The 51326-nt window shown below is 71.9% G+C and carries 49 protein-coding genes, 1 tRNA gene, 2 pseudogenes and 1 riboswitch; of the genes and pseudogenes, 34 read left to right on the forward strand and 18 right to left on the reverse strand.

The features are described 5' to 3' along the window. The 4 genes from ACFYST_RS24120 to ACFYST_RS24135 all read left to right on the forward strand — a co-directional run. Nucleotides 1–185: hypothetical protein (locus ACFYST_RS24120; protein WP_387865356.1), on the forward strand; the 185-nt coding region annotated here is incomplete at its 5' end. Nucleotides 186–301: 116 nt separating this feature from the next. Then, nucleotides 302–1171, forward strand: coding sequence for a JmjC domain-containing protein (locus ACFYST_RS24125; protein ID WP_387638002.1), 870 nt, complete (start codon nucleotides 302–304; stop codon nucleotides 1169–1171). Between the two features lie 75 nt (nucleotides 1172–1246). Beyond that, nucleotides 1247–2122 carry a JmjC domain-containing protein gene (locus ACFYST_RS24130; RefSeq protein ID WP_387865359.1) on the forward strand — a complete coding sequence of 292 codons (876 nt, stop codon included), beginning with the start codon at nucleotides 1247–1249 and terminating at the stop codon, nucleotides 2120–2122. Nucleotides 2123–2181: 59 nt separating this feature from the next. Further along, nucleotides 2182–3180 (forward strand): MazG family protein, encoded by a 999-nt coding sequence (locus ACFYST_RS24135; protein ID WP_387865361.1) that lies wholly within the window; start codon nucleotides 2182–2184, stop codon nucleotides 3178–3180. Between the two features lie 4 nt (nucleotides 3181–3184). Here ACFYST_RS24135 and ACFYST_RS24140 read toward each other — a convergent pair whose 3' ends face one another. Further along, a complete protein-coding gene (locus ACFYST_RS24140; RefSeq protein ID WP_387637995.1) occupies nucleotides 3185–3607 on the reverse strand; it encodes an SDR family NAD(P)-dependent oxidoreductase in 423 nt (140 codons plus the stop codon). 155 nt (nucleotides 3608–3762) lie between these two features. Here ACFYST_RS24140 and ACFYST_RS24145 point away from each other — a divergent pair, with 155 nt between their 5' ends. From ACFYST_RS24145 to ACFYST_RS24175, 7 genes and pseudogenes are all read left to right on the forward strand, one after another. Continuing rightward, entirely contained in the window at nucleotides 3763–5007 is a 1245-nt protein-coding gene (locus ACFYST_RS24145) for a cytochrome P450 (RefSeq protein ID WP_387865364.1), read from the forward strand. Nucleotides 5008–5268: 261 nt separating this feature from the next. Beyond that, a riboswitch (cyclic di-AMP (ydaO/yuaA leader) is annotated at nucleotides 5269–5449 on the forward strand. 3 nt (nucleotides 5450–5452) lie between these two features. Then, nucleotides 5453–6121, forward strand: coding sequence for a transglycosylase family protein (locus ACFYST_RS24150; protein WP_387637991.1), 669 nt, complete (start codon nucleotides 5453–5455; stop codon nucleotides 6119–6121). 252 nt (nucleotides 6122–6373) lie between these two features. Further along, nucleotides 6374–7663 (forward strand): phosphopyruvate hydratase, encoded by a 1290-nt coding sequence (eno, locus tag ACFYST_RS24155; protein WP_387637989.1) that lies wholly within the window; start codon nucleotides 6374–6376, stop codon nucleotides 7661–7663. A 176-nt stretch (nucleotides 7664–7839) separates the two neighbouring features. Next, nucleotides 7840–8277, forward strand: coding sequence for a septum formation initiator family protein (locus tag ACFYST_RS24160; RefSeq protein ID WP_387865365.1), 438 nt, complete (start codon nucleotides 7840–7842; stop codon nucleotides 8275–8277). Next, nucleotides 8274–8823: pseudogene (locus ACFYST_RS24165) on the forward strand (DUF501 domain-containing protein); the annotation flags it as partial. The gene ACFYST_RS24160 and the pseudogene ACFYST_RS24165, both read left to right, overlap by 4 nt. Nucleotides 8824–8954: 131 nt before the next feature. Further along, the gene (locus tag ACFYST_RS24170) at nucleotides 8955–9890 is read left to right on the forward strand and encodes an exopolyphosphatase (RefSeq protein WP_387865368.1); all 936 of its coding nucleotides are present in this window, start codon (nucleotides 8955–8957) and stop codon (nucleotides 9888–9890) included. A 433-nt stretch (nucleotides 9891–10323) separates the two neighbouring features. Continuing rightward, a complete protein-coding gene (locus tag ACFYST_RS24175) occupies nucleotides 10324–11688 on the forward strand; it encodes an NAD(P)/FAD-dependent oxidoreductase (protein WP_387637983.1) in 1365 nt (454 codons plus the stop codon). 175 nt (nucleotides 11689–11863) lie between these two features. Here ACFYST_RS24175 and ACFYST_RS24180 read toward each other — a convergent pair whose 3' ends face one another. After that, nucleotides 11864–12307, reverse strand: a complete 444-nt coding sequence (locus tag ACFYST_RS24180; RefSeq protein WP_387865371.1) for a DNA-binding protein — start codon at nucleotides 12305–12307, stop codon at nucleotides 11864–11866. A 148-nt stretch (nucleotides 12308–12455) separates the two neighbouring features. Here ACFYST_RS24180 and ACFYST_RS24185 point away from each other — a divergent pair, with 148 nt between their 5' ends. Continuing rightward, on the forward strand, nucleotides 12456–12710 hold the full coding sequence (locus ACFYST_RS24185; RefSeq protein WP_387865374.1) for a hypothetical protein: 255 nt from the start codon (nucleotides 12456–12458) through the stop codon (nucleotides 12708–12710). An 859-nt stretch (nucleotides 12711–13569) separates the two neighbouring features. Here ACFYST_RS24185 and ACFYST_RS24190 read toward each other — a convergent pair. Beyond that, nucleotides 13570–13651, reverse strand: a tRNA-Leu gene (locus tag ACFYST_RS24190). Nucleotides 13652–13988: 337 nt separating this feature from the next. On the opposite strand from ACFYST_RS24190, the gene ACFYST_RS24195 reads away from it, so the two are divergent. Beyond that, nucleotides 13989–14762 carry an ABC transporter ATP-binding protein gene (locus ACFYST_RS24195; protein WP_043915787.1) on the forward strand — a complete coding sequence of 258 codons (774 nt, stop codon included), beginning with the start codon at nucleotides 13989–13991 and terminating at the stop codon, nucleotides 14760–14762. A gap of 46 nt (nucleotides 14763–14808) precedes the next feature. Next, nucleotides 14809–17364: an ABC transporter permease gene (locus ACFYST_RS24200; RefSeq protein WP_387865377.1), complete on the forward strand. Its 2556-nt coding sequence runs from the start codon at nucleotides 14809–14811 to the stop codon at nucleotides 17362–17364. Between the two features lie 83 nt (nucleotides 17365–17447). Here ACFYST_RS24200 and ACFYST_RS24205 read toward each other — a convergent pair whose 3' ends face one another. Further along, entirely contained in the window at nucleotides 17448–17972 is a 525-nt protein-coding gene (locus ACFYST_RS24205) for a peptidylprolyl isomerase (protein ID WP_387637972.1), read from the reverse strand. Nucleotides 17973–18144: 172 nt separating this feature from the next. Between ACFYST_RS24205 and ACFYST_RS24210 the strand changes: the two genes are divergently transcribed. Further along, complete coding sequence (locus tag ACFYST_RS24210; RefSeq protein ID WP_387637969.1) at nucleotides 18145–19029, forward strand: Bax inhibitor-1/YccA family protein; 885 nt, start codon at nucleotides 18145–18147, stop codon at nucleotides 19027–19029. Between the two features lie 89 nt (nucleotides 19030–19118). After that, the gene (locus ACFYST_RS24215) at nucleotides 19119–19457 is read left to right on the forward strand and encodes a hypothetical protein (RefSeq protein ID WP_387637965.1); all 339 of its coding nucleotides are present in this window, start codon (nucleotides 19119–19121) and stop codon (nucleotides 19455–19457) included. A 95-nt stretch (nucleotides 19458–19552) separates the two neighbouring features. On the opposite strand, the gene ACFYST_RS24220 is transcribed toward ACFYST_RS24215, so the two are convergent. The 3 genes from ACFYST_RS24220 to ACFYST_RS24230 form a co-directional block, all read right to left on the reverse strand. Next, nucleotides 19553–20464, reverse strand: a complete 912-nt coding sequence (locus ACFYST_RS24220) for a hypothetical protein (protein ID WP_387637962.1) — start codon at nucleotides 20462–20464, stop codon at nucleotides 19553–19555. 289 nt (nucleotides 20465–20753) lie between these two features. Continuing rightward, on the reverse strand, nucleotides 20754–22025 hold the full coding sequence (locus tag ACFYST_RS24225) for an acetyl-CoA C-acetyltransferase (RefSeq protein ID WP_387637960.1): 1272 nt from the start codon (nucleotides 22023–22025) through the stop codon (nucleotides 20754–20756). Between the two features lie 57 nt (nucleotides 22026–22082). Next, on the reverse strand, nucleotides 22083–23192 hold the full coding sequence (locus ACFYST_RS24230) for an SGNH/GDSL hydrolase family protein (RefSeq protein WP_387865379.1): 1110 nt from the start codon (nucleotides 23190–23192) through the stop codon (nucleotides 22083–22085). A gap of 300 nt (nucleotides 23193–23492) precedes the next feature. On the opposite strand from ACFYST_RS24230, the gene ACFYST_RS24235 reads away from it, so the two are divergent. From ACFYST_RS24235 to ACFYST_RS24250, 4 genes are all read left to right on the forward strand, one after another. Next, nucleotides 23493–24917: a cystathionine beta-synthase gene (locus tag ACFYST_RS24235; protein WP_387865381.1), complete on the forward strand. Its 1425-nt coding sequence runs from the start codon at nucleotides 23493–23495 to the stop codon at nucleotides 24915–24917. A 472-nt stretch (nucleotides 24918–25389) separates the two neighbouring features. Beyond that, entirely contained in the window at nucleotides 25390–25719 is a 330-nt protein-coding gene (locus ACFYST_RS24240; RefSeq protein ID WP_387865383.1) for a hypothetical protein, read from the forward strand. Nucleotides 25720–25874: 155 nt separating this feature from the next. Beyond that, a complete protein-coding gene (locus ACFYST_RS24245) occupies nucleotides 25875–27140 on the forward strand; it encodes an Ig-like domain-containing protein (RefSeq protein ID WP_387865386.1) in 1266 nt (421 codons plus the stop codon). Nucleotides 27141–27250: 110 nt separating this feature from the next. Then, nucleotides 27251–28612, forward strand: a complete 1362-nt coding sequence (locus ACFYST_RS24250) for a hypothetical protein (protein WP_387865389.1) — start codon at nucleotides 27251–27253, stop codon at nucleotides 28610–28612. A gap of 147 nt (nucleotides 28613–28759) precedes the next feature. Here ACFYST_RS24250 and ACFYST_RS24255 read toward each other — a convergent pair whose 3' ends face one another. Further along, entirely contained in the window at nucleotides 28760–28969 is a 210-nt protein-coding gene (locus tag ACFYST_RS24255; RefSeq protein WP_387865392.1) for a hypothetical protein, read from the reverse strand. On the opposite strand from ACFYST_RS24255, the gene ACFYST_RS24260 reads away from it, so the two are divergent. Continuing rightward, nucleotides 28968–29459 carry a DUF1203 domain-containing protein gene (locus ACFYST_RS24260; protein WP_387865395.1) on the forward strand — a complete coding sequence of 164 codons (492 nt, stop codon included), beginning with the start codon at nucleotides 28968–28970 and terminating at the stop codon, nucleotides 29457–29459. The two genes, ACFYST_RS24255 and ACFYST_RS24260, sit on opposite strands and share 2 nt — an antisense overlap. A 7-nt stretch (nucleotides 29460–29466) precedes the next feature. On the opposite strand, the gene ACFYST_RS24265 is transcribed toward ACFYST_RS24260, so the two are convergent. From ACFYST_RS24265 to ACFYST_RS24275, 3 genes are all read right to left on the reverse strand, one after another. Further along, nucleotides 29467–29832, reverse strand: a complete 366-nt coding sequence (locus tag ACFYST_RS24265) for a cupin domain-containing protein (protein ID WP_387637941.1) — start codon at nucleotides 29830–29832, stop codon at nucleotides 29467–29469. A gap of 115 nt (nucleotides 29833–29947) precedes the next feature. Beyond that, the gene (locus tag ACFYST_RS24270) at nucleotides 29948–31063 is read right to left on the reverse strand and encodes a hypothetical protein (protein ID WP_387865397.1); all 1116 of its coding nucleotides are present in this window, start codon (nucleotides 31061–31063) and stop codon (nucleotides 29948–29950) included. Nucleotides 31064–31082: 19 nt separating this feature from the next. Next, nucleotides 31083–32732, reverse strand: a complete 1650-nt coding sequence (locus ACFYST_RS24275) for a M48 family metallopeptidase (RefSeq protein ID WP_387865400.1) — start codon at nucleotides 32730–32732, stop codon at nucleotides 31083–31085. A gap of 166 nt (nucleotides 32733–32898) precedes the next feature. Here ACFYST_RS24275 and ACFYST_RS24280 point away from each other — a divergent pair, with 166 nt between their 5' ends. Next, nucleotides 32899–34053 (forward strand): cystathionine gamma-synthase, encoded by a 1155-nt coding sequence (locus tag ACFYST_RS24280; RefSeq protein WP_387865403.1) that lies wholly within the window; start codon nucleotides 32899–32901, stop codon nucleotides 34051–34053. Between the two features lie 100 nt (nucleotides 34054–34153). Here ACFYST_RS24280 and ACFYST_RS24285 read toward each other — a convergent pair whose 3' ends face one another. Continuing rightward, nucleotides 34154–34594 carry a MarR family winged helix-turn-helix transcriptional regulator gene (locus ACFYST_RS24285; protein ID WP_387637931.1) on the reverse strand — a complete coding sequence of 147 codons (441 nt, stop codon included), beginning with the start codon at nucleotides 34592–34594 and terminating at the stop codon, nucleotides 34154–34156. Nucleotides 34595–34683: 89 nt separating this feature from the next. On the opposite strand from ACFYST_RS24285, the gene ilvA reads away from it, so the two are divergent. The 3 genes from ilvA (at nucleotide 34684) to ACFYST_RS24300 (ending at nucleotide 37991) form a co-directional block, all read left to right on the forward strand. Then, entirely contained in the window at nucleotides 34684–35895 is a 1212-nt protein-coding gene (gene ilvA, locus ACFYST_RS24290; protein ID WP_387865405.1) for a threonine ammonia-lyase, read from the forward strand. Between the two features lie 223 nt (nucleotides 35896–36118). Further along, entirely contained in the window at nucleotides 36119–37129 is a 1011-nt protein-coding gene (locus tag ACFYST_RS24295; protein ID WP_387637925.1) for an ATP-binding cassette domain-containing protein, read from the forward strand. 1 nt (nucleotide 37130) lies between these two features. After that, nucleotides 37131–37991 carry an ABC transporter permease gene (locus tag ACFYST_RS24300; RefSeq protein WP_387637923.1) on the forward strand — a complete coding sequence of 287 codons (861 nt, stop codon included), beginning with the start codon at nucleotides 37131–37133 and terminating at the stop codon, nucleotides 37989–37991. 78 nt (nucleotides 37992–38069) lie between these two features. On the opposite strand, the gene greA is transcribed toward ACFYST_RS24300, so the two are convergent. Then, on the reverse strand, nucleotides 38070–38567 hold the full coding sequence (gene greA, locus ACFYST_RS24305; protein ID WP_387637920.1) for a transcription elongation factor GreA: 498 nt from the start codon (nucleotides 38565–38567) through the stop codon (nucleotides 38070–38072). 292 nt (nucleotides 38568–38859) lie between these two features. Further along, a complete protein-coding gene (locus tag ACFYST_RS24310) occupies nucleotides 38860–39282 on the reverse strand; it encodes a DUF4307 domain-containing protein (protein WP_387637918.1) in 423 nt (140 codons plus the stop codon). A 160-nt stretch (nucleotides 39283–39442) separates the two neighbouring features. Between ACFYST_RS24310 and mca the strand changes: the two genes are divergently transcribed. Next, nucleotides 39443–40312, forward strand: coding sequence for a mycothiol conjugate amidase Mca (gene mca, locus ACFYST_RS24315; protein ID WP_387637915.1), 870 nt, complete (start codon nucleotides 39443–39445; stop codon nucleotides 40310–40312). A gap of 58 nt (nucleotides 40313–40370) precedes the next feature. After that, the gene (locus tag ACFYST_RS24320; protein ID WP_043915807.1) at nucleotides 40371–40562 is read left to right on the forward strand and encodes a hypothetical protein; all 192 of its coding nucleotides are present in this window, start codon (nucleotides 40371–40373) and stop codon (nucleotides 40560–40562) included. Nucleotides 40563–40565: 3 nt separating this feature from the next. On the opposite strand, the gene ACFYST_RS24325 is transcribed toward ACFYST_RS24320, so the two are convergent. Next, a complete protein-coding gene (locus tag ACFYST_RS24325; RefSeq protein WP_387865407.1) occupies nucleotides 40566–41129 on the reverse strand; it encodes a Uma2 family endonuclease in 564 nt (187 codons plus the stop codon). 289 nt (nucleotides 41130–41418) lie between these two features. Here ACFYST_RS24325 and ACFYST_RS24330 point away from each other — a divergent pair, with 289 nt between their 5' ends. After that, nucleotides 41419–41772 (forward strand): hypothetical protein, encoded by a 354-nt coding sequence (locus tag ACFYST_RS24330; protein WP_387865410.1) that lies wholly within the window; start codon nucleotides 41419–41421, stop codon nucleotides 41770–41772. Next, nucleotides 41769–42020, forward strand: a complete 252-nt coding sequence (locus tag ACFYST_RS24335) for a hypothetical protein (RefSeq protein WP_387865413.1) — start codon at nucleotides 41769–41771, stop codon at nucleotides 42018–42020. Before ACFYST_RS24330 ends, ACFYST_RS24335 begins: the two co-directional genes overlap by 4 nt. On the opposite strand, the gene ACFYST_RS24340 is transcribed toward ACFYST_RS24335, so the two are convergent. Beyond that, nucleotides 42011–42964 (reverse strand): hypothetical protein, encoded by a 954-nt coding sequence (locus tag ACFYST_RS24340; protein ID WP_387637906.1) that lies wholly within the window; start codon nucleotides 42962–42964, stop codon nucleotides 42011–42013. The two genes, ACFYST_RS24335 and ACFYST_RS24340, sit on opposite strands and share 10 nt — an antisense overlap. Beyond that, on the reverse strand, nucleotides 42961–44373 hold the full coding sequence (locus tag ACFYST_RS24345) for a phenylacetate--CoA ligase family protein (RefSeq protein ID WP_387865416.1): 1413 nt from the start codon (nucleotides 44371–44373) through the stop codon (nucleotides 42961–42963). The genes ACFYST_RS24340 and ACFYST_RS24345 overlap by 4 nt, the downstream gene beginning before the upstream one ends. A 398-nt stretch (nucleotides 44374–44771) precedes the next feature. Between ACFYST_RS24345 and ACFYST_RS24350 the strand changes: the two genes are divergently transcribed. Both ACFYST_RS24350 and ACFYST_RS24355 read left to right on the forward strand, forming a co-directional pair. Continuing rightward, nucleotides 44772–45629 (forward strand): helix-turn-helix domain-containing protein, encoded by an 858-nt coding sequence (locus ACFYST_RS24350; protein WP_387865418.1) that lies wholly within the window; start codon nucleotides 44772–44774, stop codon nucleotides 45627–45629. A 36-nt stretch (nucleotides 45630–45665) separates the two neighbouring features. Next, nucleotides 45666–45793 (forward strand): annotated as a pseudogene (locus ACFYST_RS24355) (DUF255 domain-containing protein); the annotation flags it as partial. 51 nt (nucleotides 45794–45844) lie between these two features. On the opposite strand, the gene ACFYST_RS24360 reads toward ACFYST_RS24355, so the two are convergent. Then, nucleotides 45845–46843 (reverse strand): ArsR/SmtB family transcription factor, encoded by a 999-nt coding sequence (locus tag ACFYST_RS24360; RefSeq protein WP_387865421.1) that lies wholly within the window; start codon nucleotides 46841–46843, stop codon nucleotides 45845–45847. A gap of 68 nt (nucleotides 46844–46911) precedes the next feature. Here ACFYST_RS24360 and ACFYST_RS24365 point away from each other — a divergent pair, with 68 nt between their 5' ends. The 3 genes from ACFYST_RS24365 (at nucleotide 46912) to ACFYST_RS24375 (ending at nucleotide 51163) form a co-directional block, all read left to right on the forward strand. Beyond that, nucleotides 46912–48165: an MFS transporter gene (locus ACFYST_RS24365; protein ID WP_387865424.1), complete on the forward strand. Its 1254-nt coding sequence runs from the start codon at nucleotides 46912–46914 to the stop codon at nucleotides 48163–48165. A 43-nt stretch (nucleotides 48166–48208) separates the two neighbouring features. Further along, nucleotides 48209–50245, forward strand: coding sequence for a thioredoxin domain-containing protein (locus ACFYST_RS24370; RefSeq protein ID WP_387865427.1), 2037 nt, complete (start codon nucleotides 48209–48211; stop codon nucleotides 50243–50245). Nucleotides 50246–50311: 66 nt separating this feature from the next. Further along, complete coding sequence (locus tag ACFYST_RS24375; RefSeq protein WP_387865429.1) at nucleotides 50312–51163, forward strand: GNAT family N-acetyltransferase; 852 nt, start codon at nucleotides 50312–50314, stop codon at nucleotides 51161–51163. The last annotated feature ends 163 nt before the right edge of the window (nucleotides 51164–51326 follow it).

Genomic DNA, 51326 nt, shown 5'->3' on the forward strand with positions numbered 1-51326 from the left:
CCGAGTCCGCTTCGAAGTTCGCCGCGCTGGCCCGTCAGGCCGCGCTGTCCGTGGCCGTCGCTGCTGCTGTGGGTGGTGCGGTGTTCGCGCCGGCCGTGTCGGCGCAGGCCGCGACCGCCCCATCCGTGAGCGCCGGTCACGCGACCACCGACGGCTGCGGCGCGTGCTACCCGGACGTCATCTGATCCACCGATCCACGCCCGGGGTCGCCGGCGGCCTCGCCGCCGCCGGCGCCCCGCGTCCGATCCGCCCCACCCCCAACACCCCCTGAGACGCCCTGAGTTCGGAGAGGAACACCACCATGGACTGGCTTGACCGCTGCGTCGACGACACCGAGACCTTCCTGCGCAAGCACTGGCGCCAGGGGCCGGTGGTGCTCCGCCCCGCAGACCCGCCCACCGAAGTGCTCACGGTGGAGAGCCTGTTCGAGCTGATCGACGAGGGCACGCTGCGCGACCCCTACGCGGGGCTGTTCACCGTCGAGGGCACCGTGCCGCAGGAGGAGTACTGCCCGCCGCGGGTGATCGCCGGCCGGACGCTGGAGGGGTGCCTCGACCCGGAGCGGGTGCGGGCGCTGATCCGGGACCGCAACGCCACGCTCCAGCTGCGCTACCTCAACCACTGGCACCCGGGGGTGCGCGCGCTGACCACCGGCCTGTCGGAGAGCCTGGGCCGGCTCACCGAGGCGTTCATGTTCTACTCGCAGCCCGGCCGGCACGGGCCGGTGCACCGCGACGAGGGCGACATCCTGGTCATCCAGCTGAGCGGCCACAAGCACTGGCAGGTGTACGGCGGCCCGACCGACCCGAACTGGCAGCCGGTCCGCGAGGACAACCCGGGCCCGTGCCTGCTGGACACCGTCGTCCACCCGGGCGAGGTGCTGTACGTCCCCAACGGCTACGCCCACACCGCCCGCGCCACCGAGGACGGGCCGTCGCTGCACCTGACGATCGCGCTGCGCGAGGCCTGCACCGTCCACCTGCGCACTCAGCTGCGCGCCCTGCTCACCGAGGGCCTCGAACTGCCCGCCCGCCCCCGCGACGAGGACGACCTGCTGGCGGCCGGCGAGCAGCTGCTCGACCACCTGCGCACCCGGCTGGCCACCGCTGACCCGGCCGAGCTGGTGTCCGCCGCCCGCCGCGTTGCGTACAGCAACCGTCCCACCGCCTGAACCCACCGCCTGACCCTCCCGAACACACCCCCCGAACACACCGCCCGAGCAGCCCGCACCAGAGGAGACCCGACCATGACCGAGACCTGGCTGAGCCGCTTCGTCGCGGACGAGGAGCAGTTCCGTACCCAGCTGTGGCGCACCACCCCGGCCGTGCTGCGCCCCGAGCGCCCGCCGGTGGACGTGCTGCCCGCCGCCGAACTCGACCGGCTGCTCGACCACGGCCTGCTGAAGGTGCCGTACCTGGGCCTGGTGCAGCGCGACGCCCACCTGCCCGTCGAGCGGTTCTGCCCGCCGCGGGTGGTGCTCGGCGAGGTGGTCGGGGGGTACGCCGACGGCGCGGCGGTGCGGGCGCTGATCCGGGACGAGCAGGCGACGCTGCTGCTGCGCTACGTCGACCAGTGGCACGACGGGGTGCGCGAGCTGGCCCGCGGTCTGGCCGCCGAGATCGGCCGGCAGGTCGAGGCGTTCTACTTCCTGACCCCGCCCGGCACCCAGGGCCGCCCGGTGCACCGCGACGACGCGGACGTGCTGGTGGTGCAGATCTCCGGGGCCAAGCGCTGGTGGGTGCACGGCGGGCCCGCCGACGGCAACTGGGTGCCGGAGCGGGAGGACGGCGACCCGGGCGAGGTGCTGCTGGAGACCGTCCTGCAGCCGGGCGAGGTGCTGTACGTGCCGCGTGGCTTCGCCCACCGTGCCCGCGCCGAGGACGGCGCGCCCTCCACGCACCTGTCGCTGACGATCCGCGAGGCGGCCAGCGCCAACCTGTACACCGTCGCGCAGAGCCTGCTCGCCGACAGCCTCCCCCTGGCGGGGCGCCCGCTGGACGACGCCGCGCTCACCGAGGCGGCCGCCGCGCTGATCGAGCACGCCGGTTCGCTGCTGGCCGAGCTGACGCCCGCCGACCTGCTGTCCGTCACCCGACAGCTGATGCTGCAACCCGCGGCGTGACCGTCCGCGCAGGAAAACCGCTGGTCCGCCCCGCACGCGGTCGTTGTAGGTTCGGTGGCGTGGACACTCCGAAGCTGATCCTGCTCACCACCACCCACCGCGTCGCCCCGGGCCTGCTCGGCTGGCCGGCCTGGGAGGCCCTCCGTTCGGCGCCCGTGGTGCTGGCCGGCGTCGCCGACCACCCGCAGCTGCCAGCGCTGCGCGCCGCCGGCGTCGAGCCCCGGCTGATCGAACGGGGCTCCGCCCCGGCGCTGGCCCGGCAGTTGCTCGCGCTGGCCCCCGCGGTGTGGCTGGAGAGCCCGGACGGCGACCCGGGGCTGACCGACGCGCTGGCCCGGATCGCGGTGGAAGAGGCCGGCGAGCACCCGGAGATCGAGGTGCTGCCGGGCTCGTACGACCTGCCGGGCGCCCGGCTGCTGGACCTGGTCTCGGTGATGGACCGCCTGCGCTCGCCCGGCGGCTGCCCGTGGGACGCCGAGCAGACCCACCGGAGCCTGGTGAAGTACCTGGTCGAGGAGGCCTTCGAACTGGTCGAGGCGATCGAGGAGGATGACCGTCCGACCCTCCGCGAGGAACTCGGCGACGTGCTGCTCCAGGTGTTCTTCCACTCCCGGATCGCCGAGGAGGACGCCGAGGACCCGTTCTCCATCGACGACGTGGCGGGCGACATCGTCGAGAAGCTGATGTATCGCCACCCGCACGTGTTCGCCGACGTCAGCGTCCGGGACTCCGCCGAGACGGAGGCCAACTGGGAGCAGCTGAAGGCCGCGGAGAAGCAGCGCGAATCGGTGCTGGACGGCGTCCCGGCGGGCCTGCCCGCGCTGGCGTACGCGGCGAAACTGGTCTCCCGGGTGCGCCGGGCGCGGTTCACCGCAGTGCCGGACGCGCCGTACGAACTGCCCGCCGAACTCACTGCGGAGACGGCGGGGGAGCTGCTGCTGGCGGTCGCGCAGCGCGGCTACGACCAGGGCGTGGACGTGGACGCCGCACTGCGGGCGGCGGCCCGGCGCTACCGCCGGGCGGTACGGGCCGCCGAGGGACTGTCCGAGGACGACTGACGGGTCAGCTCGCCAGCGGGACGTCCGAGACCGGGCGGCGGCGCTGGGCCGGCACGACCTCGCCGATCGCCTCGCCGACCAGGGCCAGCACCTCGGCCAGCGGGTCGAGGTGGCCCGACAGTTCGGCGAGCTGGACGACCCGCTCGCCGTCCGGGCCGGCGACCGCGAACAGGTCGATCGGCCCGAGGTGCTTGGCGGCGGTGTCGACCAGCGCGGCGATGTCCGCCGGGTGGTGGACGTCACCGGACACCCCGACCACCGGGCAGCCGGGACGGTCGAGTTCGGCGGCCAGGTCCTCGGCGACACCGGGGCGAAGATCGGCGATGAGCAGGCCGGCGGCTCCGGCGGCGGAGAACCGGCGGGCCAGGTCGGCCCCCTCGCCTCCGTCGAGCACCGCGATGACCACCACTGCACCGGCTACTCGCATGGCCTGCTCCCCTTTCAGAGCGAACCGCGGGCGGTCCGCACGCCGCCCACTGTGGTTCTTGCGGAGGATCGTAGGCTCGCCCCGACTCTCCGCAACAGCAATTACCCGCCAGGTGACCAGACTCACGCGACGGCGGTTCCAGATACGGTCAAGACATGCCAGATCAGCCCCACACCGCCCACCCGCAACTCTTCACCTGGGAGTTCGCGGCCGACCCGTATCCGGCGTACGCCTGGCTGCGGGAGAACGCCCCGGTGCACCGCACCACGCTGCCGAGCGGGGTGGAGGCCTGGCTGGTCACCCGGTACGCGGACGCCCGGCAGGCGCTGGCCGACTCCCGGCTCTCCAAGAACCCGGCGCACCACAGCGAACAGGCGCACCGCACCGGCCGGGTGGGCATCCCGGGCGAGCGGCAGGCCGACCTGATGACCCACCTGCTGAACATCGACCCGCCGGACCACACCCGGCTGCGCCGCCTGGTGTCGAAGGCCTTCACACCGCGCCGGGTCGCCGAGTTCGAACCGCGGGTGCAGCAGCTCACCGACCGCCTGATCGACTCCTTCGCGGAGCGCGGCGAGGTCGACCTGATCCACGAATTCGCCTTCCCGCTGCCGATCTACGCGATCTGCGACCTGCTCGGCGTCCCGCCCGAGGACCAGGACGACCTGCGCGACTGGGCCGGCATGATGATTCGCCATACCGGTGGCAAGCGCGGGGGAGTGGGCCGCGCGGTCAAGCAGATCCGCGGGTACCTGGCCGACCTGATCCACCGCAAGCGCGCCGACCTCGGCGACGACCTGATCTCCGGCCTGATCCGGGCCAGCGACCACGGCGAGCACCTGACCGAGAACGAGGCCGCGGCGATGGCCTTCATCCTGCTGTTCGCCGGCTTCGAGACCACCATCAACCTGATCGGCAACGGCGTTTACGCGCTGCTGCGCAACCCGGATCAGCGCACCCTGCTCCAGGAGTCGCTGGCGCGCGGGGAGTCGGGCCTGTTGGAGACCGGCATCGAGGAACTCCTGCGCTACGACGGGCCGGTGGAGCTGGCGACCTGGCGGTTCGCCACCCGGCCGCTGAGCATCGGCGGGGTGGACATCCCGGCGGGCGACCCGGTGCTGGTGGTGCTGGCCGCGGCGGACCGCGACCCGGACCGGTTCTCCGACGAGAACACCCTGGACCTGGCCCGGACGGACAATCCGCACCTCGGTTTCGGACACGGCATCCACTACTGCATCGGTGCGCCGCTGGCCCGGCTCGAAGGGCAGCGCGCGATCGGCACACTGCTGACACGGCTGCCGGACCTCCAGTTGGCCGCCGATCCGGCCGAACTCCGTTGGCGGGGTGGGCTGATCATGCGCGGGCTGCGCGAACTCCCGGTCTCCTTCACGCCCCGCTGACCCGGTTTCGACCGCCGCCGCCCTGCCCTCGCCCCGCCCCCGCACGTCACCGTCCGTGGGCCCGGTGGGGGCGCGGGTGCGCCCCCACTTCGGGCGAATACGGACATACATGGACGGTTTGTGCACGAGAAGTGAAGGTCCGTAATTTCGACGTGATACCGGTGATATGAGCTTGTGATTGCTCGTCAGCTCTGCTTACTCTCCGATTTGCCCGCAGCTGCGGGCCCCGAACGCGGCACGCCGAGTCCTGTCCGCCGCACCTTCGGGACACCGACCAGGATTCGGACAGGAGCGGGGGAACCAGGTGTGAACGCCGTACTCCCAGCGGCTTGGGGTGAAGCCGCCGGGGAACGGACGCAACCGCGTCCGGACCTCCCGGCGGCCGGGCCAGCCTCCCGGTCCGAACCCGACAGCTCACCTCGTAGGCGTGCGGAGAGGAAGTCCCATGCTGTTCGCCGGTACTGGACGTCACCGCCGTAGCACCAAGGCCGAGAAGGTCGTCGCCGCCGCAGGCGTCGCCTCCGTGGGCCTGGCCCTGCCCCTGCTCTCCGCCACCGGAGCGGCAGCCGCACCCGCCGACACCTGGGACCGCGTGGCCCAGTGCGAGAGCGGCGGGGACTGGGGCATCAACACCGGAAACGGGTACTACGGCGGCCTGCAGTTCTCCTCCTCCACCTGGCGCGCCTACGGCGGCGGCGACTACGCCGCCCGCGCCGACCAGGCCACCCGCTCCGAGCAGATCGCGGTGGCCGAGCGGGTGCTCGCCTCCCAGGGGCCCGGCGCCTGGCCGTCCTGCTCGATCAAGGCCGGTCTGTCCCGCGGCGGCGACAGCTCCGAGGACACCGCCTCCCGCTCGCAGCAGCGCGCGGCGGCGCCCGAGCAGAAGCAGACGAAGTCGCAGCAGCAGTCGAAGAGTTCGAAGCAGAGCGCCCCGGCCGACGGGCCGACGCAGTCCGGCACCGGGAACTACACCGTGCAGGAGGGCGACACGCTGTCCGGGATCGCCGCCGCGCGGAACGTGTCCGGCGGCTGGGAGCAGCTGTTCCGGGCGAACCGCGAACTGATCGGCGCCGACCCCGATGTGATCATGCCCGGCCAGGTGCTGGCGCTGTGACGGCGCGGTCCGGCCGGCTCCGGCCCGGCAGTGGTATAGACCCTTCGTCGGTCTGACGATTCGTCCGCTCCGGGCGTGCGCCCAGCAGTTCGCGCCGCCCGGAGCCCGCCGCCGACGGGCAAATAGGTGAACTACCAGTGAGTAGCCGGGCCACACGGTGAGACGGGGCCCGGCCGGGCGTGGCCGTGGGCATGTCTGCGGCTAGGCTCTGGGCGTAACGACCACACATCCGCTTCCGCTAGGAGATGCCTCGTGCCGTCCATTGATGTCGTCGTAGCCCGTGAGATCCTCGACTCCCGCGGCAACCCCACGGTCGAGGTCGAGGTCGGTCTCGACGATGGCAGCACCGGTCGTGCGGCTGTCCCGTCGGGTGCCTCCACCGGCGCCTTCGAGGCGCTGGAGCTCCGTGACGGCGACAAGAACCGCTACTTCGGCAAGGGCGTCGAGAAGGCCGTCCTCGCCGTCATCGAGCAGATCGGCCCGGAGCTGGTCGGCTACGACGCCACCGAGCAGCGCCTGATCGACCAGGCCATGCTCGACCTGGACGCCACCCCGGACAAGTCCTCGCTCGGCGCCAACGCCATCCTCGGCGTCTCGCTCGCCGTCGCGCACGCCGCCTCCGAGGCCAGCGACCTGCCGCTGTTCCGCTACCTGGGCGGCCCGAACGCGCACGTGCTGCCGGTCCCGATGATGAACATCCTCAACGGCGGCTCGCACGCGGACTCCAACGTCGACATCCAAGAGTTCATGATCGCCCCGATCGGCGCGGAGTCCTTCTCCGAGGCCGTCCGCTGGGGCGTCGAGGTCTACCACACCCTCAAGGGCGTGCTGAAGGAGCGCGGGCTGTCCACCGGCCTGGGCGACGAGGGCGGCTTCGCCCCGAACCTGGACTCCAACCGCGAGGCCCTGGACCTCATCACCGAGGCCATCAAGAAGGCCGGCTACACCCCGGGCAAGGACATCGCGCTCGCCCTGGACGTCGCCGCGTCCGAGTTCTACAAGGACGGCGCCTACCAGTTCGAGGGCAAGGCCCTGTCGGCCGCCGAGCTGGTCGAGTACTACGCCGAGCTGGTCGCCGCCTACCCGCTGGTCTCCATCGAGGACCCGCTGGACGAGTCCGACTGGGACGGCTGGAAGGCCATCACCGACAAGCTGGGCGACAAGGTCCAGCTGGTCGGCGACGACCTGTTCGTCACCAACCCGGAGCGCCTGCGCAAGGGCATCGAGACCGGCACCGCCAACGCGCTGCTGGTGAAGGTCAACCAGATCGGCTCGCTCACCGAGACCCTGGACGCCGTCGAGCTGGCCCAGCGCAACGGCTACCGCTGCATGATGTCGCACCGCTCCGGCGAGACCGAGGACGTCACCATCGCCGACCTCGCCGTCGCCACCAACTGCGGCCAGATCAAGACCGGCGCCCCGGCCCGCTCCGAGCGCGTCGCCAAGTACAACCAGCTGCTGCGCATCGAGGAGATCCTCGACGACGCCGCGGAGTACGCCGGCCGCGGCGCGTTCCCCCGCTTCCGCTCTGCGGACAAGTAAGCACAGCCGCTCTGCGGACAAGTAAGCACAGCCGCTCCGCGGACAAGTAAGCACAGCCGCTCCGCGGACAAGTAAGCACAGCAAGGGCTGATCGCCGAGCCTGTTGTGACCGGTGCCCCGGCCTCCACCGCGTAGGGTGGGGCCGGGGCACCGGCATGCGCAGGAGGGGCGACCAGATGGCCAAGTGGAGAATTCCCGGACTGGCGGCGCGCCCGCGCTTCACCAGCCGGGCCACCGTGCTGGTCCTCGTCCTGTGCTCGCTGGTGGCGATACTCGCGTACCCGGCCCGGCAGTACATCGCGCAGCGCGGCGAGATCGCCGATCAGCGGGCCAAGGCCGATCACGCCCGCCAGCAGGTCGACGAACTGCGTCGGGCCAAGGCCCGCTGGCAGGACCCGGAGTTCGTCAAGGCCCAGGCCCGGGAGCGGCTGCACTACGCGCTGCCGGGCGAGACCCCGTTCGTGTCGGTCGCGCCGCCGCCCGCGCAGGGCGAGAAGCAGTCCGCCTCGGACGGCGCCGGCCGGCCCAAGGCCGCCCGTCCCTGGTACTCCGGCTTCTGGGACTCGGTGGACGCCGCCGACACCGCGATCGCCGCTCCACCCGCAGCTCCCTGACGCCACCCCACCCGCCCCCTCCTGACGAACAGACTCCTGATGAGCAACCAGAACCCTCCCGTCTCCGACAACGACGTCGCCGCCATCGCCGCCCAGCTCGGCCGGGTGCCGCGCGGGCTGCGTTCCGTCGCCCACCGCTGCCCGTGCGGCAACCCGGACGTGGTGGAGACCGCGCCCCGGCTGCCCGACGGCACGCCGTTCCCGACGCTCTACTACTTGACCTGCCCCAAGGCCGCCTCGCTGATCGGCACCCTGGAGGCGGACGGCGTGATGAAGGAGCAGACCGCCCGGCTCGCCGAGGACCCCGAGCTCGCCGCCGCCTACCAGGCCGCGCACGAGGACTACATCGCCCGCCGGGACGCCATCGAGGTGCTGGAGGGCTTCCCCAGCGCCGGCGGCATGCCCGACCGGGTCAAGTGCCTGCACGTGCTGGTCGGCCACTCGCTGGCGGCCGGCGAGGGCGTCAACCCGCTCGGCGACGAGGCGATCGGCATGCTGGAGGACTGGTGGGCCAAGGGCCCGTGCGTCAGCCCCGCCGAGGTCGAGGCCGCCGGTGAGCGGGTCGCCCGCAACAAGGCCAAGGCCCAGGACCACGCCGCGGTGATCGCCGCCAAGGAGGCGCTGACCGCCGAGCGGGCCGAGCGCGCGGCGCGCAAGGCCGAGGAGGACGACGAGTCGTGAGCACCATCCGGGTCGCCGCGATCGACTGCGGCACCAACTCGATCCGCCTGCTGATCGCCGACCTGGACCCGGAGACCGGGGAGATCGTCGATCTGGACCGGCGGATGCTGATCGTCCGGCTCGGCCAGGGCGTCGACAAGACCGGTCGGCTGCACCCCGAGGCGCTGGACCGCACCTTCGCGGCCTGCCGCGAGTACGCGGAGATCATCGCCGCGCACGGGGTCGGCCCGGAGCGGATCCGGATGGTCGCCACCTCGGCCTCCCGGGACGCCGAGAACGCCGCCGAGTTCACCGCCGGAGTCAAGGCGATCCTCGGCATCACCCCGAGCGTGGTCAGCGGCGACGAGGAGGCCCGGCTCTCCTTCACCGGCGCCACCCGCGAGCTGCTCGGCGGCCCGCACCGCCCGCCCTACCTGGTGTTCGACCTGGGCGGCGGCTCCACCGAATTCGTGCTCGGCGAGCAGGACGTGCGGGCCGCGCACTCGATGGACATCGGCTGCGTGCGGATGACGGAGCGGCACTTCGCGGGCGGGCAGCCCACCGAGGTGCAGATCGCCGCCGCCCGGGCCGACATCCGGGCCGCGCTGGACACCGTCGAGGCGAGCGTCCCACTGGCGGACGGCGCCACCCTGGTCGGCCTGGCCGGCACCGTCACCACGGTCGCCGGGATCGCGCTGGAGCTGCCCGGCTACGACTCCGAGCAGATCCATCACGCGGTGCTGACCGTCCAGCAGGTCCGGGAGACCGCCGAGTGGCTGCTGCACTCCTCGCACGCCGAGCGGGCCGCCGTCCCCGTGATGCACCCCGGCCGGGTCGACGTGATCGCGGCCGGCGCGCTGGTGCTGCTGGAGATCATGGAGCGCACCGGGGCCGCTGAGCTGCTGGTTTCCGAGCACGACATCCTCGACGGGATCGCCTGGTCGATCGCCTGATCCGGGCGCCCGGCGGGTGGTCGACGGGTGGTTGACGGGTGTTCCGGGAGGCCCGGTGCGGGCCTCCCGGCGTGTCCCGGCAAGAAGCTTCGTGAATTTCTTCACATGGCGACCGGGCCTTTCGGCCCCTTGCGGTGTCCGGTCCGTCCGATATGTGGGACCGAAGGCGCCTGGGGCGGGTGGTTCATGGGATCGCAGGCAACCCGCCGTTCACGCCGAAGAAATCGAAAGCGCACTCGGGAACCCGTGCCCCACAAGGATCGTTGCTGCTCAGCGTGGCACCGAGTGCCTGAGCGATCATGGTGGACGGGTGGTGGCGGCGAGGAGGCCGGCACCGGCCGGAATTGTGGGCGCGCAGTGTAGCAGCAGGTGTCCAGGAGCTTGTGATGGGCCTCACGAATGGCCCGTCAGGCCGGGGTGGATACTTTCGGATATGAGCACCACGGAGCGTCCTCGCATCCTCATTGTCGGCGGTGGTTACGTCGGCCTGTATGCCGCGATGCGCATCCTCAAGAAGATGCGCTACGGCGAAGCGACCGTCACGGTCGTCGACCCGCGGTCGTACATGACGTACCTGCCCTTCCTCCCGGAGGCGGCCGGCGGCAACGTCGCCCCCCGCAACCTCGTCGCGCCCCTGCGCAGCGCCCTGAAGAAGGCGGAGGTGCTCACCGGTCACGTGACCGAGGTGGACCACGCCCGCAAGGTCGCCACCATCCAGCCCGCGGCCGGCGAGTCCTACGAACTGCCCTTCGAGTACCTGGTCGTGGCGACCGGCTCGGTCTCCCGCACCTTCCCGATCCCGGGCCTGGCGGAGCACGGCATCGGCATGAAGACGGTGGAAGAGGCGATCAGCCTCCGCAACCACGTCATGGCGCAGCTGGACAAGGCCGAGTCCACCACCGACGAGGACGTCCGCCGCAAGGCGCTGACCTTCGTCGTCATCGGTGGCGGCTTCGCCGGCATCGAGACGGTCGCCGAGATCGAGGACATGGCGCGCGACGCCGCCAAGATCTACAAGACCGTCAGCCGCGAGGACATGCGCTTCGTCGTGGTGGAGGCGGCCAACCGCATCCTCCCCGAGATGGGCCCCGACCTGGGTCTGTGGACCAAGGGCCGGCTCGAGGAGCGCAACATCGAGGTCTACATCGAGACCTCGATGGACTCCTGTGTCGACCAGCACGTGGTGCTGAAGAACGGCATGGAGTTCGACGCGTCCACCATCGTGTGGACCGCCGGCGTGAAGCCGAACCCGATCGTCAACCGCTTCGGTCTGCCGCTCGGCCCGCGTGGCCACGTCGACACCAAGCCGACCCTGCAGGTCCAGGGCTTCGACTACGTGTGGGCGGCCGGCGACAACGCCCAGGTTCCCGACCTGGCCGCCGGTGAGGGCGCCTGGTGCCCGCCGAACGCGCAGCACGCGGTCCGTCAGGCCGCCGTCCTCGGTGACAACGTGGTGGCCGGCATGCGCGGCTTCCCGCAGGCCGAGTACAAGCACAAGAACCTCGGTGCGGTGGCCGGCCTCGGCCTGCACAAGGGTGTGGCGATCCTGTTCGGCAAGGTCAAGCTCAAGGGCCGCCTCGCCTGGTACTTCCACCGCGCCTACCACGGTGCGATGGTCCCCACCATGAACCGCAAGATCCGGGTCTTCACCGACTGGACGCTGGCGATGTTCCTCAAGCGCGAGACGGTCGGTCTCTCCGAGATGGAGAAGCCGTTCGACGCGTTCCAGGAGGCCACCGCTCCGCCGAAGCCCGCCGCCGCCGCGGAGCCGAAGAAGGAGCTCGCCTCCAGCAAGTAAGCGACGAGACCCGTCACTTCGGGTTACGAGTCGGAGGCCCTCCGCCCGGCAACGCCGCCGGACCACGTCCTCCGTGGTGCTCAGCCGGCCTTGCTGTCGGGCGGAGTACAGCACTCAGTTGACGAAGGCCCCCACCCCCGCCGGGTGGGGGCCTTCGGGCTTTCCCGGGGTGCCGTCAGCCCTGGTCGGTGGGCGTGGTGCGGTCGCTGAGGCGCTCGTGGCGCTGGCGGGCGGCCTGCGGGGTGCCGAGGCCGAGGCCGAAGGCGATCTCCTGCCAGGTCATGCCGCGGCCGCGGGCCATGGTGAGCAACCCGGCCTCCAGCTCGTCGAGTTCGGCGCGGACCAGGGGAAGCAGGGTGAGCGCGGCGGTCAGGTCGGCGCGGTCCACCTCGGGTTCGCCGTCCTCGGCGAGGGCGGCGCCGCTGAGCAGGAAGGCCACCAGCCGGACCGCCTCGTGCGGGGCGAGCATCGCCGGGTTGGTCTGGCGGCGGCGCTGCTCGTCGGTGGCGGCGTGGCGCTCGGCGATCCGGAACAGCGAGGCGTAGACGCGCTGCGTGCGGGCGGCCTCCGGGTCCGGCGGGGAGAACGGGTCGGCGGGCTGCTGAGGGGTGTCGGTCATGGGGTCAGCATGCTCCGATGAACGGGAAGACGTCAACGGGATTCGTTGAACGAAGTGTTCATAATCGGACCCGGGAAGTGGATTGATCATGCGAATCCGGCCGCTTAGCATGACGATCACCAACCACGCTCAACCTGGGGGAACCGCAATGGAACTGACCGCTCGTCAAGCCGCCCTGATCGCCGCCGCCACCACCGGACTCGCCGCCGCGGCCGTCGTCGGCACCGCTGCCACCGCCACCGCCGCCGAGCGCCCCGTCGACCAGGCCGCCGGCCAGGTCGTGGTGCCCGACCACATGGCGCTGGTCACGCCCGACCACATGGCGCTGGTCACGCCCGACCACATGGCGCTGGTCACGCCCGACCACATCGCGATCTCCGTCGCCGACCACATGGGGCTCTGACCCCGCCGTGCGGGCAGCGGCCGACGACCCGGCGGCGAGCCTGGTCGCGCAGACCGCCGAGCGCCTGATCCGGCTCTGGGCCGAGCGCGGCGAACTCCACCACCCCGGCTGGGGACGGCCGTTCCGCCAGCTCGCCGAGCTGCTGCCCGCACCGGACGTCGAATTCGCCGTCCACAACCCGCAGATGGTGCCACTGCTCTGGTACCCGGCGCTGCGTCGCGAGGGCCCGCACGGCACCGTCGTCGAGGTGTTCGACCACCTCCCGGCGGACGCCGGCCCGCCGCTGCCGCGCCGGCAGGAGCTGTCCCGGATCTACAGCTGGGCGCCCGTCACCCGCACCGCCCTCGACTGGATCGCGGAGCGGCTGGCCGGCCGCGGACTGCTCGAAGTCGGCGCCGGCAGCGGCTACTGGGCCGCGCGGCTGCGCGCCCGCGGCGTCGACGTGCTGGCCACCGACGCCGAGGCCCGCACCGAACTCAACGGCTGGACCGACCGGTTCCGCTGGACCGACGTGCGCCCCGGCCGGGCCGCCGAGGACGCCGCCGCGCACCCCGGCCGGGCCCTCGCCCTGATCTGGCCGCCGTACCGCGATCCGATGGCCCTGGACGCCCTGCGGGCCTACCGCGGCGATCATCTGATCTATCTGGGCGACCGCCCGGGCGGTCTCTGCGCCGACGACGCCTTCTTCGCCGAGCTCGCCACCCACTGGTACCCGGCCGCCCGCTGCCCGCTCACCCTGCGCTGGCTGGGCAATCACGACACCCTGACCCACTGGATCCGCAGGGAATCCGCGGGGGTGGGTCGGGGCATCGGTCGTGATCGGGTCATTACCGCAGGTCACGATGGGTGGGCAGAAGAGTGCCCAGAGCCGGACTCGAACCGGCACGACCTTCCGGCCAAGCAGTTTTAAGCTGCCCGTGTCTGCGTTCCACCATCTGGGCCTGGGAGCGCGTGAACTCGGTTACTGAGCCTAGTCGGCCGGGCGAGGGTTTCGCATAATTCTCGGGACGGAAGTTGTCATGCTTCCATGCGATCTGACGAAGCGTCTGTCATTTCGGCCACCCTCCGACAGTTCTCGGCCACCGCTGGTCCTCGGGGTGCGGGTCATACCGAAGGAGGAGAGGGCGGCGGCGGCCGTACATCTCGGGGCGGGGCGGCAACCGTTCGGCGGGGCGACGAATTCCATGATCATCGAGGAGAGGATGGGATAGCGGTCGCAGGCACGTCCTGGCCGCAGCCCAGTGACGAGCCAGCACCTCCCCGACAGGAGTCCCCTTCGTGAGCACCTCGACCGCGTACGCAGCCCACACCGGTCTGGCGGCGGCCCGCGCCACCGGTCTCAACAAGGTCTACGGCGAAGGCGACACCCGCGTCGTCGCGCTCGACAACGTCTCGGTCTCCTTCGGCCAGGGCGAGTTCACCGCGATCATGGGCCCGTCGGGCTCCGGCAAGTCCACCCTGATGCACTGCATGGCCGGCCTGGACACGGTCAGCTCCGGCTCGGCGACCATCGGCGAGACCGAACTGGTCGGACTGAAGGACAAGCAGCTGACCAAGCTCCGCCGCGACAAGATCGGCTTCGTCTTCCAGGCGTTCAACCTGCTGCCGACGCTGACCGCGCTGGAGAACATCACGCTGCCGATGGACATCGCCGGCCGCAAGGTCGACAAGGCCTGGCTCGACCGCGTGGTGGAGACGGTCGGCCTGTCCGGCCGCCTCTCGCACCGCCCGGCGCAGCTCTCCGGCGGCCAGCAGCAGCGCGTGGCCTGCGCCCGCGCGCTGGCCTCCAAGCCGGAGATCATCTTCGCCGACGAGCCCACCGGAAACCTGGACTCCCGTTCCGGCGCCGAGATCCTCTCCTTCCTGCGCAACTCGGTGCGCGAGCTCGGTCAGACCGTGGTGATGGTGACGCACGACCCGGTGGCCGCGTCCTACGCGGACCGCGTGGTCTTCCTCGCCGACGGCCGGATCGTCGATGAGCTGACCAACCCCACCGCCGACTCGGTCCTCGACCGGATGCGTCGTTTCGACGCCAAGGGCCGCACCAGCTGACGGCCCCTCAGCAGCCGACCGTCCACACCACCCCAGGACTGACCCCATGTATCGCACCGCACTGCGCAACGTGCTGGCCCACAAGGGCCGACTGCTGATGACGGCACTCGCCGTCATGCTGGGCACCGCCTTCGTCGCCGGCACCCTGGTGTTCTCGGACACCATGGGCCAGGCCGTCCGCAACAGCTACTCCAAGAGCTACTCCGACGTCTCCGTGCTGGTCTCCGACAAGTGGTCCCGGAGCGCCGACGAGGGCCCCAAGGAGGCCGGCCAGAAGAAGCGTGACGCGCTGACCGACGCCACCGTGAAGGACCTCGCCGCCCTGCCGGGCGCCGAGCGGGCCCGCGGCGTGGTCACCGGCTTCACCGCCGTCGCCGACAAGAAGGGCAACCTGATCGGCGAGGCGTGGAGCGCCCAGGGCTCCAACTTCGCCCCGGACGCCTCCGGCAAGGACCCGCGCTACCCGATGGCGGAGGGCCGCGGCCCGAAGGCGGCCGGCGAGATCGCGCTGAACAAGCAGGCCGCCGACAAGGCCGGCTACAAGGTCGGCGACAAGGTCCGGGTGGCCGGCAACGGCGCCGCCGAGGACACCACGCTCACCGGTGTGTTCACCTCCGACGACCCGCAGGTCACCTCCGGCGGTTCGCTCGTGCTGATGGACACCGCCACCGCCCAGCAGCGGCTGCTGGAGCCCGGCCACTACAGCTCGATCGCGCTGACCGCCAAGTCCGGCGTCTCGGAGGACGCGCTGCTGGACGCGGCCAAGGCGAAGCTGCCCGACACCTTCGACCTGGAGACCGGCCAGAAGCTCAAGGACGAGCAGTCCAAGATGGTCGAGCAGTCGGTCACCGGCATGAAGAGCATGCTGCTGGTGTTCGCCGGCATCTCGCTGTTCGTCGGCATCTTCATCATCGTCAACACCTTCACCATGCTGATCGCTCAGCGCCTGAAGGAGCTGGCGCTGCTGCGCGCGGTCGGCGCCAGCCGCCGCCAGGTCACCAACTCGGTGCTGATCGAGGCGCTGCTGATCGGCGTGATCGCCTCCGTGTCCGGTCTGCTGCTCGGCATCGGCATCGGCGCCGGCATGCAGTCCCTGCTGGCCGGCATGAACGAGGGCATGCCCACCGGTTCGCTGGTGATCGCCCCGGCCACCATCATCGGCACCCTGGTGACCGGCATCGTGGTGACCGTGCTGTCCGCGCTGATCCCCGCGATCCGCGCCTCCCGGATCCCCCCGGTGGCGGCGATGAGCAGCGGTGACCTGCCCAGCACCCAGCGCGGCCTGGTGGTCCGCAACTCGATCGGCGCGGTGCTGGCCGGCGGCGGCATCGCCCTGATCCTGGCCGGCGCGTTCAGCAAGGGCACCGGCGGCCGGACGTACCTGGAGCTCGGCGCCCCGCTCACCCTGATCGGCGTGTTCGTCCTGCTGCCGCTGCTGTCGCGCCCGGTGGTCGCCCTGGTCGGCCCGCTGCTGGCCAAGGTGTTCGGCACTCCCGGCAAGCTGGCCCGTCGCAACGCCGTCCGCAACCCGCGCCGCACCGCCAGCACCGCGGCCGCGCTGACCATCGGCCTGACCCTGGTCACCGCCGTGACGGTGATCGGCGACTCGGTCACCAGCACGGTCACCCGCCTCGTCAGCGGCTCGATGAAGGCCGACTACACGGTCTCGATGGCCAACCACCACTCGCTGTCGAAGGACCTGGCGCCGCTGATCGCCAAGGCGGACGGCGTGACCGCCGTCAGCCCGGTCAGCAACGTGATGTGGACGATCAACGGGGACAGCCGGGCCGTCGAGGGCTTCGACGCCGCCGCCTTCGACCAGCTGGTCACGGTGAAGATGGCGTCCGGCTCGACCGGCGCGCTGAAGCAGGGCCAGATCCTGGTCAACGACGAATACGCCGCCAAGCACAACCTCACCCAGGGTGCCACCGCCAAGGTCGAGGTGGCCGACGGCAAGACGCTGGACCTCACCGTCGGCGGCGTGTTCGAGCACAACGCCACCCTGTCGAACGTCATCGTGCCCAACGCGCTGATCGACCAGCACGACCCCGACTCGTTCATCAGCGAGATCCTGGTCAAGGGCAAGGACGGCGAGACCGCCGCGCTCAAGCAGTCCGTCAAGGCGGCCACCGGCAGCAACCCGGTGATCGAGGTGCTGACCGAGAAGGACAAGGTCGCCGAGTTCAGCCGGATCATCACGACGATGCTGAACATCATGTACGGCCTGCTCGGCATGGCGGTGCTGGTCGCCGTCCTCGGTGTGATCAACACGCTGGCGATGTCGGTGTTCGAGCGCAAGCGCGAGATCGGCATGCTGCGGGCGATCGGCCTGGACCGGCGCGGCATCAAGCGGATGGTCCGCATCGAGTCCGTGGTGATCTCGCTCTTCGGTGCCGTGATCGGCGTGGGGCTCGGCGTCTTCCTGGCCTGGTCCGCCGTCCGGGTGCTGGCCGCCGACCTGACCGGCCTGACCACCTCGATCCCCTACGGCAGCGTGCTGCTCTTCCTGGCCCTGTCCGCGCTGGTCGGCGTGATCGCCGCCCTCTGGCCGGCCCGCCGGGCCTCCCGGATGGACATCCTCGCCAGCATCAAGACCGACTGACGTCCGGTCGGCAGAACGCCGCGCCGCCCGTTCCCGGAGCAACCGGGGACGGGCGGCGCGGCGTTTGCGTGGGGCGGCCCGGGTCAGCGGGTCTCGATCGCGACCTTCTCGATCTTCACGTCCTGCAGCGGGCGGTCGTTGCGCCCGGTCTCGACGCCGACGATCGCGTCCACCACACGCTGGCTGGGCGCGTCCACGACCTCGCCGAAGATGGTGTGCTTGCCGGTCAGCCAGGTGGTCGGGCCGACCGTGATGAAGAACTGCGAACCGTTGGTGCCCGGGCCGGCGTTGGCCATCGCCAGCAGGTACGGCTTGGTGAACGCCAGGTCCGGGTGGAACTCGTCGGCGAACTTGTAGCCCGGGCCGCCGGTGCCGTTCCCCAGCGGGTCGCCGCCCTGGATCATGAAGCCCTGGATGACCCGGTGGAAGATCGTGCCGTCGTACAGCGGCTCGTTGCTGGGCTTCCCGGTCTTCGGGTCGATCCACTGGCGCTCGCCCGTCGCCAGCTCGACGAAGTTCTTCACCGTCTTCGGGGCGTGGTCCGGCAGCAGCCGGATCACGATGTCGCCCTTGTTGGTCTTCAGGGTGGCGTACAGCTCCTCGGCCATCCGGGGGGCCGCCTTTCTGATCGTCTGTCAGTTGCGCCCCCCACCCTGCCCTCTCAAGGGCCCCTCGCGCAGGCGACACGGGATCCTCCTCACGGCTGACGCGGAATACTTTGCCAAACCATTACTCTTGTGCTCTGTATGGGTGGTGCTGTGCCACCCCGGAGGGAATGTGATGAGAAGCAGAAACCCGGTCTTCTCGCGGGAGGGGTCCTTCACCCGCGACAACCAGTACGCGGGGTTCGGCACGCAGCCGGCCGGGCACCAGGGCCAGGCGTACGGCAACCCGTACGCCAACAACCCGTACGCCAACAACGCCTACGCGCAGCCCGGCGGTCAGGCCATGACCGACGAGCAGCTCTACGAGCTCTACCAGGGCCCTGACGCGGGCCCGGCCCAGACCGGCCGGATGACGCTGGACGACGTGGTCGCCCGCACCGCGATGACGCTGCTCACGCTGGTCATCACCGGCGCGGTCGCCTGGTTCGTGGTGCCGGTCGAGAACTACGCGCTGGCCGGCGTCGCCGCGTTCGCCGCGATGGTCATCGGCCTGGTCATCAACTTCAAGCGGAGCATCAACCCGGCGCTGATCCTGACGTACGCCGGCCTGGAGGGCTTCTTCCTCGGCGCGCTCAGCAAGGCCTTCAACACCCTGCTGCAGGGCATCGCCATTCAGGCCGTGCTGGGTACCGCCGCGGTGTTCGCGGCCACCCTGATCGCCTACAAGAGCGGCAAGATCCGGGTCACCCCGCGGTACACCCGGATCGGCATCTCGATCGCGATCGGCTTCGTGATCCTGATGTTCGTCAACCTGATCGCCACCATGTTCGGCGCGGACTTCGGGTTCCGCTCCGGCCCGCTCGGCATCGTGGTCGGCCTGGTCGGCATCGCGCTCGGCGCGTTCTTCCTGACCCTCGACTTCAACGAGATCCAGGAGGGCATCCGCAATGGCGCCCCCGAGCGGGAGGCCTGGCGGGCCGCCTTCGGCCTGACGCTGTCGCTGGTGTGGATCTACCTGGAGATGCTGCGCCTGATCGCCATCCTGCGCGGCGACGACTGATCGCGCGGCTGTACACGCGGCGGGCCCCGGAGGACTCCTCCGGGGCCCGCCGCGTTCCGTCCCGCCCCGGTTTGGCTACCCTCGGGGCCATGTCCGAGCACCACCCCGTCACCCCCGCCCAGTTGACCGCCGCCGTGGACCGGCTCGCCGACCGCTTCCGGGCGATGCCACAGAGCCGCCTGCTGGTCGCCGTCCCCGGCCACCCCTCGCGGGCCGCCGCGCTGCTCGCGCTGGCCGGCCGGCTGGCCGACGCCGCCCGCGCGCTGGAGGGCCTGCCGCCGCTGCCCGTCCCCGACTGCGGGGCGTTCGCGGTCGGCGACCAACTCGCCGTCACCGGCCACGACCTGGCCGCCGCGGCCGCCGAACACCCGGAGGCGCTGGCGGTCGCGCTCACCGACGTCGAGGACACCGACCGGCTGACCGCCTGACGCAGGGTCGGGAACGCCGAAGGGGCGCCGGTCCGCCCGGGCAACCCCTTGCCGTGCGGATCGACGCCCCTGCGCGTGGCTCGGACGCGCGTGGTTCAGATCGAGGCGACCACCCGGTCGGCGAGCACGTAGACGGTGTCGCCGTCGGTGGAGAAGGTCAGCGAGTACGAGCCGGAGAAGCGGGAGCCGCCCAGCAGCCGGACGTCCTCGTCGGCCCGGACGGCGTCGATCAGCCGGTACGCCGCCTCCCGGTCGCCGGGGGCCACGCACAGCGTGGTGCCGTCGGCGAACGCGTACACGTCCAGGGTGCCGAGCGGGCCGGGGCGCACGTCGGTGAGGGCGATCCTGTCCTCGGCGAGGGCGGCGAGCCGGTCGTCGGTCCACTCGCGGGACGGGGTGGGACTGGGCACGAAGTCCGGGTGCGAGGGGTGGCGGCGCGGGTCGGGCGCGGTGGCGGGCTCGCTCTCGGCGTCCAGCAGTCCGGACTCCAGGCCGGTGGCCAGCAGGTCGGCCTCGCGGCGGGCCTTCACGTCACCGTTGTCGCCGGGGAGCGGGAAGCTGCCGCCCCGGATGCCGCCGTCCGCCGAACCGCCGTCCGCGGAGCCGTCCTTGGCGAGGTCCTCCAGCGCGTGGCGCAGCGCCTCGCCGAACTCCGGGTCCATCACCCCGTAGTTGTCGGCGGCCTCCTGCGGCCCGGTCGGGCGCGGGAAGAAGATCGGCCACTCCTCGCCGGCGGCCGTGAACGGGGTCTCGAACAGCGGCGCGTCCTCGGCGGCGCGCGCCTCCTGCTCGGCCCAGAACGCCCGGGCCTCGGTGATCTCCCGCTCCCGGTCGGCGGCGAGCGCCTCGGCGACGGCGCGGCGTATCAGTGCCTCGTCGAGCTGCGGGGCGGGCTGCGCGGTGGGCTGCGCGGCGTCCAACTTCCGCCCCAGTGTGCGGAGGTGGAGCAGGACGGCGGCGGTCAGGGCGATCAGGGCCAGCAGCAGGGAGGTGTAGACGACGCTCACGGAACGTACTCCCAACGAGGAGCGGAACGGGGTTACGGCTCCACACTGCCGTATTCCCGCCCGTTACTGCAGAGGCTGATGTCCGATTTGGCGGTGACTTTCCGACTTGTCCTTAAATTGCTGGGTAATGCCCTTCTACGCAGCGGAGTTGATCCAATCCGGTGCGTCGATATTTCGGTCCCGGAGGGCAAAAAAACGGGCCGGATCGCACCATGAGTGTGATCCGGCCCTCAATTACGTACGGTGACTCCGGACGGGTGAGACGTCCGTCACGGTGCCGACGCGGAGGTCAGCTCAGCCGCTCGATGACCATCGCCATGCCCTGGCCGCCGCCCACGCACATGGTCTCCAGGCCGAACTGCTTGTCGTGCCACTGGAGCGAGTTGATCAGCGTGGTGGTGATCCGGGCGCCGGTCATGCCGAACGGGTGGCCCACCGCGATCGCGCCGCCGTTGACGTTCAGCCGGTCCAGGTCGATGCCCAGGTCCCGGTAGGACGGGATGACCTGCGCGGCGAACGCCTCGTTGATCTCCACCAGGTCGATGTCGCCGATCGACAGGCCGGCCCGCTTCAGCGCCTGCTTGGACGCCTCCACCGGGCCGTAGCCCATGATCTCCGGCGACAGTGCCGAGACGCCAGTGGAGACCACCCGGGCCAGCGGGGTGATGCCCAGCTCGCGCGCCTTGGTGTCCGACATGATCACCAGCGCGGCCGCGCCGTCGTTCAGCGGGCAGCAGTTACCGGCCGTCACGGTGCCGTCGGGGCGGAACACCGGCTTCAGGCCGGACACGCCCTCCACCGTCACGCCCGCGCGCGGGCCGTCGTCCGCGCTCACCACGGTGCCGTCCGGGAGCGTCACCGGGGTGATCTCGCGCTGCCAGAAGCCCGCCTTGATCGCGGCCTCGGCCAGGTTCTGCGAGCGGACGCCGAACTCGTCCTGCTCGGCGCGGGTGATGCCCTTCAGCGCCGCCAGGTTCTCCGCGGTCTGGCCCATCGCGATGTACGCGTCCGGCAGCAGGCCGTCCTCGCGCGGGTCGTGCCACTCGCCCGCCCGTCGCCCACCACCACCCTCGTTCGAGGCGCTGCGCGCCGCCCCCGTGTTGCCCGTCTCCGCGCGGTGCTTGGTGCGTGCCATCGCCTCGTCGAACAGCGGGTTCATGGTGCCCGGCATGCCGTCCGAGGTGCCGTTGATCGACCGCGAGACGGTCTCCACGCCGGCGGAGATGAAGATGTCGCCCTCGCCGGCCTTGATCGCGTGCAGCGCCATCCGGGTGGTCTGCAGCGAGGACGAGCAGTAGCGGGTGATGGTGGCGCCCGGCAGGTAGTCCATGCCCATCTGGACGGCCACGATCCGGGCCAGGTTGTGGCCCTGCTCGCCGCCCGGCAGGCCGCAGCCCAGCATCAGGTCGTCGATCGTGCGCGGGTCCAGCTCCGGGACCTTGGCCAGCGCGGCACCGATGATCTGCGCGGTCAGGTCGTCCGGGCGGACGTCCTTCAGCGAGCCCTTGAAGGCCCGGCCGATCGGCGAACGGGCGGCGCTGACGATGACGGCTTCGGGCATGACGGGCTCCTCGCTGAGTGACCTCGGGATGCGATCCGACGGATCTCCCGGGGAAAGTTACCGCTTGGTAGCTCCGGCGTCATCCGCCTCCGGATGTGAGTTGGCCGACGCGATCGCCCGCGGCCACTCCTGGTCCGCGACCGCCCCGGGATCCTGCCCCGCCGCGTTGCCGCCCGGCAGCGCCAGCCGGAAGCGCTGCTTGAGCGTCGCCCACCGCCAGGTGCCGTTCGACGGGCCCGCCGCCGTCACCTCGGTGCCCGAACGCCCCGCCGCCGCGGCGGCCGCCACCGCCACCGGCAGCACCGCCTGCGGCTCCAACGGCCCGCCCACCGCGGACGGCGTGTCCTGCGGCCACAGGTCGAGCGCCGCGCACACCGACGGCAGCAACGCCATCGACGCCGTCGCGTACCCCTGCGCGGACGGGTGGTAGCGGTCCGCGGCGAACAGTTCCGGACGGGTCGCGAACTCCGGGCCCAGCAGCGACCCCAGCGAGACCGTCCGGCCGCCGGCCTCCACCACCGCGATGGTCTGCGCCGCCGCGAGCTGCCGGCTCAACCGGCGCGCCACCCAGCGCAGCGGCGGCCGCACCGGCTTGATGGTGCCCAGATCCGGGCAGGTGCCCACCACCACCTCGCAGCCCGCCGCGACCAGCCGGCCCACCGCCTCGCCCAGCTCCCGCACACTGGTGGCCGCCGGAGCGTGCCTGGTCACGTCATTGGCACCGATCATCAGCACCGCGATGTCCGGACAGTGTGGCAGCGCCCGCTCCACCTGCCTCGCGAGATCGCCCGAGCGGGCACCCGACTTCGCCACGTTCACCAGCCGCACCCGGCGCTCGGCGACCGACGCCAGCCCCGAGGAGAGCAGCGCGCCCGGCGTCTCCTGCGCGCGCTGCACGCCCAGGCCCGCGGCCGTCGAATCGCCCAGGAACGCCACCACCAGCGGCGGACGCGAATCCAGCGGATCGGCGAACGCCTCGCCGTGCATCCCGTCCGCGCGCGGCGGATCGCCGCCCAGGATCCCGATCGCCCGGACCGCCATCCGGCTCTCGGTCAGCAACACCCCCGCCAGCCCCACCCCGAGCAGCCCCAGCCCGCCACCGCCGTACGCGGCCGCCGTGGCGATCCGCCGTGCCACCCGCACCCTCGACGCCTGCGAGCCGGCCATCGGCCACCCCCTCTCCTCTTACACCCAGACTCGTACCCGCCCACGTACCCGCCCACCCCGCCCCGCTACCCGGCCACCCCCACCAACCACCCACCCGGAGCCCCGGTGGGGCCTGGTGCGCTGAGGTCGTTTTTCCGAAGTCTGTGCGGCGGAGGGCCTTCTCCGTGGGCTGATGTTCGGTGGTGGTGAAGTGCCGGTGGGTGCCGCGAGCGGTTTGTTCGGGCGGGGCGGGAGACATGGGGTGGATGCGCACGGTGGGTGCGAAGGGGGCCCTAGGCTGGGGGTTTCGGCAATCAGGGCATGCCATGGACCGGGAGGACCCCCGTGCGGTACCACAATTCGATCATCGAGCTGGTCGGCGACACCCCGTTGGTGAAGCTCAACAAGGTCACCGAGGGCATCACCGCCACCGTGCTGGCGAAGGTCGAGTACTTCAATCCGGGTGGTTCGGTCAAGGACCGGATCGCGATGCGGATGATCGAGGCGGCGGAGGCCTCCGGCGCGCTCAAGCCGGGTGGCACCATCGTCGAGCCCACCAGTGGCAACACCGGGGTGGGGCTGGCGATCGTGGCCCAGCAGAAGGGCTACAAGTGCATCTTCGTGTGCCCGGACAAGGTGTCCACGGACAAGATCAACACCCTGCGGGCGTACGGTGCCGAGGTCGTGGTGTGCCCGACCGCGGTCGCGCCGGAGCACCCGGACTCGTACTACAACGTCTCGGACCGGCTGGTCCGTGAGACCCCGAACGCCTGGAAGCCGGACCAGTACTCGAACCCGGACAACCCGGCGTCGCACTACCACTCCACCGGCCCGGAGCTGTGGGAGCAGACGGACGGCCGGATCACCCACTTCGTGGCGGGCGTCGGCACCGGCGGCACCATCTCGGGCACCGGCCGGTACCTGAAGGAGGCGTCCGGCGGGAAGGTCCAGGTGGTCGGCGCGGACCCGGAGGGTTCGGTGTACTCGGGCGGCACCGGCCGTCCGTACCTGGTGGAGGGCGTCGGCGAGGACTTCTGGCCGACCGCCTACGACCGCGAGGTCGCGGACCGGATCGTCGCGGTGTCCGACAAGGACTCGTTCCAGATGACCCGCCGCCTGGCCAAGGAGGAGGGCCTGCTGGTCGGCGGTTCCTGCGGCATGGCCGTGGTGGCCGCGCTGGAGGTGGCGCGCGAGCTGGGGCCGGACGACGTCGTGGTGGTGCTGCTGCCGGACGGCGGCCGCGGTTACCTGTCGAAGATCTTCAACGACGACTGGATGGCCGACTACGGCTTCCTGCCGACCGCCACCGACGAGGCGCACATCGGCGAGGTGCTGGCCCGCAAGGACGCGGTGGAGCACGAGGGCATCCCGCAGTTCGTGCACATGCACCCGGGCGAGACGGTCGCCGAGGCGGTGCGGGTGCTGCGCGACTTCGGCGTCTCGCAGATGCCGGTGGTCTCCCCGGGCGCCGGGCACCCGGACATCATGGCGGGCGAGGTGGTCGGCTCGGTGGTCGAGCGCGAGCTGCTGGACGGCCTGTTCAACGGGCGGATCGAGCTGACCGACACGCTGGACAACGTGATGTCCAAGCCGCTGCCGGTGGTCGGTTCCGGCGAGTCGGTGACCAACCTGATGACGGTGCTGGAGAAGGCCGACGCGGTGGTGGTGCTGGTGGAGGGCAAGCCGCAGGGCATCGTCACCCGCCAGGACCTGCTGGCCTTCCTGACCGCCCGGGCCGGTCACTGACGTTCCCTCAGGGGCGGCGCCCCGCCCGGTACGTGGACGTCACAAGCGCGCATCATCCGGTTAACACGGCTCGGGCATGGTGGTGGACACGGCAAGAAAAGCCGGGAAAACGGTGACGGCGGGGGTCGGGAGCGGCTCTCCGGCCGCCGCGGTCACCAGGGGTTCCGACGGTCGGCCTGACCCGTCCGCCGGGCCCGGTCCGCGGGGCTGCCGTCGTCCCGCCCCTGGCAGGTTCAGGGTGTGACGGCGCCCGTGGCGAACATCGCGTCGTGAGGCGCGGCTTCCGCGTACTCCCGGGTGGGGGAGTGCGCGCGGAGGCGGCAGGGCCGGTCCGGGTTGTTGCCCGGCCCGGCCCTCGCCGCGTCCGGAGCCGCGCGCTGATCCGACAAGATCGACCGGACAGACCCTGGCCGCGTCCGGAGCCGCGAGGGCCGTTTCCGGATGGGCCGTGCGACCCCCTACGCTCGCTGTCATGACCAGCAGCATTGACCTGCCCGAGCAGGACGCCCCCCGTTACGTTCGCCTCACCATCGAGCTGATCGCCGAGATCACCGACGAGCAGGCCCTGAAGGCCGCCGCCCTGACCCAGGTCGCGGACGACGAGTACCTGGACGACGAGGAGCGCGCCCAGGCCATCGAGGCGATCGAGGTGGACCCGACCGGTTCGCTCGCCCACTTCGTCGACCCGGTGGCGCTGCTCGGCGGCGTTCCCGGCGTGGAGCTCGCCTCCGCGACCTGGGAGTCCGCCACGACCGACTACGACCCGGACGACGAGGGCTGGGACGAGTACGAGGTGAAGTGAGCCCCGGCGCTTTCGCGCTCAGGCCCGGTCCGGAGATCCCTGGAACCTGAGGATCTCCGGACCGGGCCTTTTTGTCCGTTCTTTGGACCTCTTGAGTACTCTCGTATGATCTGCACATTTTTGAGTGATCTTGAGAGATCCAGGGACCGAGGAGCGTGGACGTGACCGCAGCCGAGAAGCAGGACGGGCCGCTCGGCGGCAGCTGGAGCCGGCGCGGCGTACTCGCCGGGCTGCTCGGCGCCCCCGTGCTGCTGCTGGCCGCGTGCCAGAGCGGCGACGGCAAGTCCACTCCGGTCGGCAGCGGTGCGAGCGCGGGCGGCCAGAGCCCGTCGACCAGCCCGAAGGCGTCCGTCGCGCAGATCGCCATCACCCCGGCCGACGGCGCGACCGCCGCGCCGTTCACCGCGCCGGTCACCGTCACCGTGCAGGACGGCACGCTCACCTCGGTCACCGTCACCGACGGCGCGGGCAAGCAGATAGCCGGCCAGCTGGCCGCCGACGGCGCCAGCTGGACCACCACCGCGCCGCTCATCAGCGGCAGCAAGTACACCGTCGCCGCCGCGGCCGAGGACAAGGACAAGCGCCCCGCGGACGCCAACGCGAGCTTCTCCACCGCCTCCCCGGCCAACACCTTCGTCGGGTACTTCAACCCCGAGGACGGCACCACGGTCGGCGTCGGCATGCCGGTGACGATCAACTTCAACAAGGCGATCACCGACCGCAAGGCCGTCCAGCAGGCGATCACCGTGGTCTCCGACCCGCCGGTGGAGATCGTCGGCCACTGGTACGACTCGACCCGGCTGGAGTTCCGCCCGCAGCAGTACTGGGCCAAGGGCACCACCGTCACGCTGAAGCTGCGGCTGAAGGACGTGGCTGGCGCCACGGGCGTCTACGGCACCCAGTCCAAGGACGTCACGTTCACCGTCGGCCGCAGCCAGACCTCGGTCGCCGACCTGAAGGCCGACACCCTCACCGTCACCACCGACGGCAAGGTCACCGCCACCTACCCGGTGATCGGCGGCTCGCCCGACCACCGCACCTGGGGCGGCAAGATGGTGATCTCCGAGCGCTACAAGGAGACCCGGATGAACTCCGCCACGGTCGGCCTGGGCAGCGAGTACGACATCCCGGACGTGCCGCACGCGCAGCGGCTCACCACCTCCGGCACCTTCATCCACGGCAACTACTGGTCGGCGGCGTCCCAGTTCGGCAACTCCAACACCAGCCACGGCTGCATCGCGCTGCAGGACGTGCAGGGCGGCAACAGCACGACCACCAGCGCTGCCCGGTTCTTTGCGAGCTCGATGGTCGGCGACGTGGTCGAGGTGGTCAACTCCGGTGACCGCACGGTGAATCCGTCGAACGGACTGAACGGCTGGAACATGTCCTGGGCGGACTGGAAGGCCGGCAGCGCGCTCTGACGCCCCGTCAGGCGGGGGAGTCTCTCACGACAAGGTGGGGGCGCCGTGAGAGTGTCCTAAACGAATGGTAAAAATATTCGCATGCGGGGGGGCATGCGGGTGTGTTGAGCTTGCCTCCGCGGCAGGGCCGATCGGGCCCGAGTTCCGCCTTCAGGCACAGGAGTTCAGCCATCAACACCGCCACCAGCCGGTCTGTCCGCGCCGGCATAGCCGTCACCACCGGAGCCGTCCTGATCGCCGCGGGCGTCACCGCCTGCGGTACCGCCGAGAAGCTGAGCGCCGGCCAGAAGGTCACCGGGGCGTTCAAGAAGCTCGGCGACGCCAAGTCGATGAGCCTCCAGCTCTCCTTCGACGCCACGTCGGACCAGATCGTCGCCTTCGGCAAGGCAGTTGACGACCCGATCGAGAAGAAGAGCGCGGACCTGCTGTCCGACCTGGTGCTGAATGTGTCGCTGAGCGCCGACAAGCCGCTCAAGGACACCGAGGTGTTCAAGTTCAACACCTCCGACACCACGAACGACTCGTACGACCTCAAGGGCGTGGCGGTCGCCTACTCGCTGAGCGCCAAGAAGTCCGGCAAGACCTACGCGGACGTCCGCCTGGTCGGCGAGCGGATGTACCTGAAGGCGGACGTCCGCGGCATCGCCGAGCTCGCCGGCAAGGACACCAAGGAGGTCGACGAGTTCGTCTCCGTGCTGCCCGCCGAGGCCGGTCCGATCAAGGACGTGGTCGACGGCAAGTGGGTCTCGCTGGACGTGAAGAAGATGCAGGACGAGATCAAGAAGTCGAAGGCCCCCGGCGCCGACGCGGGCGTCAGCTCGGGCTCGCCGCTGGACGCGATGCCCGGGATGGACCCGGCGGAGCTCCGGGGCCTGGTCAAGTCGGTGAAGGCCGTGATCTCCAAGAACACCTCGGTGGAGGACAAGGGCAAGTCCGGCGACGCCGACGTCATCGAGGTCTCCGCCCAGGCGCGTCCGCTGATCGAGGGCCTGGCGAAGACCGTCGAGAAGGCCGCCACCGGCAAGGACGCCCTCCCGTCGCTGCCGACCGGCGACTTCGAGGACATCCCGGACCGCAAGATCGCCGCCGACGTGATGATCAAGGGCGGCAAGGCGCAGGCCATCACCTTCGACCTGATGCAGCTCGCCGACAAGCCCGACGCCTCGGCGCACTTCCCGCTCCGGCTCGGCATCAACTCCGACGCGCCGGCCATCGACGCCCCCAGCGGCGCCACCGAGCTCGACCTGCAGAAGCTCGGGGAGGCCTTCATGTCGATGGCCGCCCCCGGTGGCAAGGCCGGCGGCAAGGGCAGCGGCTTCGGCTCGGACGGCCCGGACGCCACCCCGCTGACCGACGCACAGTACGCCGAGCTGGCCGCCGCCGGCATCGACCACGACAAGGCCAAGAACCTCAACGCGGCCGGCCTGTCGTTCCAGGACATCAAGGACTTCGCGGACGCCATCAAGGGCTGACCATCAGTCAACCCCCGTTCGCCTCACGGCCCGTCGCAGCCCCGGTTGCGGTGGGCCGTCGCCTTGCTCCGGCTCGGCCCGGCCAGTCCATCTCCGCGTAGATCATCTCGCCCATGTCGCAAGTGATCGCGACGCGAACACAAGTGATCACGGCGAGGAGGTCATCCCTGCGGAGACTATCTCCGCGTAGATCATCTCCCCCGGCGCCAACGCGGACACGATCGCTGCAGCCCCCGCCACCGACAACGCCGACCCCGAGCGTGCCGCGCAGCTCGCGCCCGCCAGCAGGTGGTGCCGCAGCGCGACGTCCGGAACCCGCCGGACCGCCGCGCCCGGTTCGCGCAGGCTGGGGGCCATGAACACCACCGACACCACCCTCGACGTGCGGGCCGTCCCCGCGCAGACGCTCGCCGAACTGCGGCGGCTCGACGACAGCGGGCGCTGCCACCCCGTCACCGTCACCGAGGACGGCGGCTCGCCGCTGCGGTGCTGCCTCACCCGGGCCCGCCCCGGCGACCGGATCGTTCTGCTGTCGTACGCGCCGCTGCGGCGCTGGGCCGAGGAGACCGGCTGCGACCCGGGAGCGTACCTGGAGACCGGGCCGGTGTTCGTGCACGCCGACCCGTGCGAGGGCTTCGCGGGCGGCTGGCCGGACGGCTTCCACGGCGGGCAGCGAGTGCTGCGGGCCTACTCCGCGAACGGCCGGATCCTCGGCGGCCGGGTCGGCGAGCCGGACGAACTGCCCGAGCTGGCCGCCGAGTTGCTGACCGACCCGGAGATCGCCGTGGTGCATGTGCGGGCTGTCGAGTACGGCTGCTTCATGCACGAGGTGCGGCGGGCCGGCTGAGCGGGAATCAGCTGCGCTTCGCGTAGTCGGTGAAGCCCTGCCAGTCGAGGACCACGCAGGCCACGTCGCCCAGCACCCAGGCGTCGTGGCCGGGCGGGCAGATCATCACGTCGCCCGCGCCGAACTCCTCGGCCTGGCCGTCGTCCATCTCGATCCGCATCCGGCCCGAGATCACGTACCCGGCGTGCGAGGCCTGGCAGCTGTCGGTGCCGGCGATCGGCTTCACGTGCTTCGACCAGCGCCAGCCCGGCTCGAACACGCCCCGGCCGACGCCGCCGGACTTCAGGTTCACCAGCGATACCTGCCCCTTGCCGTCTTCGAACGGGCGGACCTCCTCGGGGGAGTCCAGATTCATCCGTACCAACCCGGCCATTACCACTCACCTCCGGCCGACAACGCCCCGTGCCCCCGTCGCCGGGCTCGGCAACGGGGGCACGGCTGACGTTCCCATCCTCGGCAACCGTCGCGGATCGCGCCAGGCACGGCGGTCAGTCCGCGGTGGCCGCCAGCACGATGTCGATGCGCCGGGTGACGAACCTGTCGACCGGGTCCGCCCAGTACGTCCACGGCTCGGGGACGATCGGGCCGAGCGCCCGCAGGTGCGGCATCGCGTCGGCGGGCCGGCCTGCCTGGGCCAGCACCCAGACCAGCCAGCCGTGCGCGTAGCGGCGGTGGCGGTCGTCGGGGTCGGCCAGTTCCAGGTCGGCCAGCACCGCGGCCACGGCGGCCTGCACCTCGGGGGCGGTGTACGGCTCCTTGTTCCCCTCGAACTGCTCGAAGTACGCCTCCAGCTTGAGCGCGGACAGCAGGCTGCCCTTCGGGGCGGCGGCGATCGCGGCGTCCACGAAGGCGTGCATCTCCTCGTGGCTGCCCTTCCACTTGGCGCACCAGTACTGCAAGGCGCCGGTGTGGGCGGAGAAGTTGTGCGGGTCGCGGGAGACGATCTCCTGCCAGAGCGCCCGGAAGCGCTCGTTGTCCCAGCTCTGGCCCATCGCCAGCGGGATCTGGGCGACGAACGGCAGCGGGTCGGCCGGGTCGGCGAGCCGGACGGCCTCGGCGGCGGCCGCCTCGGCGTCGCCCAGCACCTTGCGGAACGCGGCCCAGCGCTCCGAGGTGACCGCGGCGGCCCGCTGGCTGGTGCGCACGTTCCAGGCCAGCACGACCAGCGAGTCCTGGGCGAGGATCGCGGCGTCCGCGTTGTCCGGCTGCTCGGCGCGCCAGGCCAGCAGCCAGGCGTCGTTCTCGGCGGCGGGCTCCGCGAAGCGGCGCATCAGGCCCCGGCGCCGGTCGTGGTCGCCCGCGGCGGCGGTGAGCAGGTCGGCGACCGGGTGCCAGTCGCCCGCCTCGAGGGCGGCCAGCGCCGCGTCCACGTCCGGGCCGGCCAGGCCCGGATCCAGGATCAGCTCGTCCCCGGGGACCAGTCCGTGGTCGGCCGGGTAGATGGTCCGCCGCTTCCGCTCCGCCTCCTCGTACCGGGCGATGGTGGCCTTGGCCTCCTCGGTGCGGGCGTTCAGAGTGGCGACGCGGCGCTTCATCAGCCAGGGGGCCAGCTTGAGGGCGGCGATCAGGACCAGCGGGATGAGCAGGATCAGACGAGCGTCCATCGAACGGTTCTCCGGGGGGTCAGGACTGCGGGTCGGCCGGGGCGGCGGCCTCGGCCAGCAGGGCGCGCAGCGGGGCGGTGTCGGGTACGTCGGCGACGGCGGCGTCCAGCGCCGCGGGCAGCCGCTCGCCGGTGTCGCCGGGCAGCACCAGGGCGGCCGGGCGGCTCCAGGACAGCTCCCAGCGGGCCTGCTGCCGCGAGGCCAGGGCGAGCACCGTCAGCGCGCGCAGGGCCCGGCGCAGCAGCGGGCGGTGGAACTCGCGGGCGGCCCGGCCGGTGGCCTGGGCGGACTCCTGGCTCTGCGGCAGCCGCCCGGCGATCTCCGCCGAGCGCCCGGCGTCCAGCGCGTCCAGCATCGCCTCGGCGGTGCCGGGCAGGCCGCTGTCGGTGAGCGCGCGCAGCACCGGCTCGGCCTCCTCGCGGGCGTACGCGAGCATCGCTTCGTGGACCAGCTCCGGCCAGTCCAGGCGGCGCATCTGCGCGGCCTCCGGGATCAGCGCCAGCGTCTCCAGCTCGGCCAGCCGCCGCTGCGGGTCGCGCAGCAGCCCGAGCGCGGGCCGGTCCTCGCCGAGGCCGGGCAGGCCCGGGGTGTCCGGCAGGGCCTCGACGGCGGCGACCCGCTGCTTGATCGGCGGGTGCGAGTCGTACGGGTCGGGCTGCTCGTCGGGCAGCTCCATGCCCATCCCGGTGAGCTCCTCGCGGCGCTCGGGGTCGGTCAGCAGGCGGTCCAGGCCGCCGAAGAACTGGCCGGGCAGCGGGAGCAGTCCGGCGCCCACGCCCATGGTGGCGTAGCTGTTCAGGTAGAAGCCCTGCGCGGCGTCCAGCACGGGGATGCGGCGCAGCGCGGAGGCGGTGGCGTCGCGGCCGGCGATCCGGGCGGCGTGCCGGTCGGCGGCGTACTCCTGGCTGCGGCTGATCGACTCGGACACCCGGAAGTACAGCTTGGCGTACAGGGTGAACAGCTTGGCGAGGTAGCGCTCGACGCCGCCGTTGCCCGCGTCCGTGTCGCGGGCCTTGCGGCCGCGGGCCTCCCGGGCGGCGTTCTTCGCGGCGATCTCGGAGGTCCGCTCGGCGACGTTCTGGTCGGCGCCGTGGTGCAGGGTCGCGATGGTGTGCCCGATGGCGGCGCGGCCGGCCACGGTGGCGGCCGCCAGGCGGACGTCGTTGTTGGCGTAGTGGCCGAACTCGTGGGCGAGCACCGAGTCCAGTTCGGCCTCGGTCAGGCCGATCAGCAGCGGCGCGCCGATCACCAGGTGGCGGGGGCCCGGTATCAGGCCGAGCAGCTTGGTCTCCTCGTACACGCCGGCGTTGACCTGCGGCACCAGGCGGATCTCGGCCGGGCCACGGACACCGGTGGCCGCGGCGATCCGGTCGACCCGGTCCCACAGCTCGGGCTGCTCCTCGCGGGTCAGCGGCAGGCCGTCGTGGCTGTCGTCACGCGGACGGCGGGTCAGGAACACCACCCGCACCACCGGGTAGGCGATGGCGGCGCTGAACAGCACGATCTTGGCCGTTCCCAGGCTGAACCGGCCGGTGTTGACGATCAGTTCGAAGTTCAGCCAGACCAGGCCGGCCACGATGGCCGCCGCGAGCAGGTAGAACCCGGCGAGCAGCGTGACCGCCAGCAGGGCCCGGGTGGAAGTGCGCATGCCGGTGCGCTCGGTGGACATTCCGCGCCCCCAAGAAGTCGATCGTGTGTGCGGCTGGCAGATCGTAGCGGTACGACCTGGCCCTTCGCGAAGCGATTGAGGTGGCGTCACGGCCGCCTGACGCGCCGCCACGACGGACCCGCCCAACCGCCACCCGTGATCCGTCCGCCGCACTAGGCTCGACCGCATGACCGAGCACCAGCTTTCCCACGGCTTCGAAACCCTCGCCATCCACGCGGGCCAGGAAGCGGACCCCCGGACCGGGGCAGTCGTGACGCCGATCTACCAGGTGTCCACCTACAAGCAGGACGGCGTCGGCGGACTCCGCGAGGGCTACGAGTACAGCCGCTCCGCGAACCCCACCCGCACCGCCCTGGAGGAGTGCCTCGCCGCGATCGAGGGCGGCTCCCGCGGCCTCGCCTTCGCCTCCGGCCTGGCCGCCGAGGACACCCTGCTGCGGACCATCCTCAAGCCCGGCGACCACATCGTGATCCCCAACGACGCCTACGGCGGCACCTTCCGGCTGTTCGCCAAGGTGCTGACCCGCTGGGGCGTCGACTTCTCCGTCGCCGACACCCACCACCCCGAGAAGGTGCGCGAGGCGATCCGCCCCAACACCCGCGCGGTGTGGGTGGAGACCCCCTCCAACCCGCTGCTCGGCATCACCGACCTGACCGCCGTCGCCGAGATCGCGCACGCCGCCGGCGCCCTGCTGATCGTCGACAACACCTTCGCCAGCCCCTACCTGCAGCAGCCGCTGTCGCTCGGCGCCGACGTCGTCGTGCACTCCACCACCAAGTACATGGGCGGCCACTCCGACGTGGTCGGCGGCGCCCTGGTGGTCGCCGACGCCGGCCTCGCCGAGCAGGTCGCCTACCACCAGAACTCGATGGGCGCCGTCTCCGGCCCGTTCGACGCCTGGCTGGTGCTGCGCGGCATCAAGACCCTCGGCGTCCGGATGGACCGTCACTCCGACAACGCCGCCCGGATCGCCGAACTGCTCTCCGCGCACCCGAAGGTGACGCAGGTGCTGTACCCCGGCCTGCCCACCCACCCCGGGCACGACATCGCCGCCAAGCAGATGAAGGCGTTCGGTGGCATGGTCTCGTTCCGGGTCGCCGGTGGCGAGGAGGCCGCCGTCGAGGTGTGCAACCGCGCGCAGCTGTTCACCCTCGGCGAGTCGCTGGGCGGCGTCGAGTCGCTGATCGAGCACCCCGGCCGGATGACCCACGCCTCCGCGGCCGGCTCCCCGCTCGAGGTGCCCGCCGACCTGGTGCGCATCTCGGTCGGCATCGAGTCCGCCGCCGACCTGCTCGCCGACCTGGAGCAGGCGCTCGGCTGATCGCCGTTCCGGCGCGGTTCAACGGCGGCTGTGCGGACCGCCGTTGGACCGCGCGGATGGTAATACCGTTTGTGCATTTGTGAGTTGAGCCACCTGGGCGTCAACGCTGGTTGCGCAGGCCGTCGTTGAAGCGTTCCAGCAGCGCGCAGAACAGCGTCCGCTCGTCCGCCGTCCAGTCGGCCGTCAGTTCGGCGATCAACTGCCGCCGCTGCTCGTGCACCTGCGCCAGGCGCCCGGCCCCGAGCGGGGTCAGTGCGAGCAGTGCCGCGCGCCGGTCGGCCGGGTACGGCACCCGGGCCAGCAGGTGTTCGCGCAGCAGCGGCGCGGCCTGCCGGGTCACCGTGGAGGAGTCCACGCCCAGCGCGGCCGCCAGTGTCTTCACATTGGCCGGCCCGCCGGCGGCGAGCTGGTCCAGCAGCAGGAACGCGGCCCGGTCGAGCGCCGCGGCGGCACTGATCCGCCGGGCGAACACCGCGACCTGGTAGGGGAGTCGGCAATCGGGGTCGGGGGCGTCGGGCACGTCGGGCGGGGGCAGGCTCATCGCGGCTCACGGGGGTGCGGGCGACTCGTGCCCAGCAGCGTACGCGCGCCCGGCGGGCATCGGAACCGCCTCGGCCTAGGCTGATCTTCATGCAGAACTGGCCGATCACACTCGACGACGTCCGCGGCGCACAGAAGATGCTCGCCGGGGTGGCCAGGGTCACCCCGATGCAGAGCAGCCGCCACCTGTCCGGGCTGGCCGGTACGCCTGTCCACCTGAAGTGCGAGAACCTCCAGCGCACCGGCTCGTTCAAGTTGCGCGGCGCGTACCTGCGGATCGCCGGCCTGCTGCCGGTGGAGCGGGCCGGCGGCGTGGTCGCCGCCAGTGCGGGCAACCACGCGCAGGGCGTGGCGCTGGCCGCCGCGCTGCTCGGTGTGCGCTCCACCGTCTTCATGCCGCTCGCCGCGCCGCTGCCGAAGGTCGCCGCCACCCGCGAGTACGGCGCCGAGGTGCGGCTGCACGGCGCCAACGTCGACCAGGCGCTGCAGGCGGCGCGCGAGTACGCCGACGCCACTGGCGCGGTGTTCATCCACCCCTTCGACCACTGGGACGTGATCACCGGTCAGGCCACCGTCGGCCTGGAGATCCTGGAGCAGTGCCCCGAGGTGCGCACCGTGCTGGTCGGCACCGGCGGCGGCGGGCTGCTGGCGGGCGTGGCGATCGCGATCAAGGCGCTGCGCCCGGACGTCCGGGTGATCGGCGTGCAGGCGGCCACCGCGGCGGCGTACCCGTTGTCGCTGGCCGCGGGCCGCCCGGTCTCGCTGGAGCGGTTCTCCACCATGGCCGACGGGATCATGGTCGGCCGCCCGGGCGACATCCCGTTCGAGGTGATCAACTCGCTCGCGGACGGGGTGCGGACGGTCTCCGAGGACGAGCTGTCCCGGGCGCTGCTGATCGGCCTGGAGCGGCTCAAGCTGGTGGTCGAGCCCGCCGGGGCGGCGCCGATCGCCGCGCTGCTGGCCGAGCCGGGCCGGTTCGAGGGCCCGGTGGTCGGCGTGCTGTCCGGCGGCAACATCGACCCGCAGCTGATGCAGCGGGTGCTGCGGCACGGCCTGGCCGCAGCGGGCCGCTACCTGTCGCTGCGGGTCCGGCTGGCCGACAAGCCGGGCGCGCTGGCGGACCTGCTGGGCGTGCTGACCCGGGTGGACGCCAACGTGCTGGACGTCGCGCACGTGCGGATCGACCCGCAGCTGGGCCTGACCGAGGTCGAGGTGGACCTGCACCTGGAGACCAAGGGTCCGGAGCACTGCGCGGCGGTGATCGGGGAGCTGCGCGAGGACGGCTACGTGGTCTCGCACTGACGGCGCGGCACCGGGCACGGCGCCGAGCCCCGGCGCCGAGACGCGGGTCACCTGTTCGGGTTGACGCGATATATCGCGAGTGGCAGCATCTTGCGATGTATCGCGAGCTTGCCGTTGGCGCGCTCAGGTAACAGAGTGGGTGATCTGCGCCCAAAACGGGCTCGTCCACCGACTCCACACCTCCGACTTCAGGACCCCGACTTCAGGGAGATGAGGCAGGACCATGGCGTCAGCCATCGAAGCCGAGAACCTGGTCAAGACCTTCGGTGACGTACGCGCCCTCGACGGCGTCAGTCTGGACGTCCCCGAAGGCACCGTGCTCGGACTGCTCGGCCCCAACGGCGCCGGCAAGACCACCGCCGTGCGCGTTCTGACCACCTTGCTCCAACCGGACTCCGGGCGGGCCACCGTGGCCGGCGTCGACGTCCTCAAGCACCCCAACCAGGTACGCAGCCTGATCGGCCTGTCCGGCCAGTACGCCGCCGTGGACGAGTACCTCACCGGCCGCGAGAACCTCCAGATGGTCGGCGAGCTCTACCAGATGAGCGCCCGCGACGCGAAGAAGCGGGCGGTGGAGCTGCTGGAGTGGTTCAACCTCACCGAGGCCATGGACCGCACCGCCAAGACCTACTCCGGCGGCATGCGCCGCCGCCTCGACCTGGCCGCCGCGCTGGTGGTCCGCCCGCCGGTGATGTTCCTGGACGAGCCCACCACCGGACTCGACCCGCGCAACCGGCTCGCGCTCTGGGAGGTCATCGAGACCCTGGTGGAGCAGGGCACCACGCTGCTGCTCACCACCCAGTACCTGGAGGAGGCCGACCGCCTCGCCCACGACATCGCGGTGGTCGACCACGGCAAGGTGATCGCCCGCGGCACCGCCGACGAGCTGAAGGCCCAGATCGGCGGCGAGCGCATCGAGGTCGTCGTGCACCGCTCCGACCTGATCCCCGAGGCGGTCGCCGCGCTCACCCCGTTCGCGAAGGGCGATCCGGCGGTGGAGAAGAACACCCGCCGGATCACCGTCCCGGTCAGCGGCGGCGCCAAGGTCCTCGCCGACGCCATCCGCGAACTGGACGCCCGCTCCATCGAAATCGACGACATCGGCCTGCGCCGCCCCACCCTCGACGACGTCTTCCTCTCCCTCACCGGCCACGTCACCGAGGGCGACGGCGGTGCCGACGAGGGCGAGCAGCCGGCGAAGAAGGGCCGTCGCGGCCACGGGAAGGACGCCTGAGATGACCACCGCACTGCCGGACGCGGCGATCGGCCCCGTCCCCGTAGCCCCCCGCCGCGGCGTCTCCGCCACCCTGCACGACTCCTGGGTGGTCGCGAAGCGCAATTTGCGGCGAATGACCCGAATTCCCGAAATCGTGGTCTTCGGTCTCATGCAGCCGGTGATGTTCGTGCTGCTGTTCTCGTACGTGATGGGCGGCGCGATCGCCATCCCCGGCGCCCAGCCCAGCCACGAGGTGTACATCGAGTACCTGATGGCGGGCATCTTCGCGCAGACCGTCACCTTCGCGGTGGCCGGTGCCTCGGCCGGTATCGCGGAGGACATGACCAAGGGCCTGGTCGACCGGTTCCGCTCGCTGCCGATGTCGCGTGCGGCGGTGCTCACCGGCCGCACCCTCGCCGACCTGGTGCAGACCGCGTTCACCGTGGTGGTGCTCGCCCTGGTCGCGCTGCTGGTCGGCTGGCGGATCCACGACGGCATCCTGAAGGCGCTCGCCGCGTTCGGCCTGCTGCTGCTGCTCGGCTACGCGTTCTCCTGGATCGGCGCGCTGATCGGCCTGTCGGTGCGCAGCCCCGAGGCCGCCACCTCGGCCGGCCTGATCTGGCTGTTCCCGCTGACCTTCATCTCCAACGCCTTCGTGCCGGTCAGCTCGATGCCCGGCTGGCTGCAGCCGATCGCCTACTGGAACCCGTTCTCCGCCACCGTGCAGGCCTGCCGCAGCCTGTTCGGCAACCAGCTCGGCCCGACGCCCGACGCCTGGCCGATGCAGCACGCCGTGCTGGTGTCGATCGGCTGGTCGCTGATCATCATGGCGCTGTTCTCCTGGCTGTCGGTGCGCAAGTACCGCCGCGCCGCAGGCTGAGCTTTCTGCTGGTGAACGACCGGACGGCCGCTCCCCCCCCCCGGGGGAGCGGCCGTCCGTCGTCGTGCTGCGGGAGGCTCAGCCGGAGAACGGCTTGGCGTCGACGATCTTCACGCCGGCCTTCTTGCCGTTCGGCAGCTCGTACACGGCGTCCTCGCCGACCGACTTGCCGGTGATGGCGCGGCCCAGCGGGGACTGCGGCGAGTACACGTCGATGTCGCCGTCGGTGACCTCGCGGGAGGCCAGCAGGAACTCCATGGTGTCGTCCAGGTCGCCGTCGAAGGCCACCGTCACCAGCATGCCCGGCGCCACCACACCGGAGTCGGCCGGAGCCTCGCCGACCTTCGCCCGCTCCAGCAGCTGGGACAGCTGACGGATGCGCGCCTCGGTCTTGCCCTGCTCGTCCTTGGCCGCGTGGTAGCCGGCGTTCTCCTTGAGGTCGCCCTCCTCGCGGGCGGCCTCGATCTTCTTCGCGATCTCGATGCGCCAGGGCCCGGTCAGGTGGTCAAGCTCGGCCTTCAGCTTGCTGTAGTGGTCCTGAGTGAGCCAGGTCACGTCGTCGTTGGTCTGGGTCACAGGGTGCTCCTCGTCGTGCTGGCGCTGCTGCGAGGGTGGTTCGGCAGCAGTGGGCGATTTTCTGGGCAGATGCAAAGCAACGCCCGCTTCCGTGCCATTCGGCAGGGAAGGGGCGAAATCACGAGCCTAACAAGTTCCCCGTACAGGCGGGAAGGGCTGCGGGGGGCGAGGCCGTCCCGCACCTTCGACTATGCGCTCGAAAGGGTGAGCGGAGCAAAGAGTGTTCGCTCACCCTTCCCGGCGGCTCCGGGCGTCTTCCGGCGCCTTCCGGCGCCTATTCGGGCGCGGGCCGCTACTTGTTGGGCGTGCAGCCGAGCAGCTCCGCGGTGGAGCCCCGGGAGGTGGTCCGCAGCGTCACGACCTTGTCGTAGCTGGTGCCCTCGGCCGGGATCTGGAAGTCCGACTGGCCGACCACCGCGCCGTCCGCGCCCTGCGTGCGGACCGTGCACACGCCGGAGGTGCCCTCGCTCTTGCGCACCGACAGCTGCAACTGGAGCTCGCTGTCGGACACCGGCTGGAAGGTCGGCACCGTACCGTTCAGCTTCGTCTCGCGCAGCAGGTAGGACGTGCCGAGCCAGGCGATCAGGCCCACCAGCAGCACCCCGAACACGACACCGGCGATCCGCAGCCGGCGGTCGGTCGTCCGGTCGTCGGACCGGCTGTAGCGGCCCACCGGGGGCGCGAGGGGCTGCTGGGGCGTAGGGCTCTGGTCCATGGCGCGGCTCGGTCCTTTCGCGGAGGAACGCTCGGCCGTCCGCGGGAATGGACGCGCCCTCCAGTCCGTCACTATAGGAGGGGCACGTCCGCGCCAGAGGCGGCGGGGGAGCCGGCCCGACGAAGCGGACATTTTTTGTTACCTGGAAGGGACCCAGGCGTTGAGCGAGCAGTTGCGGTTGATGGCGGTACACGCGCACCCGGACGACGAGTCCAGCAAGGGCGCCGCCACCATGGCGATGTACGTGGCCCAGGGGGTGGAGGTCCTCGTCGCCACCTGCACCGGCGGCGAGCGGGGGTCGATCCTCAACCCCAAGCTGCAGGGCGACCCGTGGGTCGAGGAGAACATTCACGAAGTGCGCCGCAAGGAGATGGACGCCGCCCGGGAGATCCTCGGCGTCCAGCAGGCATGGCTCGGCTACGTCGACTCCGGCCTGCCCGAGGGCGACCCGCTGCCCCCGCTGCCCGAGGGCTGCTTCGCCCTCGAGGACGTGGACGTGGCGGCCGGCACCCTGGTCAAGCTGATCCGCGAGTTCCGCCCGCACGTGATCACCACGTACGACGAGAACGGCGGCTACCCGCACCCCGACCACATCATGACCCACAAGATCACCATGGCGGCCTTCGAAGCCGCCGGAGACCCCGAGGCCTACCCCGAGGCCGGCGAGCCCTGGCAGCCCCTCAAGCTCTACTACAACCACGGCTTCCCGATGGGCCGCATCCGCGCCCTGCACGCCTACCTCACCGAGAACGGCCACGACTCGCCCTACGGCGAGTGGATCGAAGGCTGGGAGAAGTCCGGCCGTGCCGAGCGGGAGATCACCACCCGGGTCGACTGCGGAGAGTACTTCGAGATCCGCGACAAGGCCCTGATCGCCCACGCCACCCAGATCGACCCCGACGGCCCCTGGTTCCGCGTCCCGATCGACATCCAGCGCGACGTCTGGCCCACCGAGGACTACGAACTCGCGAAGTCCCTGATCGACACCGACCTCCCCGAGACCGACCTCTTCGCCGGCCTCCGGAAGTAACCCGTACGACCCACCCCCCGGTGACCCGGCCCGCGTAGGGCCGGGTCACCATGGATGAATGAGCACCCCCGTGAACGTCACCCAGCTCGCCGCCGACCTCGCCCTCGACGAAACCAAGGTCACCCCCGGCCTCCTCGGCTTCGTCGTCTTCGCCGTCCTCGGCATCGCCACCTGGTTCCTCCTGAAGTCCATGAACGCCCGCTTCAAGAAGATCGACTTCACCGAGCAGCCCGACCCCAAGGACGAGTGACCCTCACGGGGTGAGATCCACCTCCACGGCGAACGGCGCCGCGACCCGCACCTCCCCGGTGAACACCGGCCCGTCGCGATAGCTGCCGCTCGCCGGGTCGAGCACGTGCGTGTACACCAGCGGCAGCCCCGTCGCGGCCTGCTCGACCCGCCAGTAGAACCCGATCCCGGCCCGCGCGTACTGGTCGACCTTCACCACCCGGTCCGTGGTCTCCGACCCCGGCGACACCACCTCGACCACCAGCAGCACATGCTCCGGCCTGATCGGCACCACATCGATGGCGTCCGCCCGGTACACCACCACGTCCGGGCGCCGGTTGTTCAGCGGCACGTCCTGCAGACGGACGTCGAAGTCCGTGTCCGCGTTCCACTCCGCCCCGCCCGCGGCGTCCAGCGCGTTCGCCAGGACCCGGGCCAGCCGGTTGTGCCGAATCGACGCACTCGGGCTCACGACGACCATCCCGTCCACGATCTCGATTCCGCTGCACTGCTCGGCAGACCAGGACTCGTACTCCGATGCCGTGATCTGACGGTGCATCCAGGCGGGGGTGATCATCTCGGCCGACATGCCGTACCTCCTGAGCCGGGTCGAGCAGCCGTGTGCGCTCAGCGTATCGAGAGGGTCTGACTTCTAATCGGCGGAAGAGCTCTGGTCCGCCCGGGGTTGGTGCCTGGCGCGGCCGTGGACGCGTTCTCAAGGAGCCCCCGCATGTCCGCACACGCCCCCCCAGGTGGACCCCGTCACCGAACACCCGGTGGAGTGGTGGCCCCGGGGCCGGAGGCCGTTTCCGGAGGCGGAGCGGTGGGGGAGTGCCGGGGCGGTAGCGTGGGGGGCGGACCGAGCGTACGGAGGAGAAGTGGCCGCGCCGCCGGAATTTCCCATCGGTGAGTTGATCCCACGTCCGGAGCGGACGGCCGCCGCGCTCAAGGCGGCGCTGGCCGTGGTCGCGCCGGAGCGGCTGCCCGAGATGCTGGCCGAGCAGACGGAAGCGATCACGCCGGCTGTCGAGTCGGACAGCCTCGATCCCCTCCGCGGCTTCCTGCTGCGCTGGGCCGCCGTGGTCGAGATCGGGCGCGACCCGCAGACCGCGTCCAGGCTGCGCCGGGCCGAATACCTGATGCACGCGGCGACGGACCCGGCCGAGTCCCGCGGTCACGCCTTGGCGGTGAGCGAGATCATCCGCGGCGCATACCGGGCGCTCGGCGGATGACCTGGTCCTGGGAGTACCTGCCGGACGAGCAGTACGTCGCCGGTGACGCCCCGCCCGCCTTCGTCGCCGAGGTCGAGAGGACCGCCGACGAGCTGGTCCGCGCGGCAGCCGCCCGCTGGCTCGACGGAACCCTGTACCGAGGTGAGAACCCGAAGAGCGGGACGGCCTACCTCCCCGGCGGCATGGTCGAGTACCTGACGGTCGTTCGGCACGAGCAGAGCTGCATCGTCCAGGTCACCTATTGCTGAACCGCCCCTCGCGTCCCGTTTCCGGCCGCGGCAGGGGCCGCCAGGTCCGGTGACCTGCGGGCCGGCTGCCGGCCCGGGGTTCCGATTCGGTCGCGGCGGAACGTGAGTTCGGCCATCCGGCGTTCGGGGCCCCGGCGGCGGAGGAGGAGGTGGCCGATGAAGGCTGCCGGGCCGAAGAAGACCTGGGCCGGGATCAGGGCCGCGGGGTGCCCGGTGACGGCGTCGATGAGGTGCAGGGTGGCTACCGGGGCCACGGCGCCGAAGAGCACGACCAGTGTGATTCCGGTGCGCAGGCCTGCCTTGCCGTAGGCCTTGTAGGCGGCGGTGGTGAAGAGGGCGTAGGCCAGCAGGTCGCCCATGCCGAGTACGGAGCCGAGGTTCTCCCCGATGCGGAGCCCGGCCGCGGGGGCGAAGGGGTAGCCCTGGATCGCGTCGGACAGTTCCTCGGTCAGTGGGACGACCCAGGCGAAGAACGCGTCGTAGGCGGCGAGTGCGAGCAGGAACCACGCGACGTTCTTCAGCCGCATCCCGCCCTGGACGTTGATGTTGGTGGCGGAGACGACGACCAGGCCGACGACGCAGCTGTTGGCGATCCAGTACGGCGCGGAGGTGTCGCCGAATGCGAGGTGGGTGCCGAGCACGGCCGCGATCAGCGTGGCGATCAGCGCCCAGCGCAGCCGTCCGTCACCGATGACGGGCTGGTAGCCGACGGACAGCCCGCCGGCGAAGGCCAGCGCGAGTACCGCCGGCAGGACCGCGCCGGGCAGCGCCAGGTAGAGGTACGGCAGCGCCAGGACGAAGCCCATCATCATGAAGATGTCGGCGCCGTTGAAGACCCCGATCGGCGGCCGGGGGGTGCGGACGGTGCGGAAGTAGCCGACGGCGCCGACGCACACCGCGAGCGCCAGGGTGCAGCTGACCGCGAGCTGGAAGAAGACCGTCATGCGTGGCTCCGGGTGAAGGTGTGCTCCAGCAGGTCGCAGCGGAGCGGGAAGCGCAGTGCCGCTTCCGCGTCGTCCAGCGGCAGGACGGTGACGTCGGCGTCGATGCCCTCGGCCCGCAGTCGCATCGTCACGTCGGCCGCGCCGAGTTCCTTGGAGACGACCTCCACGTGCAGCCGGCCCCGGTCGGTGATCTCGGCCCGGTGGCGCAGCGGCCACGGCAGGCCGGGGGTGCCGTCCAGCGCCTCGACGATGTCGCGCGGGGTGACGATGGTGTCGGCGGTGCGGTAGAGCTGTCCGGCCTTGCCGAGGATGTGGGAGACCGCGGGGACCGAGGCGAGTTCGCAGGTGGGCTCGCCGTCCAGGGTGCGGACCACGTCACCGGTGTTGTACCGCAGGACGGGCATGCATTCCCGGTAGGGGAAGTACGGGGTGACCGTCAGCTCGCCGAGGCGGCCGGGCCCGGCGGGCTCGCCCGTCTCCAGGTCGAGGACCTCCGTGTACCCCATGTTGGGGTCGATGTGCAGGTGATGGTGGGTGCAGGTGCGGCCGCTGACGGGCAGCAGCTCGGTCATGCCGAAGGAGTCGCCGACGGTGCGTGCGCCGAAGGTCTCGCGGAAGGCGGCCGCCAGGTTGCGCGACAGCATCTCCCCTCCGGCGTAGACCGCGCGCAGCCCGAAGTCCTGCGGCCCGTATCCGCGTTCGCGGGCGACGCTCACCATGCGGGCGAGGTAGCTGGGGTTCCCGGTGAGCACCGTCGGCCGGGGGCCGGAGCGCCCGAGCAGGTGCTCGACGGACTCCTCGGGCGGGATCTGTCCGACGACGTGACAGGCGGCGTTGGCGAGGCGGCACACCTCGACGTCCTCCTGTACGGCGGCGGTCGCCCGCGAGCTGAGGTTGATCTGCATCCGGTCGCCGGGGCCGAGGTCGCCGCGGAGCACCAGGGACAGCGCGATCAGGGCGGGCCACAGCTCCATCTCGTAGCGGGAGAGCCAGATCTGGACCGGCGCGCCGGTGGTGCCGGTGGTTTGCGTCACCAGGTACGGGTCGCTGCACAGGAAGTCGGCGGGGCGGGCGAGCAGGTCGGCCTTGCGGGTCACCGGGATGCGGGTGAGCGTCTCGGTGGTGATCCCGTCCGGGTCCACGCCGGTGAGCCGTTCCCGGTAGAAGGGCGAGCGTTTGGCGAGCCTGCGCACGGTGCGCTGGAGCGCCCGGTTCTGCAGGTCGCGGCGCTCGGCCGGATCGGTGAACGGTCCGTCGGCCAGTTCGTCGACGTCGTCGCCGAGCGAGCCGAACTCCTCCAGCGTGACGAGCGCGTCGGCGACCAGCCGTTCCACGGCCCGTACGTTCAGCCGTCGGCCGAACACCATGGCCGTGGCCACCTGCACCTGCCGGACAGCGGTCTCCAGCACTGATGCCTCCCTCGTACCTCGAACAGGACGAAGGGGTGGGGGCGGCTCGCCGCCCCCACCCCCGGGGTTCTACGTCAGCTGGCCGAGCAGGCGCCGAAGAAGACGGCGGTCAGCGCGCCCATGACGTACTTGAACTGCTTGGCGCTCGTCTTGATGGAGCTCATAGCTGCCTCCTTGTGTGGTGCGAGTGGACGGCCCGTCTGAGCTCCGCAGGAGCTCCGGCGTTCCGTTCCCGGATGAAAAACACAGTGGCGCGATCATCGCGAGCGGGCAATGATCGGGTCCGTTCAACGGACCGGCGACTGAAGGGAACCCATACCGAAACCCCAACTGACCTGGTCCGAACGGGGAGTTGTGGGGCCGTCCGATCGGCGGCCCGGCATGAGAGGGGGGCCCTCATGGCGAGATCCGGCGCCGAGGGGCGCGGCGTGCTGGACGGCGCGTTCGCACTCATGGAAGTACTCGCGCACACCGACGAGGTGGGGCTGACCCGGCTGGCGAGCGACGCCGCGCTGCCGAAGGCCACCGCCCACCGGCTGCTCGGGCAGCTGGTCGCACTGGGCGCGGTGCAGAGTCACGAAGGCCGCTACCGGCTGGGCCCGCGGACGTTCCGGCTCGGGCAGGCCTGGCATCCGGCGCGCGCGCTGCGCGCCGCAGCGGCCCAGCCGCTACGGGAACTCGCGGCGGTCAGCGGCGGGGTGAGCCTGAGCCTGTCGGTGCCCGAAGCGGGACAGATCATCGTCGTCGGGGGCATGCGGGGCGAGGTGGACGAGGCCTTCCCGCTGTACTCCGGGGTCGTCCTGCCGCCCGGCAGCGCGGCCGAACTGGTCCTGGCGGCGGCCGCCCCGGTGCCGAAGCGGCCCGCGGGGTGGACGGAGGCCGCCTGGGCGCGCGAGGTCGCCGGGGTCCGGGAGCGGGGGCTCGCGTTCGACTACGAGCAGTGCGTGGATTCGCTGTCGTGCGTGGCGGCTCCGGTGCACTCGGCGTCCGGCCAGGTGGTGGCCGCCGTCGCGGTGACCGCCCTGGACGCGAAGCTGATCCCCCCGCTGGCCGACGCCGTGAGCCGCGCGGCGTCGATGATCAGCGGGAGGCTGGCCCGCCGGCCGCAGCCCGCGCCCAAGCCCCGCAGGGCCGCGCCGGCCCCGAACCGGGCCGTCAAGGGCTTCGCGGCCCCGGCCGATCCCGCCGCCGAGCCGGCGGGTGGTGCGGGGATCCTCCTGCCCCGGCCGCGCGCCCCGCACCGCCGGAGCCGCTGACCTGTCGCCGAGCCCCCAGGACCCACCCGAAAGCCGTTGCCGTGTCTGCTGCGGCATGCCGACAATCCGGCGGAGTGGTGGCCCTGGGGGCCGGAGGCTTTCGAGGACGGCGGAGCGGCGTGCCCGTTCTGCTGTCGGTCGGGTATGCGGCTTGTCACTGGTGCCAATGACTTGACGCAACCAGGCGGTCCTGACCTGGAGCGTTGCCAGACGACTCACGGGCCCGCCGCGCCGCCGACCAGCGCGTCCCCGAGCGCCGTACGCCGGTAGAGCACCGAGCGGCCGGACCGGGTGCGCGCCAGCAGCCCGCTCGCGAGGAGCACGGCCAGGTGGTCGCCGACCGCGCCGGGGGCCATCACGAGGCTGCGGGCCAGCTGACTGGTGCTGGCCGGTGCGCCCAGCTCCACCAGCAGCCGCGCCCGGGAGCGCCCGAGCAGCGCCGCCAGCGCCGCCGGATCGGGCGCCGCCCGCTCCCACAGGGAGGCGGTGCCGCGCGCCCGGTAGATCAGGGCCTTCGGCCACGGCTCCTCGTGGAAGGCCGCGACACCGGGCCACACCATCACCGAGGGCACCAGCAGCAGCCCCTGCCCGGCGAGGCTCACGTCCTCGTACACGCGGCGCAGCGGCACCGCAAGGTGCTGTCCCTGCCAGGCCAGCCCGTCCTGCAGGCCCTCGACCGCCTCCTTCCAGCCGCGCTCGCCGATCACCCCGACCCGGTGCACGACATCGCGTTCGCAGACCGCCCGCAGCTGCGGCCAGTCCGGGGCGAGCAGTTCGTGCCAGGCGCGGTCCAGCGCGTCGGCGACCGTCTCCACCACGCCGTCGGACTCCAGCAGTTCGCGTACTCGCGGATCACGGACACCCAGGTCACCGCCCGCCCGCCCGCGCAGCACGGCGTCGATCTCGGCGCGGGCCACCGCGACCGGCGTGGACCGGATCGCCGCGAGATCGTCGGCCCAGCTCTGGGCGAGCCCACGCGGCGGCGGGGCGACGAAGTTGGCGCCCGCCCTGCTGACCTGAAGCGCCAGCACGGCGTCCAGATGCGTCTCGCCGCGCAGTCGCGCGAAGCCCGGGGCGAGGCGCGCCGCCCAGTCGGCCGGCAGCGCCGCGTCCCGGCCGCTCAACCGGCGCAGCAGTCCGCAGAGCTCGAAGGCCGGGGAGAGCGCGAACCGGCTGTGCAGCAGGTCCTCGGTGGTGGCGGTGAAGCGGAGCACGCCGCCAGACCTTACGTCCCCGGGCGAATCTCTCGCACGCCCGCGCGGCCCGCACCAGGCTGCCGGGCATGACCACCACATCCCCGCCGCTGCCGGCCCCGGCGCCGCGAACCACCTACGGCCAGGTGCTCGCCGAGCCCCGATTCCGGCTGCTCTTTCTGACCCGCACCATCGGCATCACCGCCGACTCGCTGCGCATCACCACCTTCTCGGCACTGGTCTTCTCCGGCACCGGCTCCGCGCTGCTCAGCGCGCTGGCCTTCGGCGCGGGCTTCCTGCCGCAGCTCCTCGGCTCGCTGCTGTTCGGCTCCCTCGCCGACCGGTTCCCGCCCCGGGCACTGATCGCCGGCGGCTACCTGCTGGAGGGCACGGCGGCGGCCCTGCTCGCCCTGGTGCGGATGCCCGTCGCGGCGGGCCTCGCCGTCGTCGCGGTGCTCGCCCTCGCGACCCCGGCGTTCGGCGGCGCCTCCGCACGGCTCGTCGCCCGCTGGCTGAGCGGCGACGCGTACGTGCTGGGCCGCTCGCTCAACAGCATGGCCTCCAGCGGCGCCCAGCTCTTCGGGCTGACCCTCGGCGGCGCCGCCGTCGCGGCCGTCGGCCCGCGCGCGGCACTCGCGGTCGGGGCCGTCATGCACCTGCTCTGCGCGGCCGCCGTCCGGCTGCGGCTGCCACGGCTCGCGGCGGAACCCGAAGCGGGCGGCGGCGGCGCCATGCGCACGAGCCTGCGCGGCACCGGCGCGCTGCTGCGCCACCGCCCGGTCCGGCGGCTGCTGTTCGCCCAGTGGCTCCCGACCGCGTTCGTCACCGGAGCGGAGGGCCTGATCATCGCCTACGCGGGCAGCCACGGCTTCCCGTCCGGCTCCTATGCGGTCCTGATGGCCGCCCTGCCGGTCGGCATGCTGCTGGGCGACCTCCTCGTCGGACGCCGGCTGCGGCCCGCCACCCGCGAACGCATGGTGGTGCCCCTCATCGCCCTCATGGGCCTGCCCCTGGCCGGCTTCGCCGCCGACCCGGGCCGCCCGCTCTCCGCCGCCCTGCTCCTGCTCTCGGGCAGCGGCTTCGCCTACGGCCTCGGCCTGCAACGCGAGTTCCTCGCCGCCCTCCCCGAACAGGGCCAGGGCCAGGCCTTCGGCCTGCTGGGCTCCGGCAACATGACCCTCCAAGGCCTGGGCCCCGCCTTCTTCGGCACCGTCGGCGCCTTCACCGGCACCGGCCGGGCCATGGCCCTGGCCGGCCTCGGCGCGCTCCTCACCGCCACCTGGATCCTCACCTGGCGCCGCACCGACCCCGGCGAGCCGACCCACCCCACCCCCGAGCCGTGAGTCACGGCCCCCGGCACCACTCCCGATGCGTCAGGATGGGCACATGCCGAACCGTCTCGCGGGCGCGACCTCGCCGTATCTGCTGCAGCACGCCGACAACCCTGTGGACTGGTGGCCCTGGGGGCCGGAGGCGTTCGAGGAGGCGGAGCGGCGGGGTGTGCCCGTTCTGCTGTCGGTCGGGTATGCGGCTTGTCACTGGTGTCATGTGATGGCACATGAGTCGTTCGAGGACGAGGCGACGGCCGGGTACCTGAACGAGCGGTTCGTGGCGGTGAAGGTCGACCGGGAGGAGCGGCCGGACGTCGACGCCGTGTACATGGAGGCGGTGCAGGCGGCCACGGGGCGGGGCGGGTGGCCGATGACCGTGTTCCTGACGCCGGAGAAGGAGCCGTTCTACTTCGGGACGTACTTCCCGCCGGAGCCGCGGCACGGGATGCCGTCGTTCCGGCAGGTGCTGGAGGGGGTGGACACGGCGTGGACGGGGCGGCGCGCCGAGGTCTCGGAGGTGGCGGCGCGGATCGGGAAGGATCTCGCGGACCGGGCCTCGGTGTACGCGGTGGGGAGCGGGATCGCGCAGCCGCCCGGCGAGGGTGAACTGCACGCGGCCGTCGTGGAGTTGACGCGGTCGTTCGACGAGCGGCGGGGCGGGTTCGGCGGGGCGCCGAAGTTCCCGCCGTCGATGGTGCTGGAGTTCCTGCTGCGCCACCACGCCCGGACGGGCTCGGAGGCCGCGCTGGAGATGGTGCAGCGCACCTGCGAGGCGATGGCGCGCGGCGGGATGTACGACCAGTTGGGCGGCGGGTTCGCGCGGTACGCGGTGGACGCCACCTGGACGGTGCCGCACTTCGAAAAAATGCTGTATGACAACGCGCTGCTGCTGCGGGTGTACCTGCACCTGTGGCGCGCCACCGGCGACGAGCAGGCCCGCCGGGTCGTGCTGGAGACCGCCGACTTCCTGCTGCGTGAACTGCGCACCCCGCAGGGCGGGTTCGCCTCCGCGCTGGACGCCGACTCGCTGGACGAGGCGAGCGGGAAGACCGTCGAGGGCGCGTACTACGCGTGGACGCCCGAGCAGTTGACGGAGGTGCTGGGGGAGGCGGACGGCGCCCTCGCGGTGGAGCTGTTCGACGTCACCGGCACCTTCGAGCACGGCACGTCGGTGCTGCAACTCCTGCGCGACCCGGAGGACTTGGCCAAGTACCGGGAGATTCGGGAGAAGCTCGGGGAGGCCCGCGCGCAGCGTCCGGCCCCGGCCCGGGACGACAAGGTGGTCGCGGCCTGGAACGGCCTGGCGATCGCCGCCCTCGCCGAGGCGGGTGCGCTGCTGGAGCGCCCGGACCTGATCGAGGCCGCAGAGCGTGCCGCCGACCTGCTGATCGCCGTGCACCTCACGGCGGACGGGCGGCTGCTGCGCACCTCCCGGGACGGCGTCGCGGGCGCCAACGCGGGTGTGCTGGAGGACTACGCGGACACCGCGGAGGGATTCCTCGCGCTGTACGCGGTCGGCGGCGAGTCGTCCTGGCTGCAACTCGCCGGGGAGCTGCTCGACCTGGTGCTGCTGCACTTCACCGACGAGAAGTCCGGCGCGCTGTACGACACCGCCGACGACGCCGAGCAGCTGATCCGCCGCCCGCAGGACCCCACCGACAACGCCGCCCCGTCCGGCTGGACGGCCGCCGCCGGGGCGCTGCTCACGTACGCCGCGTACACCGGCTCCGAGCGTTACTGCACCGCTGCCGAACGGGCGTTGGGGATCGTCTCGTCGCTCGGAACCCGCGCGCCCAGGTTCACCGGCTGGGGCCTGGCCGTCGCGGAGGCGCTGCTGGACGGGCCGCGCGAGGTCGCGGTGGTCGGCCCGGCCGGGGACGCGGGGCGGGCGGCGCTGCACCTGGCCGCGCTGCGTTCGACCGCGCCCGGCGCGGTGGTCGCGGTCGGCGAGGTCGGCGACACCGAGGTGCCGCTGCTCGCCGACCGTCCGCTGCTGGGCGGGAAGCCCGCCGCGTACGTGTGCCGGCACTTCGTCTGCGAGCAGCCGACCGCGGACGTCGCCGAGTTGACGGAGCGCCTGCGCGCCCAGTGAGCAGGGGCGCCGCCGTTGGCCGGGAAAGTGCTGGTCAACGGCGGCGTCGGCGGGGGAGGATGCGCCATGGGCTGGACACTCACCACGTCACTGGACGACTTCCGCAGCGCAGCCGGGGAGTTCCTCGCGGCCGACCCCGTCGAGAACACCGTGCTGCTCACCATCCTCGACCGCCTCACCCGGGACGGCCTGCACGCGTACGGCGAACAGCCGCCGCGCTTCGGCTGGTGGCACGGCCCGGACGGCGCCGTCGCCGGCGCCTGCCTGCGCACCCCGCCGTACGGGCCGCGGCTCGGCCGGATGCCGGTGGCCGCCGCCGAGGAGCTGGCCCGCCGGCTCGCTGCCGACGGCGAACGCCCCGACATGGTGGCCGGCGAGCACGGCACCACCCTCGCCTTCGCCGCCGAATGGCACCGGACCACCGGCGTCAACTGGCACCTGGAGCGCAACGAACGGCTGTTCCGGCTCGGCGAGTTGACGCCCCCGCCGGCCCCGCCCGCCGGCCGTTCCCGGCTCGCCGCGCCCGCCGACCGGGAGACCGTCGCCCGGTGGCTGGTCGACTTCTGCGTGGAGGCCGAGGTCCGGCCGCCCGGCGACCCGTTCGCCGACACCGACCAGCGGATCGCCGCCGAGACCCTGGTGCTGTGGGAGACCGAGGACCAGCGGGTGGTCGCGCTCGCCGGGGCCAGCCCGGCCGTCGCCGGGATGTCCCGGATAGGCCCCGTCTACACCCCGCCCGCTGACCGCGGCCACGGCTACGCCAGCGCGCTGACGGCCGCCGCCACCGTGCACGCGAAGTCGCGCGGCGCGGACGAGGTGCTGCTGTACACCGACCTGTCCAACCCCGTCAGCAACGCGATCTACCAGCGCCTCGGCTACCGGCCGGTCAACGACGCGGCCGAGGTCGCGTTCAAGTAGCGGAGGCCGCGTTCAAGTGGCGGAGGTCGCGTTCAAGTAGCGCGCCACGAAAGGGCCCTGAGGAAGACGGCGGTTTCTAGGGGTCGTTGCAACACGTGGTCGGTTGTCTAGGCCGCGATGAGTTTATGCAGGCGCTCGGCTGGGGTTTCCCAGCCGAGCGTTT

Source organism: Kitasatospora sp. NPDC004614 (assembly GCF_042873675.1).
Taxonomy (GTDB): domain Bacteria; phylum Actinomycetota; class Actinomycetes; order Streptomycetales; family Streptomycetaceae; genus Kitasatospora.

Excerpts from the sequence above, each read along its gene's own strand:
- ACFYST_RS24175 (WP_387637983.1), top strand. The coding sequence starts at position 10,324 with ATGAGCACCACGGAGCGTCCTCGCATCCTCATTGTCGGCGGTGGTTAC.
- ACFYST_RS24160 (WP_387865365.1), top strand. The coding sequence starts at position 7,840 with ATGGCCAAGTGGAGAATTCCCGGACTGGCGGCGCGCCCGCGCTTCACC.
- ACFYST_RS24125 (WP_387638002.1), top strand. The coding sequence starts at position 302 with ATGGACTGGCTTGACCGCTGCGTCGACGACACCGAGACCTTCCTGCGC.
- ACFYST_RS24150 (WP_387637991.1), top strand. The coding sequence starts at position 5,453 with ATGCTGTTCGCCGGTACTGGACGTCACCGCCGTAGCACCAAGGCCGAG.
- ACFYST_RS24340 (WP_387637906.1), bottom strand. The coding sequence starts at position 42,964 with ATGACGGTCTTCTTCCAGCTCGCGGTCAGCTGCACCCTGGCGCTCGCG.
- ACFYST_RS24130 (WP_387865359.1), top strand. The coding sequence starts at position 1,247 with ATGACCGAGACCTGGCTGAGCCGCTTCGTCGCGGACGAGGAGCAGTTC.
- ilvA (WP_387865405.1), top strand. The coding sequence starts at position 34,684 with ATGCAGAACTGGCCGATCACACTCGACGACGTCCGCGGCGCACAGAAG.
- ACFYST_RS24280 (WP_387865403.1), top strand. The coding sequence starts at position 32,899 with ATGACCGAGCACCAGCTTTCCCACGGCTTCGAAACCCTCGCCATCCAC.
- ACFYST_RS24285 (WP_387637931.1), bottom strand. The coding sequence starts at position 34,594 with ATGAGCCTGCCCCCGCCCGACGTGCCCGACGCCCCCGACCCCGATTGC.
- ACFYST_RS24200 (WP_387865377.1), top strand. The coding sequence starts at position 14,809 with ATGTATCGCACCGCACTGCGCAACGTGCTGGCCCACAAGGGCCGACTG.
- ACFYST_RS24230 (WP_387865379.1), bottom strand. The coding sequence starts at position 23,192 with ATGGCCGGCTCGCAGGCGTCGAGGGTGCGGGTGGCACGGCGGATCGCC.
- ACFYST_RS24370 (WP_387865427.1), top strand. The coding sequence starts at position 48,209 with ATGCCGAACCGTCTCGCGGGCGCGACCTCGCCGTATCTGCTGCAGCAC.
- ACFYST_RS24205 (WP_387637972.1), bottom strand. The coding sequence starts at position 17,972 with ATGGCCGAGGAGCTGTACGCCACCCTGAAGACCAACAAGGGCGACATC.
- ACFYST_RS24140 (WP_387637995.1), bottom strand. The coding sequence starts at position 3,607 with ATGCGAGTAGCCGGTGCAGTGGTGGTCATCGCGGTGCTCGACGGAGGC.
- ACFYST_RS24210 (WP_387637969.1), top strand. The coding sequence starts at position 18,145 with ATGAGAAGCAGAAACCCGGTCTTCTCGCGGGAGGGGTCCTTCACCCGC.
- ACFYST_RS24350 (WP_387865418.1), top strand. The coding sequence starts at position 44,772 with ATGGCGAGATCCGGCGCCGAGGGGCGCGGCGTGCTGGACGGCGCGTTC.
- ACFYST_RS24185 (WP_387865374.1), top strand. The coding sequence starts at position 12,456 with ATGGAACTGACCGCTCGTCAAGCCGCCCTGATCGCCGCCGCCACCACC.
- ACFYST_RS24180 (WP_387865371.1), bottom strand. The coding sequence starts at position 12,307 with ATGACCGACACCCCTCAGCAGCCCGCCGACCCGTTCTCCCCGCCGGAC.
- ACFYST_RS24265 (WP_387637941.1), bottom strand. The coding sequence starts at position 29,832 with ATGGCCGGGTTGGTACGGATGAATCTGGACTCCCCCGAGGAGGTCCGC.
- ACFYST_RS24275 (WP_387865400.1), bottom strand. The coding sequence starts at position 32,732 with ATGTCCACCGAGCGCACCGGCATGCGCACTTCCACCCGGGCCCTGCTG.
- ACFYST_RS24240 (WP_387865383.1), top strand. The coding sequence starts at position 25,390 with ATGACCAGCAGCATTGACCTGCCCGAGCAGGACGCCCCCCGTTACGTT.
- ACFYST_RS24295 (WP_387637925.1), top strand. The coding sequence starts at position 36,119 with ATGGCGTCAGCCATCGAAGCCGAGAACCTGGTCAAGACCTTCGGTGAC.
- ACFYST_RS24225 (WP_387637960.1), bottom strand. The coding sequence starts at position 22,025 with ATGCCCGAAGCCGTCATCGTCAGCGCCGCCCGTTCGCCGATCGGCCGG.
- ACFYST_RS24365 (WP_387865424.1), top strand. The coding sequence starts at position 46,912 with ATGACCACCACATCCCCGCCGCTGCCGGCCCCGGCGCCGCGAACCACC.
- ACFYST_RS24325 (WP_387865407.1), bottom strand. The coding sequence starts at position 41,129 with ATGTCGGCCGAGATGATCACCCCCGCCTGGATGCACCGTCAGATCACG.
- ACFYST_RS24335 (WP_387865413.1), top strand. The coding sequence starts at position 41,769 with ATGACCTGGTCCTGGGAGTACCTGCCGGACGAGCAGTACGTCGCCGGT.
- ACFYST_RS24300 (WP_387637923.1), top strand. The coding sequence starts at position 37,131 with ATGACCACCGCACTGCCGGACGCGGCGATCGGCCCCGTCCCCGTAGCC.
- ACFYST_RS24270 (WP_387865397.1), bottom strand. The coding sequence starts at position 31,063 with ATGGACGCTCGTCTGATCCTGCTCATCCCGCTGGTCCTGATCGCCGCC.
- ACFYST_RS24260 (WP_387865395.1), top strand. The coding sequence starts at position 28,968 with ATGAACACCACCGACACCACCCTCGACGTGCGGGCCGTCCCCGCGCAG.
- ACFYST_RS24235 (WP_387865381.1), top strand. The coding sequence starts at position 23,493 with ATGCCATGGACCGGGAGGACCCCCGTGCGGTACCACAATTCGATCATC.
- ACFYST_RS24255 (WP_387865392.1), bottom strand. The coding sequence starts at position 28,969 with ATGGCCCCCAGCCTGCGCGAACCGGGCGCGGCGGTCCGGCGGGTTCCG.
- ACFYST_RS24310 (WP_387637918.1), bottom strand. The coding sequence starts at position 39,282 with ATGGACCAGAGCCCTACGCCCCAGCAGCCCCTCGCGCCCCCGGTGGGC.
- ACFYST_RS24320 (WP_043915807.1), top strand. The coding sequence starts at position 40,371 with ATGAGCACCCCCGTGAACGTCACCCAGCTCGCCGCCGACCTCGCCCTC.
- ACFYST_RS24375 (WP_387865429.1), top strand. The coding sequence starts at position 50,312 with ATGGGCTGGACACTCACCACGTCACTGGACGACTTCCGCAGCGCAGCC.
- ACFYST_RS24145 (WP_387865364.1), top strand. The coding sequence starts at position 3,763 with ATGCCAGATCAGCCCCACACCGCCCACCCGCAACTCTTCACCTGGGAG.
- ACFYST_RS24215 (WP_387637965.1), top strand. The coding sequence starts at position 19,119 with ATGTCCGAGCACCACCCCGTCACCCCCGCCCAGTTGACCGCCGCCGTG.